The following is a 56,417-nucleotide window of genomic DNA, read 5'->3' on the forward strand; positions in this document are numbered from 1 at the left end:
CGTCGCGCCCTGAACCCGTCCGCCCCCTGACCGTCACGGCAGCGGCGACGGGCGGACCGGGTCAGCGCTCGTAGACGCCGGTCAGCCGGCCGCGGGCGAGGACCGGCGCGGTGACGGCGGGCAGGAAGGCACGGGGGCGGGCCCGCTCCGGCTCCGGGAGGTCCACGGGGGCGGCCAGGGCGAACAGCTGGAAGGTGTAGCGGTGGGGGCCGTGGCCCTTGATCGGGGCCGGGCCGTGGTAGCCGCGGCCGATGGTGGAGCGCAACAGCCGTACGCCGGGCGCCGGTTGCCGGACTCCGAGGGCGCCGGGGTCGAGGTGCCCGGCCGCCGGGTCGATCAGGGCGAGGCAGTGCACGGCGGGTTTGGCCATGGGCACGTCGATGTCCTCGACGACCAGCAGGAGGAGGGCGGTACCGCTCGGCGGCGCCGTCCAGGCCAGGTGGGGGGAGAGGTCGGCGCCGCGGATGGTCTTCGCGCACTGCTCCAGCGGCATGGGATCACCGTCGCCGAAGTTCCGGCTGGTGAGGGTCAGCGATGCGGGACCCTGGAGGTGGGGCATGTTCCACGCCATATGGGTCTCGCCCGCCCTGCGGTTCCTCAGGAGTCGGCCCAACAGGCTCATCGCGTCGCCTCCAGCATGGTGACGACCTCGGTGGCGGTGGCGGTCTCGCCGAGCCTGGGGAAGACGTGTTCGACGCTGTGGCGATGGGCCTCGGCGTCCGGGTCGGCCATGGCGTCGGTGGCCAGGACCACGTGGTAGCCGTGATCGGCGGCCGAGCGCGCCGTCGACTCCACGCCCGAGCTGGTCGCGATGCCGGTGAGCACGACCTGGGTGACGCCCAGGTCCCGCAGCAGGGTGTCGAGCCCGGTGTCGTGGAAGGCGCTGCGCCGCCGCTTGGTGATCAGGTGATCGCCCGGCCGGACGCCCAGTTCGTCCACGAACTCGGCCCAGTCGGACGGCCGTTCGGCCCCGCCCCCGGACCGTACGGCGTCCCGGAACCGTACGGCGTCCGTACGGCCCGGCGCGCGTCCGGTGACGTTGACGAGGACCACCGGCAGGCCGTGCCGCCGGAACTCGTCCGCCAGGTGCGCCGATCGCTCGACGGCGGCGGTCACCCGGGCGTCGGCGTGGGCGGAGACGATGCCCTTCTGGAGATCGATGACGACGACGGCGCACGTCGGGTCGATCGTGGTCAGTGCCATGGTGGTTGCTTCTCCTGTGGATGTCCGTGGTGCGGGGCCCGGCCATGAGGCGAGGGCGCCCGGGTCGGTCGGGGTCTCAGGCGTTGCTGCGCCGGTCCTGACGCGTGGCCGTGTCACCGGCCTCGCGCGGTTTCGGCGCCCCGGCGGGTGTGTTGGCGCCGCGCAGCAGGGAGGCGATCGCGGCGAGGAAGGCGAGGCCTGCGCCGAAGGCGAACACGATCACCAGGCCGGAGTGGAAGGGCCCGGAGATCAGGCTCGGGAAGAACTCCCGCCCGGTCAGGGCCTGTTGCTGCGCCGGGGTCAGCCGGGCCAGGGCGCCGCTCGGCTCCAGCAGATGCCGGACCGGATTGACGCCCAGCTGGGCGGCGAACAGCGAGGAGACCGGGGGCAGATGGCCGACCTGGGCGGCGATCTGGGCGGGCACGCCCTGCTGGTGCAGCCCCGCGGTGAGGGTGTGCGGCAGGCGGCTCGCCAGACCGGCGATCATCAGCGAGAAGAAGACACCGATCGAGACGGCGGTGCCGGAGTTCTGGAAGGTGGCGCGCATACCCGAGGCGACACCCCGCAGTTCGGCGGGCACACTGCCCATGATCGCGGAGGAGTTGGGGGAGGCGAACATGCCGCTGGCGATCCCGTTGACCGCGATCAGCACCGCGAACACCCAGTAGCTGAAGTCGATCGGCAGCAGCATCAGGCCGAGGAAGCTGGCACCGAACAGCACCGCGCCGCCGGTGGCCAGGCCCCGGGAGCCGAGCCGGTCGGACAGATAGCCGGACACCGGGCCCGCCGCGAGGAAGCCCGCGGTCAGCGGCAGCATGAAGATGCCCGCCCACAGGGGTGTGTCGCCGTAGTCGTAGCCGTGCAGCGGCAGCCAGATGCCCTGGAGCCAGATGATGAGCACGAACTGCATCCCGCCGCGCCCGATCGAGATGGCCAGGCCCGCGAGGTTGCCGAAGGTGAAGGCCCGGCGGCGGAACAGGCTCAGCTGGATCATCGGCGCGGCGGTGCGGTTCTCGATCACGACGAACGCGGCCAGCAGCGCGAGGCCGCCGGATATCAGCACGTCGACGAAGGGGTTCGTCCACCCCATGGTGTGCCCGCCGTAGGGCTGGAGGCCGAAGGTGACCGCGATCAGGACCGCGCTGAGGCCCACCGCGAAGGTGATGTTGCCCCACCAGTCGATCCGGCCGCCGCCGCGCCTGCCCGTCTCGCGCAGGGTGCGGTAGGCCCACAGTGTGAAGAACACGCCGACGGGCACGTTCACCCAGAACACCGCCCGCCAGTCCCACGCCGACAGCAGACCACCGGCGACCAGGCCGATGAACATCCCGGCCAGCGCCGCGACCTGGTTGATGCCCAGGGCGAAACCGCGCTGCTCCTTCGGGAAGGCGTCGGTCAGGATCGCCGCCGAGTTCGCGGTCAGCATCGAACCGCCCACGGCCTGCACCACCCGCCAGGCGATCAGCCACATCGCCCCGTGGCCGCCGTCGAAGGGGTCGAAGGACAGCAGGACCGAGGCGAAGGTGAACACCGCGAAGCCGCAGTTGTAGATCCGGACCCGCCCGTACATGTCCCCGAGCCGGCCCACCGTGACCACCAGGACGGCCTGGACCAGCCGGTACCCCATGATCATCCACAGCAGATAGGCGATATTGCCCGGGGCCAGCGGATCCAGGTGCACTCCGCGGAAGATCGCCGGCAGGGCGATCAGCACGATGGAGCCGTCCAGCGCGGACATGAAGACCGCGGCGGTCGTGTTCGTCAGCGCCGTCCACTTGTACCGGTCACCGGGGGAGCGGCGCGGGGCGGGCGCCTGGGGGGAATCCGTCATCGGCCTGCTTCCTCGAAGGTTCGTCGGCGCGGCGGGGCGGCGGCGTCAGATGCTCTGGGCCAGCCGCTGCAGCAGCGGGGCGGTGGCCGCGAGCCTCTCCAGCTCCGCGGGCGTGAACGCGCCGCCGGTCAGGGCGCCCGCGATGAGCTCGGCCCGTGCGTTGCGCTTGTCCCGCAGCGCCTGCCGCCCGGCGTCGGTCACCGACAGCACCACGCGCCTGCCGTCGTCCGGGTCCCGCTGGCGTTCGACCAGCCCCCGGGCCTGCAGCGCGCCGAGCGTCGCCCCCATGGACTGCGCGGTGATCTGCGCGTCCCGGGCCAGTGCCGACGAGGTGGTGGGGCCCGAGCGGTCCAGCTGCGCCAGCGCGCCGCGCTCCGGGAGCGTCAGCCCGCCCTCGACCGGCACCTGGCGTACCCGGCGCACCAGCACACCGATGCTCGCGAGCAGGGCCGAGGCGACCGTCTCCGGGTCCAGATCATCACTCATATACTAAGGCTAACTTATAAAGCTGCCTTAGTATCTCTCCGGGTCCCGCTTTCCGGAACCGGACTACGGAGCCTTTCCGGAACCGGGCTCCGCAGCGCCGGGCCTGACGTCAGCGCCGGGCCTGACGCCGGTGGGCAGCCACCGGGCCGCCGCCGTGAACAGCAGGGCGAGCCAGCCCGCCGCGAACAGCCAGCCGCCCAGTACATCGGTGAACCAGTGCACCCCGAGGAAGATCCGGGTCAGCCCGACCCCCGCGCCCCAGCAGGCGGCCAGGAAGGCCAGCGCGCCCCGGCCGTACGGGGCGCGCAGCCACAGCGCCGTGATCAGCAGTCCGGCCGCAAGGGCCGAGGTGGTGGTGTGCCCGGAGGGGTACGACCAGCCGGAGGCGAGCGCATCCCAGTCCTCGTACGGGGGCCGGACCCGGCCGACCAGGGTCATCACGCCGTACCGCACCGCCTGCCCGAGACCCAGGCAGAGCAGGCCCATGAGGGCGGCGGCACACCGCTGCCGTGCCGTACGGCCCGCGATCAGCCCGGCCGCGATCGCCAGGGTGTACGGCACCGCGCCCGTGCCCGTGCCGGTCAGTGCGCGCGCCGCGGCGACCGCCACCGGCGGCCGGTGCCCGAGGGACCAGGCGAGCAGGGCACGGTCCGGAGGGAGCGGGGTGCCCTGCCGCAGGACCACGATCAGGGTCAGCGCCGCGAACGCGGACCAGGCGCAGACACCGAGACCGACGACGGCCGCGGTCCTTCGGGGGCTCACGACGCGGGCAGCGGCCACGCCCGGGACGCCCCCGCCGCACGAAGCGCCCGCTCGTGTGCCGCCGGGCACGTCACGGCGTCTCCTTCGCCGCCCTGCGCGAGCGCAGCACCTCCGCCGCGAGCGGGATCAGCGAGACCAGGACGATCAGCGCGATCACCGGCAGCAGGTACTTGTCCACGTTCGGGATCGAGGACCCCAGCGCGTATCCGCCCAGGGTGAGACCGAGGCTCCAGACCAGGCCGCCGATCACCTGCCACAGGGTGAAGGTACGGGCCGGTACGCCGAGCGCGCCCGCCATCGGGTTCAGCACCGTACGCACCACCGGCACGAAGCGCGCCAGCACGATCGCCTTCGCGTGGCCGTACCGGTCCAGCAGTTCCTCCGCGCGCTGCGCGCCCTCGCGCAGTTTCGCCGAGCGGGTGCGGGCCAGCAGCGCGCCGCCCGCCTTGCGGCCGATCAGGAACCCGCACTGGGAGCCCGCCAGGGCGCCGAGCGCCGCCGCGACCAGCAGCGGGCCGAGCGAGAGATGCAGCCCGCGGTCGGCCGCGCCGGTGCACAGCAGACCCGCCGTGAACAGCAGCGAGTCCCCGGGCAGGAAGAACCCGATCAGCAGACCGGTCTCCGCGAAGAGCACCACGCCGACGCCGAAGACGCCGAAGGCGGCCAGCAGCGAGTGGGCGTCGAGCACATTGACCGCGAGCTGCGACGCCAGATGTGGGGGAGTGGCCACGGCCGCACACCCTTTCCTTCGACTTGCTTCGACAACATGTGACTACACATTTGTAGACGCTCGCCCGGTGATCGGCGGACATGGACAGGGGATCCTTCCCGGACTTTGCCCGGGGATTGCCGGTTCATGACCGGATGCCTGCGAAGGTGTGGTCATCATGGTCGCGAAGGTAAGGCATGCCTTCGCTTATTTCGCATGCCTTCGCAGGTTTTCCGGGAGGGCCGCAGGGCATGTGGGACGACGCGTTTCCGAGTTTCCTGATCGGATTGAGGGAGGGACTGGAAGCCGGACTCATCGTCTCCATCCTGGTCGCCACCCTGGTGCGCGCCGAGGCCCGCTCACGGCTGCCGCAGGTGTGGACCGGTGTGCTGGCGGCGATCGCCGTCGCGATGAGCTTCGGCGCGGTGCTCACTTTCACCGCCGCGTCCATGCCGCAGACCGCCCAGGAGGCCTTCGGCGGCGTCCTCAGCGTGATCGCCGTCGCGTTCGTCACCGCCATGGTGTTCTGGATGCGCCGCTCGGCCCGCAATCTCTCCAGCGAGCTGAAGCAGAAGGTCACCGGTGCCCTCGCCATGGGCTCCGGCATGCTGGTCCTCACCTCCTTTCTGGCCGTCGGCCGCGAGGGCCTGGAGACCGCCCTGTTCCTGTGGACCACCGCCCAGGCGGCCGGTGAGTCCGCGAGCCCGCTGACCGGCGCCGCCATCGGCCTGGTCCTCGCGGCGGGGCTGTGCTGGGGCCTGTACCGCAGGGTCCTGAAGATCAATCTGACGAAGTTCTTCACCGCGACCGGCGTCGTCCTGATCGTCATCGCCGCCGGCGTCCTCGGTTACGGACTGCGCGACCTCCAGGAGGGCGGCGTCCTGCCCGGCAGGACGGCCTACGCCGTCGACCTCGCCGGCAGCATCGACGCCGGTTCCTGGTACAGCACCCTGGTCCAGGGCGTCTTCAATCTGATGCCCACCATGACCTGGCTCCAGGTGGTCGCCTACGTCGCCTACCTCGCCGTGGTGATGACCCTGTTCGTGCGCGGGGTACGCGTCACCGCGCCCAAGGCCCGGCCCGAGCCCGAGCCCGAGCCCGAATCGGCCACCCAGAGGTCCGCTGACGGATCTGGCGACGGATCCGCCGAGGGATCCGGCGAGGGATCCGCCGCGCCGAAGCCCGCCACCGCCCGGTGCCGCCCGGTCTGGGTCGTCCCGGCCGCTGTCGTCGCCGTACCCGCCGTCGTCGCCGGACTCTTCGTCGCCCTCGGCCGCCCCAAGCCCGCCGGTGACCAGACCGTCGCCGTATCCGAGACCGACTGCGGCAAGGGCTTCACCGCGCCCGAGCCCGGCCGGCAGACCTTCCAGATGCACAACACCGGCCGCCAGGCCTCCGAGGTCTACCTGGTCGACCCGTCCACCGACGCGGTCTACGGCGAGATCGAGGGCCTCGCCCCCGGCACCACCCGCGACCTCGTCGCCACCGTGGCCGGCGGCACCTACGCCTGGCGCTGCGTCCCCGCCAGCGGCAAGGCCGTCACCTCCAAGGCGGTCACCGTCACCGGCGGCGGCGCCGCGAAGCCGGTCGCCCCCGTCTCCGAGCAGGACCTCGCAGCCCCCCTGAAGTCGTACAAGGCGTACGTCGGCAAGGGCCTGGACACCCTCGCCGGGCAGACCCGCACCCTCCAGCACGACATCGAGGGCGGCCACCTCGGCAAGGCCCGCACCGACTGGCTCACCGCCCACCGCACCTATGCCTCGCTCGGCGCCGCCTACGGCACCTTCGAGGACTTCGACAAGAAGATCGACGGCCGCGCCGACGGACTGCCCGGCGGTGAGCGGGACAAGGACTTCAGCGGCTTCCTGCGCCTGGAGTACGGCCTGTGGCACGGCGGGTCGGCCAAGGAGCTGACCGGACCCGCGCGGCAGCTCAGCGCGGATGTGGCCGGGCTGGGCAAGGCCTTCCCGAGCCAGGACTTCGACCCCGGCGACCTGCCGCTGCGCGCCCACGAGATCCTGGAGAACACCCTCCAGTTCGAGCTGACCGGCGACACCGACGAGGGCAGCGGCACCAACCTCGCCACCGCCGACGCCAACCTCGCCGGCACCCGCGAACTGCTCACCGTCCTCAAGCCGCTGCTCACCGACCGCGCCCCCAAGGTGCTGCCGGCCGTCGGCACCGACATCGACCGGGTGCAGAAGCTGCTGGACGCGCAGCACGACGGCGGCCACTGGACCCCCGTGGAGAAGCTCTCCGACGCCGACCGCCGGCGCCTGGACGGGGCGACCGGCCAGCTCCTGGAGGACCTCGCGCCGATCCCGGACCTGCTGGAGATCCGGAAGTCCGCCTGATGACCACCGCGCAGCCGCACCCCGAAGGGAACCCGCCCATGTCCACCGCCGACACGCCGTCCTGCCCCGTCGGCCCCGCCCGCCGCTCCTTCGTGCGCGGCGCGCTGGGCGCCGGTGCCGCCGGAGCGGTCCTGGCCGGCGGTGGTTTCGCGCTCGCCGAGAGCGGTGGCACGGCCCAGGCCCGGCCGAGCGGTCCGGACGCCCGTACGAAGGTGCCCTTCCACGGCGCCCACCAGGCCGGGATCATCACCCCGCAGCCGGCCGCCGCCGCGTTCGTCTCCTTCGACGTCATAGCCGACGACCGCCGCGGCCTCGCCGATCTGCTGAGGACCATCACCGAGCGGGCCCGCTTCCTCACCTCCGGCGGCACCCCCGCCGACCTCGGCGTCGGCGCGCCGCCCGCCGACAACGGCATCCTCGGCCCCGAGGTCCCCGCGGACGGCCTCACCCTCACGCTCGGCGTCGGCACCTCCCTCTTCGACGACCGCTACGGCCTCGCCAAGGCCAGGCCCGCCCGGCTCGTCCCCATGCGGACCTTCCCGAACGACAATCCGAACCCGGCCGAGTGCCACGGCGACCTCTCCCTGCAGATCTGCGCGCAGAGCAGGGACACCGTGCTGCACGCCCTGCGCGACATCGCCCGGCACACCCGCGGCGCGATGCAGGTCAAGTGGCGCATCGACGGCTTCCAGAACGCGCCCCGGCCCACCGGCGCCCAGCGCAACCTGCTCGGCTTCAAGGACGGCATCGCCAACCCGGACGTCAACTCCGCCCGTGAGACGAACAAGCTGATCTGGGTCGGCGACGGGCAGGGCGAGCCCGCCTGGGCCACCGGCGGCAGCTACCAGGTGATCCGGATCATCCGGATGCTGGTCGAGTTCTGGGACCGGGTCTCGCTCACCGAGCAGGAGAAGATGTTCGGCCGCCGCAAGGACACCGGCGCCCCGCTGGACGGCGCCAAGGAGACCGACGCCCCGAACTACGTGAAGGACCCGCACGGCAACGCGATCCCGATGGACGCCCACATCCGGCTCGCCAACCCGCGCACCGCGGCGTCGGACAGCTCCCGCATCCTGCGGCGCGGCTACAACTACGACCGGGGTGCGGACAATGTCGGCAACCTCGACATGGGCCTCGTCTTCTGCTGCTACCAGCAGGACGTCAAGCGCCAGTTCGAGGCCGTACAGACCCGGCTGATCGACGAGCCCCTGGTGGACTACATCTCCCCGACCGGCGGCGGCTACTTCTTCGCCCTGCCGGGCGTCCGGGACACCGAGGACTGGCTGGGCCGGGGCATGTTCTCCGGCTGACCGGACACCCGGCCCCCGGCGCCTCTTTGCCGCTCCCCCCGCCCTGGGGAGCGGCCTTTTCCTGTTCATGGTCTTTTCCTGACCATGGGAAAGGCCTGCCGTCGCCTTTACTGCACATCAATTGCAAGTACGGGAAGATGGCACAAGGCTGTGGTGTGCAGCCGTACCCGTACGACGTTAGGAATGACCCTCCCGATGACGGCCGCCCCTGGTTCCGCTCCGTCCCTCCCCGCACAGGCCGGCGCCAAGCCGTCGGCCTGGCAACGCGTCCGCCGCTCCATGACGCGCCAGGAGTGGGTCAGGGTCGGCTCGATGGCCGCCTTCGTGCTGGCCCTGCACATCATCGGCTGGGGCACCCTGGTCGGCGTCATCGCGCCCCGGCACTTCAGCGTCGGCAGCGAGTCCTTCGGCATCGGCATCGGCGTGACCGCCTACACCCTGGGCATGCGGCACGCCTTCGACGCCGACCACATCGCGGCCATCGACAACACCACCCGCAAGCTGATGGGCTCGGGGCAGCGTCCGCTGTCCGTCGGCTTCTGGTTCTCCCTCGGCCACTCCAGCATCGTCTTCGGCCTCGCCCTGCTGCTCTCCCTGGGCATGAAGTCCCTGGCCGGACCGGTCCAGAACGACAACTCGCATCTGCACGAGGTCACCGGCCTCATCGGTACGACCGTCTCCGGCGCCTTCCTCTACCTGATCGCCGCGATCAACCTCGTCATCCTGGCCGGCATCTGGAAGGTCTTCCGCACGATGCGCACCGGCCAGTACGACGAGGCCGCCCTGGAGACCCAGCTCAACAACCGGGGCTTCATGAACCGGCTGCTGGGCCGGGTCACCGGCTCGATCAGCAAGCCGTGGCAGATGTACCCGCTGGGCCTGCTGTTCGGGCTCGGCTTCGACACCGCGACCGAGATCGCCCTGCTGGTCCTCGCCGGTTCCGGCGCCGCCTCCGGACTGCCCTGGTACGCGATCCTCACCCTGCCGGTGCTGTTCGCGGCCGGGATGTCGCTGCTGGACACCATCGACGGCTCGTTCATGAACTTCGCCTACGGCTGGGCGTTCTCCAAGCCGGTCCGCAAGGTCTACTACAACCTCACCATCACCGGCCTGTCCGTCGCCGTCGCCCTCATCATCGGCACCGTCGAACTCCTCGGCCTGCTCGCCGACAAGATGGACCTGCACGGCTTCTTCTGGGACTGGGTCGCAGGACTCGACCTCAACACGGTCGGCTTCGTGATCGTCGGCCTGTTCTTCGTCACCTGGGCGCTCGCGCTGCTGGTGTGGAAGGCGGGCCGCATCGAGGAGAAGTGGACCTCGGGCCTGGCGGAGCAGTCCGCCGACTGACCCGGTCGCACCGGCCGATCCGGTATTCGCGGGGTTGACGTCCCGGCTGCGGGAAACGCGGACCGGGACCGCCGCGCGAACACCGAAGGAGGCGACGATGAGCGACGCGCAGACTCCCCCGGGGGACGACGCCTACCAGCCCACCGGGACCGATGAGGAACAGGCGGACGCCGCACCCGTGGATCCCGAGGACGCGGTCGGCGAACGCTCGTACGACGACATGCTGGACGAGGGCTACTCGCCGCCCGAACGGCCCCTCGGCGTCACCAGGTACGGCACCACCGCCGCCGAGCAGCGCGCGGGGGAGTCCCTGGACCAGCGGCTCCGCCAGGAGGTCCCCGACCCGGACGAACCGGCGGGCGACGGCATCGGCGACCTGCCGGGCGGCGAGGGCGAACCCCTCGACCCCGAGGCGGGCGAGTTCCGCGCGGGCCGACTGGCGCCCCGGGACCCGGGAGCGGACACCTTCGCCGAGGACGTGGGCATCGACGGGGGCGCGGCGGGCGCGGAGGAGGCCGCGGTGCACGTCGTACCGGACGAGCGGGATCAGCCGGAGTGACGGGCGCGCGCTCCGGCCGGTGTCCCGTACCTGACCGCGTACCGCTTCCGCGTACCGCTCCGCGCACGGACCGGGCCAGGGCGGGCGGCGCCCATCCGCGCCGCCCGCCCTGGCCCCCCGTCCGCCCCCGTTCACCCCCGTCAGGGAAGAAGCTTCTCGATCGCCGACGGACCCTCCGTCTCCAGCTTGCGGCGCGCCCAGTCGAGCGTCTTCGGGGTGACGTCCCGCCCGGCCGCCATCACCAGGTCCTCCGGGGTGACGTCCTGCTGGGGAGCCGAGTGGAGCAGGGAGTCCGGGGTGCAGTGGTCGTCGGGCGACCGGGACCCTCCAGTTGCGGATGTCGACATGTGTTGCCTCCTCCTCGGTCCGGATGACCGCATCCGTGCCGGTGCCGCCGAACGGGGCACACCCTCAACCATTGCCCGCCGCGGCGCACCCTGCATCCGGAGGGCACGCCGGGACGGGTGAGAAGCGCCTGCCCACTCCACCGCGCCTCACTCGCTCCTAAGCTGGAGAGAACGCGGGACGAGTTCGCGCACCCGCACCGGGAGGCCGCCGATGAGCCAGACGCCGTTCGCCGCGGACACCTCCGCGAGCCCCCGCTACCTGCCCATCGCCGAGCACGGCCTGATCGGCGACCTGCGCAGCGTCGCCCTGGTCGGCAGCAACGGCACCATCGACTGGTACTGCTCGCCGTCCTTCGACTCGCCCAGCGTCTTCGCGGCCGTCCTGGACGCCGAACGCGGCGGCTGCTTCGAGCTGGCCGCCGCCGTCCCGGCCCGCACCAAGCAGTTCTACTTCCCCGACACCAATGTGCTGATCACCCGCTTCTTCACCGAGGAGGGCGTCGGCGAGGTGCAGGACTTCATGCCGGTCACCGCCGATGCCGGGCAGCCCTGCGAGACGGTGCGGCACCGGCTGATCCGGCGGGTGGTGTGCGTGCGCGGCCATGTGCCCTTCCGCGCCCTGGTCGCCCCCCGCTTCGACTACGGCGCCGCCCCGCACACCGTCCGCGACCTGGACGACACACTGCTGTTCGAGTCGCCGGACCTGGCGCTCGCGCTCACCGCGACCGTGGCCATGGAGTGCGACGGCCGCGACGCGTGTGCCGAGTTCAAGCTCGGCGAGGGCGAGACGGCGGTGTTCGCCCTCGACCAGGCCGACAGCGCCATCGCCCCGCGCGGCTGCGCCCACGCCGAGGCCGAGCACGAGTTCAACGCGACCGTCGCCTACTGGCGGCGCTGGCTCCAGCAGTCCCGCTACCGGGGCCGCTGGCGCGAGATGGTGCACCGCTCCGCCCTGACCCTCAAGCTGCTCACCTACGCCCCCACCGGGGCCATCGTCGCCGCCCCCACCACCAGCCTGCCCGAGCAGCTCGGCGGCGAGCGCAACTGGGACTACCGGTACGTCTGGGTGCGCGACGCGGCCTTCGCGGTGTACGCGCTGCTGCGGCTCGGCTTCAGCGGCGAGGCCGAGGCGTTCATGCGCTTCCTCACCACCCACATCAGCCCCGGCGACGGCGCCGCCTCCGGCCCGCTCCAGATCATGTACGGCATCGACGGCCGCACCGACCTGCCCGAGCGCGAGCTGCCCCATCTGGAGGGCCACCAGGGCTCCGCCCCGGTCCGGGTCGGCAACGCCGCAGCCGACCAGCTCCAGCTCGACATCTACGGCGCCCTGATCGACTCCGTCTACCTGTTCGACAAATGGGCCCAGCCCATCTCCAGCGCGCAGTGGGACGACGTGACCCAGCTGGTCGAATGGGTCTGCGAGCACTGGGACCAGCCCGACGAGGGCGTGTGGGAGACCCGGGGCGGCCGCAAGAACTTCCTGTACTCGCGGCTGATGTGCTGGGTCGCGGTGGAACGCGCCATCCGGCTCGCCAACCGGCGCGGGCTGCCCGCCGAGCTGCTGCGCTGGCGGCAGACCCGGGACGCGATCTACCGGCGGATCATGGACCGGGGCTGGTCGGAGCGGCGGCACGCCTTCGTGCAGCACGAGGACGGCGATGTGCTGGACGCCTCCGTGCTGATGATGCCGCTCGCCAAGTTCATCGCCCCCACCGACCCCAAGTGGCTGTCCACCCTGGACGCCCTCACCGAGGAACTCGTCTCCGACTCGCTGGTCTACCGCTACGACCCGCTGGTCAGCCCCGACGGGCTGCGCGGCGACGAGGGCACCTTCTCCATCTGCTCCTTCTGGTACGTCGAGGCGCTGGTGCGGGCCGGCCGGGTGGACGAGGCCCGGCTCGCCTTCGAGAAGATGCTCACCTACGCCAACCATCTCGGCCTGTACGCCGAGGAGATCGGCCGCACCGGCGAGCAACAGGGCAACTTCCCGCAGGCGTTCACCCATCTCTCACTGATCAGCGCCGCCTTCAACCTCGACCGCGCCCTCGGCTGACCCGTCCCGGGCGGGGGCCGTGTATCCGCGGCTGCGCACCAGGTCCCGGGTGAGGCGGGTGAAGGCGAGGGTCGCGGCGCTGCGGTAGGCGTCGGCGCGGGCGAGGAGGGTGACCGTGCGGGTCGGCAGGGCGGGGTCGAGCGGTACGGGGGCGAGCCGGGGATGGTCATGGGTGATCGCGTCCGGCAGCACGGTGGCCAGGGAGGTGCGCTGCACGACCTCGGTCAGGGCCTGGATGGAATTGGCCTCCACCGCGATGCGCGGACTGACGCCGTGCCGCTCCAGATACGCGTCGATATGACCGCGGGTGGCGAAATCGCCGCTGAGCAGCGCGAGTTGGCGGTCGGCGAGGTCCCGTACCGGCAGCGCGGCCGAACCACCGCCGGTGGCGGCGCAGTTGCCGGGGCCACCGGTGACCAGGGTGAGCGTCTCGGTGAACAGGGCGGTCGCGGTGAGGCCCGGCAGATGGCTGCCCCGGAAGGCGATGCCGAGGTCGAACTCGTCGGCCAGCAGCCCCGTTTCGATCCGGTCCTGGGTGGTCTCCCGCACGGTCAGGGTGATGCCGGGGTGGCGGTCGTGCAGCTCGGCGGTGAGCGGGCCCACGAGATAGGCCGTGAACGTGGGGGTGACCGCCAGCCGCAGCCGCCCGCGCGTCAGGTCCCGGACATCGTGGACGGCGCGCTCGGCGGCGGCCAGCTGGTGCAGCGCGCCCCGCGCGTGGTGGGCGTACGCCTCGCCCGCGTCGGTGAGGCGCATGGTGCGCCCGGTGCGGTCGAGCAGCTGGCTGCCGAGGGTCCGTTCGAGCTGCTTGATCTGCTGGGACAGCGTGGGCTGGGAGATGTGCAGCTCCTCGGCGGCACGGGTGAAGCTGCCGTGCTCGGCCACGGCGAGCAGATAGCGCAGATGACGCAGTTCCAGGGCCATGACGACGACTATAGACGCCCATAGATGGCATCAATAGCTTCCATGCCCAGCACGTCTTGGACGCTATAGCCCGAGGTCATGCATGGTGGATCTCGCCGGGCCCCACGGGCCGGGCGCCACGAAAGGGAGTGACCCCATGCATGACCTCGCCCACGGCGTCGCGCGCTTCCAGCAGGACGTCTTCCCCGCCAAGCGGGAGCTGTTCAGCCGGCTGGCCGCGCAGCACACGCCGCACACGCTGTTCATCGGCTGCTCCGACGCCCGCGTCGTGCCCGAGCTGATCACCGGCTGTGAGCCCGGCGAGCTGTTCGTCATCCGCACCGCCGGCAATCTCGTCCCCGCCCGCACCCCGGGCGCCGACGGGGTCGCGGCGAGCATCGAGTACGCCGTCGGCACGCTCGGCGTACGGGACATCGTCGTCTGCGGGCACTCCGCGTGCGGTGCGATGACCGCCCTCGCCCACGGTCACGACCTCAGCGGCGCCCCCGCGGTCGCCGACTGGCTGCGACTCGCCGACGCCTCGGTGGCCCGCACCCCGGGCACCGCGGACGTGCCCGCCCTGGTACGGCAGAACGTGCTGGCCCAGCTGGCGAACCTGGCCACCCACCCCTGCGTCGCCCGCGCCCTGGCGCGGCGGCAGGTCACGGTGCGCGGCTGGGTCTTCGACATCGCCACCGGCAGCGTCGAGGACCTGACGGCCGCCGCCCCGCTCGCGGCCTGACGACCGACCCCCGGACCGGCCCCGACCGGGCGGTCCGGCACCCGCTCCATCCACACAGTGAGGAACGATCACCCATGATCCACGCCCAGTTCGACCCCACCGCCCGTCAGCTCCTGGCCGCCGCCGCCGTCGAGGCCAAGACGCGCAAGGACCTCTCCTGGCAGCAGATCGCCGACGCCTCCGGCCTGTCGGTCGCCTTCACCACCGCCGCCGTCCTCGGCCAGCACGCCCTGCCCGCGGAGGCCGCCGAGGCCGTCGCCGCACTGCTCGGCCTCGACGCGGACGCCGCGCTGCTGCTGACCACCGTCCCCACCCGCGGCTCGATCCCCGGCGCGGTCCCCACCGACCCGACGATCTACCGCTTCTACGAGATGCTCCAGGTCTACGGCACCACCCTCAAGGCCCTGGTCCACGAGGAGTTCGGCGACGGCATCATCTCCGCGATCAACTTCAGGCTCGACGTCAAGAAGGTCGCCGACCCCGAGGGCGGCGAGCGCGCCGTCATCACCCTGGACGGCAAGTACCTGCCGACCAAGCCCTTCTGACCGCCCCACCCCCACCTCCCAGGAGGACAGCATGGACTTCGTCCGGCGCACCATCGACCTCGCCCGCCACAATGTCGCCGAGGGCGGCCGCCCGTTCGCGACCGTCATCGTCAAGGACGGCGAGATCCTCGCCGAGAGCCCCAACCGGGTCGCCCAGACCGGCGACCCCACCGCGCACGCGGAGATCCTCGCCATCCGCGAGGCCTGCGTGAAGCTGGGCACCGAGCACCTGACCGGGACGACCATCTACGTCCTCGCCCACCCCTGCCCGATGTGCCTGGGCTCGCTGTACTACTGCTCGCCGGACGAGGTCGTCTTCCTCACCACCCGCGACGCCTACGAGCCGTACTACGTCGACGACCGCAAGTACTTCGAACTGGACACCTTCTACGAGGAGTTCGGCAAGAACTGGGACGAGCGCCGGCTGCCGATGCGGCACGAGCCGCGCGAGGACGCGGTGGAGGTCTACCGGATGTGGCGGCGCCGCAACGGCGGCGAGCGCCGCGTCACCGGCGCCCCCACCGCCCACTGACCGGCGCCCCACCGCCGACCGACCGGCGCCCCACCGCCGGTCGCCCCGCGCGCCGGGCGGCAGGGTCCGGGCGGAGCGAGCCCCTACGGCAGTGGCTGCTCCGCCCAGATGATCTTGCCGTTCGGCGTGTAGCGGGTCCCCCAGCGGTCGGCGACCTGTGCCACCAGGAACAGGCCCCGGCCGCCCTCGTCCGTGCTCGCCGCGTAGCGCAGATGCGGGGAGGTCGTGCTGCGGTCGGAGACCTCGCAGATCAGGGTGCGGTCGCGCAGCAGCCGTACCCCGATCGGGGGCCGCCCGTAGCGGATGGCGTTGGTGACCAGCTCGCTGAGGATCAGCTCGGTCGTGAACGCCAGCTCCTCAAGGCCCCACGCTTCCAGCGCCCGGGTCACCGCGGAGCGCACCTCGGAGACGGCCGCCGGATCGGACGGCACCTCCCACTCGGCCACCTGGTCCGCACCCAGCACCCGGGTCCTGGCCACGATCAGCGCCACGTCGTCGCTCGGCCGGCCCGGCATCCCCTCCAGCACGGTACGGCAGGTCGTCTCCGGGGAACTGTCCGGCGTCCGGCGCAGGGCGTCACCCAGCAGCTCAAGACCGACGTCGATGTCCCGCTCCCGGTCCTCCACCAGGCCGTCCGTGTACAGCACCAGCCTGCTGCCCTCGGCCAGTTCCAGATCGACCGTCTCGAACGGCAGCCCGCCCAGGCCCAGCGGCGGCCCGGCCGGCAGCTCCGGGAACTCCACTCGCCCGTCGGGATGCACCAGCGCGGGCGGCGGATGCCCCGCGCGGGCCATGGTGCACCGCCGGGACACCGGGTCGTACACCGCGTACAGACAGGTCGCCCCGGTGACCGCGGCGCCCTCGTCCGGGGTCTCGTCCTGGTCGATCCGGCCCACCAGCTCGTCCAGCAGACCGAGCAGTTCATCGGGGGGCAGGTCCAGCGCGGAGAAGTTGTGCACGGCCGTGCGCAGCCGCCCCATCGTCGCCGCCGCGTGCAGCCCGTGCCCCACCACGTCGCCCACCACGAGCGCCACCCGGGCCCCGGACAGCGGCAGCACGTCGAACCAGTCGCCGCCCACCCCGGACTGCGCCGGCAGATACCGGTACGCGATCTCCAGCGCGCCCTGTTCGGGCAGCGTCCGCGGCAGCAGGCTGCGCTGGAGGGTCACCGCCATGCTGTGCTCGCGCGTGTACCGGCGGGCGTTGTCGATGGACACCGCGGCCCGCGCCACCAGCTCCTCGGCCAGCGCCAGCTCCTCGATGTCGAACGGCTGCGGCTTCTCCGCCCGCCAGAAGTTCGCCACGCCCAGCACCAGGCTGCCCGCCCGCAGCGGCACGGTGATCAGCGAGTGGATGCCGTACTCCACCACCTTGTCCGTGCGCTCCGGCTCCTGCGCCCGCCAGCCCGGCGCGTCGCGCAGCCGCGGCTCCACCACCGACTGCCCGGTCGTCAGGCTGTGGGCCTGCGGCGAGGTCGCGACGAACCGGATCCGGTGGTCCACCGGATACAGCGGGGAGTCCTTGCGGATGCCCACACAGGCCACCCTGCGCAGATCGCTCCCGGGCCGCGGCTCCTCTCCGTGCAGCACCGGCTCGAACAGGTCCACGGTCGTGAAGTCCGCGAACCGGGGCACCGCCAGCTCCGCCAGTTCCTCGGCGGTGCGGGTCACGTCCAGGCTGGTGCCGATGCCCACCCCGGCGTCGTACAGCATGTTCAGCCGCTCCCGGGCCACCTCGGCGCGCCCGGACACCGCCCGCAGCTCGGTGGAGTCGCGCAGGGTGGTGACGCTGCCGGCCGGGCCGCCGCGCAGTTCGGTCGGCCGCTGGTTGATCGCCAGGAGGCGGTCCTTGACCAGGTGCACCTCGTCCGTCGCCACCCGTCCCGAGGCCAGCAGCCGCGCCGTGTCGTCGTCCAGGCCCAGCTCCAGTACATGCCGGCGCTCGGCGTTCTCGGGCAGATCGAGCAGGCGCTGCGCCTCGTCGTTGGCGAGCAGCAGCCGCCCGTCGCGGCCGACGATCAGCACACCCTCGCGGACCGCGTGCAGCACCGCGTCGTGATGCTCGTACATCCGGGTCATCTCGTACGGCCCGAGTCCGTGGGTCTGGCGCAGCAGCCGTCTGCTGACCAGCGCGGTGCCCGCGGTGGCCAGCGCGAGCGCCGCGGCCGCGGCGGCCAGCAGCAGGGGCAGCTGCTGGTCGGCGGTCCCGCCCACATGCGCGGTGGTGATGCCGGCCGACACCAGTCCCACCACGGTGCCGTTCGCGTCCTTGACCGGGACCACGCTCTGCACCAGCGGTCCGAGCGTGCCGTTGACCTTCTCCACGACCGTGCCGCCGGCCACGGCCGGGCCGATGGTGCCGACGAACTTCTTGCCTATGCGGTCGGGATGGGGGTGGGTGTAGCGGATCCCCTGGGTGCTCATCACGACGATGAAGTCCACGCCGGTCGCCTTGCGGGCGGCCTCGGCCTTCGGCTGGAGGATCGCCGTCGGGTCCGGTGAGCGCAGCGCGGCGGCCGTGCCGGGCGCGTTGGCGAACGTCTGGGCCACCGCGAGGGAGCGGTTGCGGGCCTCGGTGTCGCTGTCGTGGCGCACCTGGAGGACCTGGGCCACCACCGCCGAGACCACCAGCAGCAGCACGATCACGACCTGGAGCACGAACACCTGGCCGGCGACGCTGCGTCCGGTCACCGCCGCCCACAGCATCCCCGGCCGGTCGCCGTTCGCACCGGGGCCGTCCGGCGGCGGGGCCAGTGGTGCGCGCGGGTGCCCGAAAGGTCGGGGCGGCCGGGACACTGGCCGGCCGGGCAGTCGCACCATGTGCCCATGTCTACACTGCCCGACGCCATCAGGCGAGACCGTCACCCCGGGGAGCGGGCGTCGGGGGAGGCGGATGAGGCGGGCCCGTGGAAGAAGCGCGCGGAAGGGGCGCAGGCGTTCGACGCGCCATCTCCGCCCGGCCGTCGGCAGCCACCGCGAGCGGACCGGCCGGCTACCCATGGCGCAGTCTCCTCGCCAGGAGCAGGGCCACGTCGTCGGGGCGGGCATCGGCGTGCCGGGCGGCGGCGGTGAGGCGGTCGGCGACCCCGGACAGGGTGAGGCCGTCGCGCCGCCCGGCGGCCGCGCCCGCCCGGTCCAGGCCCCGGCACAGCTCGCCGATCCCGTCGTCGATGTCGGCGCCCGCCCGCTCCACCAGCCCGTCCGTGTACAGCGCGAGGATCGCGTCCGGTTCGAGGACCAGCTCGGTCACCGGATAGCGCGCCGCCGGATCCACCCCGAGGACGACACCGCCGGGGATGTCCAGCGGCCGGGCCCGGCCGCCGGGGGAGAGCAGCAGCGGCGGCGGGTGGCCCGCGCGGGCGATCCGGGTCAGCCCGGTGGCCGGGTCCAGACGCAGACAGCAGCAGCTGGCGAACTGGCCCGGGTCCAGGCCGATCAGCAGATGATTGGTGCCGCTGAGCACCTCGTCGGGCGGCCGGTCGCCCAGCGCGAACGCCCGTACCGCGCTGCGCAGCTGGCCCATGGTCGCCGCCGCCTGCACCCCGTGCCCCTGCACATCCCCGATGACCAGCGCGAGACCGTCCCCCGACTCCACCACGTCGTACCAGTCGCCGCCCACGTCCAGGCCCTGGGTGCCCGGCAGATAGCGGCCCGCCGTCTCCACCCGGGGATGCGCCGAGAGACGGCTCGGCAGCAGGGCCTGCTGGAGGCCCCGGGCGAGGGCCGCCTCGCTGTCGTAGCGCCGGGCCCGCTCCATCGCGTGCGCGATCAGCCCGGCGAGCGCGGTGAGCACCGTGCGTTCCTCCGCGCTGAAGCCGCGCGGGCGGTCGAAGCCGAGGATGCAGGAGCCGACCGGCCGCCCGGACGCGATCAGCGGCAGGAACGCCCGGGACCCCTTCTCGGCGTCCAGCGGCAGCCCCGGGTACGTCTCGGCCAGCTGCCGCATCGACTCGAAGAACAGCGGTCGCCCGGTGGCCAGGGTCTCCACGGCCGGGATCCGCGCGTCGAGCGCCACCCCGTCGAACGGCTCCAGGAAGCCCGGCGGGAAGCCCGATTCCCACGCCAGATGGAGATGCCGCTCCTGGAGCAGGTAGATGGCCAGCCGGCGGCCGCCGAACGCGGGCAGCAGCTCCTGCGTCACCACCGCCGACACCTGCTGGGCCGTCACCGCGTCGGTCAGCGCGATGGCCAGCGCGATCGGCCGGTACGCCGCCGTCATCGAGGGACCGGCCGCGACCGCCGGACCCGGCGGCCGGGGCCCGCCCGGCGCCTCCATCCGGCTGGCCGGGACGAGCGTGCAGGTCAGCAGGTCGTCGCCGGGATACACGGACACCGCGAACCCGTCGTACCCGGCGCGCGCCCCGTCCGCGGCGACCGGCCGCCGCACATGGAAGTGCACCGGCTCCGGGGACAGCAGGGCGCCGCGCAGATGATCGTCGTACGGCGGCCCGGTCAGCCAGGGCAGCGCCTCCCACAGCGTCCGCCCGAGCAGCGCTTCCCGCGCCCGCCCGGCGAACCGCGCCGCGGCCGCGTTGGCGTACCCGATCGTCCCCAGCCGGTCCAGGCAGAGCACGCCCTGCGGCAGCTGGTCGGCGGCGCCGTCGGCGAGGGCGGCCCGGCCGGGGTCGAACACCACCCCGCCGACCCGCGCCACCGCGCCGCCGCGCTCCGCCTCGGGCGGCCCCGCCTCGCCGTCCGGGGCGGGCCACAGGTCCAGCAGCCGGGACGCGCCGTCGGCCGACCGCAGGCTCAGCGGCGCGCCCGGCGGCTTCCCGGCGGCGGTGTCGCGCAGTGCGGCCAGCACCCGGTAGGCCTCCGTCGGGGCGAGCGCGTCGGCGAGCGCGGTGTCGGTGCCCGCGAAGTCGCCCGCCGCCAGACCGAGCAGGGTGTGCAGCCGGTCGTCCGCGCGGACCGCGTGGGTGGCGGGGTCCCAGGTGAAGCGTCCGACCGCGGCCTGCGGGGGCCGGGTCGCGGGGGGCCGTACGCATTGCGGTTCCCCGTCCCAGACGATCGCGTCCCGGTCCCCGTCGGCGAGCGCGAGCAGCTCGGTGCCCAGCCCCTCGGCGAGCCTGGCCAGCAGTTCCCGGTCGAGCGGCTCGTCCCCGTCGTCGCCGGCCGAGGGACGCAGCACCGCGAGCACCCCGAGCGGCCCGCCGCCCGGCACCGGCATGTGCACCGAGGCGAAGGGGAACGGCAGCCCCGCCGCGAACTGCGGATACCGGCGTACGGCCTCCGTCGCGTTCGGCAGTACCACGGGCAGCCCGAGCCGGTAGGCGTCGCAGACGGGGAAGGGGCGGTCCACGTGTACCCGCCACCAGGGGCGGAAGAGGGGCCCGGGAAGGCCGGCGAGGACGGCCAGGCGGAGGAAGTCGGGCGCGTCGGCCGGGCCGCCGGCGCGCAGATACACGCCCGCCACCCGGCCGCCCGCCGCGCGGAGCGCCGCGGTGGAGGCGTCCGCCAGCAGCGCGGCCAGTCGGGCCCGTGTACGGACCGCCCGCTCCCCGCTGCCCGCCATCGGCCCTACCTCGTCCTGTCCGCCTCCGGATGGATCACACAGCAAGAATGCGCCAGGAGGAGCAGGGGGCGCACCCCGGCGGGGGGCGGGACGGCGGGGGCTCACACCAGTGCCTCACCCGGGTGGCGGCGCGGGGGAGCGGCTCCTAGTAATGGACTGCGTACTGCGCGTGCCGCGGTCGGGGGCGACAGCTGCGGCCGCACTCCTGCACTGGAGCCGAGATGACCACCCGCTCTTCGTCCACCTGTCCCGACGACTCCCGCATACGGCCCGCGCCGGTCACGGCCGGTGTCCGCGCGCTGCCGGTCCGGGTCCTGACGCGGTCCGCGCCGCCGTCCGGGTCCAGGACAAAGCGGCCGCCCGGGGCCGGGTCCGGGGCTCCGCACGAGGCCGGGTCTGGGTCCGGGGCTCCGCGCGAGGCTGCTGTCGCGTTCGCGCACGATGCCGTGCCCGAGGCCGCGCCCGGGTCCGGGTCGGGGTCCGTGTCCGGGGCGGACGACCGGTACGACGATCCGCTGCTCGGCCTGGTCCGTACGGCCGTCACCACCCGCCCGCTGGAGGACGTCGTCCGCCTCGTCGCCCTGCTGGAGGGCGCCCCCGAGCACACGCGGACCCTGGCCGAGGCGGTCCGCTCGGCGGGTCTCGACCGCTCGGTCGCGGATGTCACCCGACTGGCGGCCCTGCTCACCCGGCCCCCGCGGACCCCCGCGGGCGCCGACCACGTGCTCCGCGCCGCCGCCGGGCAGCGCCCCGTGGACGAGGTCGGGCTGCTGCTGCGGCTGCTGTACCGCACCCCCCTGGAGCCGCGCTGCCGGCAGACCGCCGTACAGGCCGCGGCCACCGGGCGCACCGTCGGCGAACTGACCGAGCTGATCGGCAGGTTGGCCGCGGACGCCGATCAGCCGGTGCGGGAACTTGCGCCCGCGGCACCGGAGAGGGACGCGTCGGCCGCCGAGGGCCCCTCGCCCGCCCACCCGCTGCCGCCCGGGACCCCGCCGCGCCGGGCGCCCCGGCTCAAGCTCCTCCGGCTCGACCCCGCCGCCCAGGAGCCCCCGCCGAAGGAAGCCGCCCGGCATCCACGGGCCGAGACCGGTGTCCGCGTCGCCGCCCTGCTGGTGTTCCTCTGCGGAGCCGCGCACGCGCCCCGCTACTGGGCCGGGCTCTCCCACGGGCTGCTCGGCGCCACGCTCGTCGCCTCCGCGCTGTGCATGCTCCTGGGCCTCGCCCTGCCCGCGCGCGCGGCGCACGCCCGGCTCGGCGCGGCGGCGGCCGCCCTCGCGGTCACGGCGGCGCTCGGCGCGGGACAGGTGCTCGGCGGTCGCTTCGGGCTGCCGGACCCGGCACGGCTGTGGGCGGCGACGCTGGCCCCGCCCTGGCTCGCCGGTACGGCCGCCGCGGTGGCCGCGCTCGGGGCGCTCGCGGTGGTGCTGGCCGTCCTGCTCGGGATCAACGCCCCGGTTCGCCGCGGGAGTTGAGCCCGAGCGGCGGCTGATCGACGGCCCGCAGCTCCAGGCGGCCGGCCACCCGGGCGGCCGCCATCGCGAACGGCACGCTGTCCGCCTCTAGGCACAGCTTCACGTCCTCGGGATGCACGCCCGTCCAGCCCCGCCGTACCGCCTCCGCGAGCTCGGCCGCGGCGGCGGAGCGGCGGGCCCGTTCCAGATAGGGCCCCGGATCGGTGCCCGGGGCGCGCACCCGGGCGGCGATGTACTCGGCGCAGGCCAGATCCTCCTCGGCCCGCCCGGCGCCCCCGGTGACGACGAAGGTCACCGTCTGCGCCCCGGCCCGGCGCAGCACCTCGGCGGTCGCCCCGGCCACCAGGAAGCTCGCGCACAGCACAAGACCGGCGTCCGCCACGGCCAGCGCCCCCGTCGTACCGGCGGTGGTCTTCTGCACAATGGTGCGGCCGCGTACATCGAGCGAGCGCAGCCGCGCGGGCGAGTTGGCGAGGTCGAAGCCCGGCTCCGGCGCCCCGTCCTGGAAGGCGAGCCAGCCCGGATTGCGGGCCTTGAGCGCCAGCGCCTCCCGCCGCGTCCCGGCGAACACGATCCGCTCGGCACCGCGCCGCAGCGCGGCGGCGGCCACGGTGAAGGCCCGCATCACATCGACGACGACGGCGACGTCCGGGGCGGCAGGGGCTTCCGGGATCCCGGTGAACACGGTGCGCATCGCACCATGATCGGGTACGGGCGGCCGGTTCAGGGCAGCCGGGGCGTCTCCGGGGCCCCTGGCCGGGCGGCGCGCAGGCTGCGCAGGGCGAGGAGCAGCACGCCGATGTCGTCCAGGTAGATGGGATCGGGCAGCAGATCGGTCGGGAGCAGCAGATACGCCACCGCGCCCCAGAACACCCAGCGCGGCCCCGCGGGCAGCCCGGCCCGCAGCAGCGTACGCCGGGTGCGCACCAGGCGTACGAGCAGTACGACGGCACCGGCGGCCAGGCCCGCGGCGACGACGGCGGCGATGATCAGCAGCAGGGTGGTGGTGTCCATCGGGGCTCCTTGTACGGCACGGGGGCCTTACGACGGCAGGTCGGGGGACGGCGGAACCGCGCCGTCGGCGGTGTTCTCGGGGGCCGCCTTCGCCCGGCCGGAAAGGCCGGGGAGCCGCAGCCGTTCGAACGTCCGGGTGAGCTGCTGGAGCGGGGTGGGCGCCTTGGCGGCGGGCCGCTGCTGCGGCAGGGCGGGGGCCGGTACGTCACGGTAGGCGGCCAGCGCCTCCAGGGCCTGCTCGGCGGCCTGCTTGTACAGGTCCCGGGACTTCGTCATGGCCTCCAGCGCCTCCGCGTACATGGTGACCAGGCGCCGTTCCCGGTCCAGCTCCTCCTGGTGGGTCATCAGGGTCCAGTTGTCCCTGAGGTCCGCCAGCGCCGCGGCCGCGTCCTGCGGCGCGGGGCGCGGCAGGGCGACGAAGTGCCGCAGCGCGGCGAGGAGTTCCGGGGGCTCGGAGCCGTCCAGGAAGACGCTGCGCACCCGGTGCGGCTCGCCGTCGTAGTCCTCCGGGGCCGGGTCCGGCGGCAGGATCACGGCGCCGCCGCGCGGCACCTCGACACCGAGGTCCTTCAGCGCCCAGTTGACGCCGCGCAGCTGGTGCGGGGCGGCGCGGTGCTCCACGACGCGGTGCCGCAGGGCGGGCGGCAGCAGCCGGGCGAGCGGCAGCTTGCCCTGCTCGTCGGGGGTCATCGCCTCGTGCACCACCAGGTTGACGCACCAGGCCTCACGGGCCGCGTCCCGCAGCCTGCGGCGCATCTCCTTGTCGTCCGCGGGCAGCGCGTTGACCTGCCGGAAGCGCACCCCGGCGACCGTGGGGTGGTGGTCCCAGGAGCCGTCGTCGCCGGAGCCGCCCTCGGGCCAGAACAGCGTCGCGGGGGAGGGCCAGCCCTCGTCCCACGGCCGCTCGGCCTCCGCGACGAGCCGCCACTCTTGCCCCTGGAGCTTGCTCTGCCGGGGTACGAGGGTGAGGCGGGCCCGCACGGTCACGGTGCCGCCGGCCCGCCAGCGGGCCTCGAAGAGCGTCGGGGGTGCGTCGCTCTCGGCGGTGTCCTCGGGGGCGGGGGGCTCGGCGAAGTCGTCGATGTCCCCGCTCTCCTTGTGCCGGCGCAGGGTACGGCGGACGACGTCCTCGGGGGCGGGGCCGGTGTGACGGCCGCGGGCCGCCCAGACGGACTGCGGGACGGGGGCGCGGTCGGTGGCGGAGTTCGACATAAGCCAATCTGCTGATGGGGGCGGGTGCGCCTCCCAGTATCACCGCTCGCCCCGGGGAAACGTAGACGGCCCCGCGCCCGCGCGCGGCGCGTGTCCCTCCGGGGGTGGGCGTAGGGGCGTTTTCCAGACACGTCGGCTTCCCGGCCGACGGCAGGGCAGTTCCCCAGGGGCGCGGGGAACTGCGCGACCGGCCACGACGAGCCCGCACCCGCACTCCGTCCGCACTCCACCCTCGGCCACCCACCCACGGCGGCCGAGGCTGAGCCCCGGCCGAGGCTCAGCCCCCTTAGGGCTCAGCCCCAGCCGAGGCAGTGCGCGGAGCGCTTACGCGCCGCTCTCGCGCAGCATGTCCTCACGCTCGACGATCTTCACGCGCTCGCGGCCCTGCGGTTCGCCCAGGGCACGCTCGGCGGCGTCCAGCCGGTGCCAGCCCTCCCACGTGGTGAAGCGGACGCCGCGCTCGGCGAAGAAGGCGTCCACGGCCTCCGGCGCGGGCGAGGCGGGGGTGTGCAGCCGGCCCTCCGCGTGGTCCGCGAGCAGGTGGGACACCGTCTCGTTGGCGTCGCCCTTCGTGTGGCCGATGAGGCCGACGGGGCCGCGCCGGATCCAGCCGGTGACGTAGGTGGACTGCAGATGCGTGCCGCCCTCCTCGATGACCCGGCCGCCCTCGTCCGGGACGGTGCCCGAGCCGAGGTCCCAGGGCAGCTTGGGCAGCTTCTCGGAGAGGTAGCCGACCGCGCGGTAGACGGCGGTGACGTCCCAGTCCTTGAACTCGCCGGTGCCCTTGACGTTGCCGGTGCCGTCGAGGGCGGTGCGCTCGGTGCGCAGGCCGACGACCTTGCCGTCCTCGCCGAGGATCTCCGCGGGGGACTCGAAGAGGTGCAGGAACAGCTTGTGCGGGCGGTCGCCGACGTCCCGGATCGCCCAGTTCTCCAGGGTCTTGGCGACCATGTCGGCCTGCTTGTTGCCGCGCCGGGTCTCGATCGAGCCGGCGTCGTAGTCGATGTCCTCGGGGTCGACGATGACCTCGATGTTGGGGGAGTGGTCCAGCTCGCGCAGCTCCATCGGGCTGAACTTGGCCTGGGCCGGGCCCCGGCGGCCGAAGACGTGGATCTCCAGGGCCTTGTTGGCCTTCAGACCGTCGTAGACGTTCTGCGGGATCTCGGTCGGCAGCAGCTCGTCCGCGGTCTTGGCGAGGATGCGGGCCACGTCCAGGGCCACATTGCCGACACCGAGCACCGCGACCTTCTCGGCCTCCAGGGGCCAGGTGCGCGGCACGTCCGGGTGGCCGTCGTACCAGGACACGAAGTCGGCGGCGCCGTAGGAGCCGTCCAGGTCGATGCCGGGTATGGACAGCGCGCGGTCGGCCATGGCGCCGGTGGAGAAGATCACCGCGTCGTAGAAGTCGCGCAGGTCGTCCAGGCTGATGTCCGTCGGGTAGTCGACGTTGCCGAACAGCCGGATCTGCGGCTTGTCCAGCACCTGGTGCAGTGCGGTGACGATGCCCTTGATGCGCGGGTGGTCCGGCGCGACGCCGTAGCGGATCAGACCGAAGGGGGCGGGCATGCGCTCGAAGAGGTCGATGGACACGCCGGGGTCGGCGGCCACCTCGGACTTGAGCAGGGCGTCGGCGGCGTAGATCCCGGCGGGGCCGGCTCCGACGATGGCTACCCGCAGGGGGCGCGGCATGATCAGGTTCCCTTCGAGTGAAAAAGTCGACTCGATCGGGAAGCCTAAGCTAAGGCAGACCTAAGTAGGTACACGGGTCCCGCCTATGACCTCATAAGGGCATCTTATGGCTTCCCTAGGGGTGTCTTATGGCACCCCTTTTCCGGCCTTCCCCACCGTCACTCCGGCTGGGTCAGCGCCTCTTTCTGGAGCTGCACCGCCGCCAGCAGGCTCAGCTTCGGCTCCGCCTGGCGCAGGGCCTTCGTCGCCGCGACCGAGGAGAGATCGCCCGTGAAGCCGACGGCGGCCAGCCGGGCGCGGGTCCAGTCGGCGCGCAGCTTGGCCTCGGTGGCCTGCGCCGTCGACTCGACCAGCGCGAGGGCGCGTTCCAGACCCGGGCGCTCCTCGGGCGACGCCTCCGCGAGCGCCGCGCGCAGCGCCGAGGCCACCACCTCCGCGTCCCGGATGACCAGTAGGTGATTGTGCTTCCTGTTCAGACCCGCGATTCCCGTCATGTTGATCATCCTCGCCGCCGAGTGCCCCGAGATCCAAGCGGCTTGAGGAAGACCAGAGGCTACCGCGCGGGCCGCCGGCAGTGCAGGAACAGATGCGGCTCCGGTACCGCCTCGGGATGCGCGGGCGCGAACTCCGCGCGCTCCTGCGCCAGTACGGCGAGCCCGGCCCGGACCGCCAGATCCTCGAACGCGTCCGCGCCGAAGCTCGTCACCCGCACCGGCTGCCCCATGAACAGCCCCTCGGCGCCCTCGATGTCGACGGGCACGGTCGCCAGCACCACGAACCCACCGGGCCGTACCGCCCGCGCGAGCCGGCCCACCACGGCCTCCTGCTCGGCCCGGTCCATCTGGAGCAGCGAGAAGTAGGCGCAGGCCGCGTCGAACGCCCCGTCCTCCAGCGGAAGTTCACGGATATCCGCCCGGCGGAACTCGGCCCCCGGCACCTGCCGCGCCGCCAACTCCACCATCACCGGGGACACATCGACACCGAGCACCCGGTGCCCCGCGTCCGCGAGGGCCGCCGCGGTCGGCCGCCCCGTGCCGCAGCCCACGTCCAGCACCCGGCTACCCGGTGCCAGCCGCTCCAGCAGCCACCGCAGGGACGCCCGGTGCGCCTCGGAGGAGGCGAACGCCTTCTCGTAGTCGAGACCCAGCGCGTCGAACACCACGGCCGCCGGTACCCGGCGCTCGTCCTCGGCCACCACGGCTCCTCCCGTCGCCCGGCGCCGACCCGTACGGCACCGACCCCGCACGGCACCCCTGCGGCACCGGCGCCGGGCATCCTCGCACCCCGCGCACCGCGACCACAACGGCACGGGGCGACGGCCCGTTTGCGCACCGCGCGCCGGACCCGGCAGGGTGCGGGTGTGCCCACCTTGCTGATCGTCCACCACACCCCGTCACCCAACTGCCAGACCCTGTTCGAGGCCGTCGTCTCCGGCGCCACGGCACCCGAGATCGAGGGCGTCCGGGTGGTGCGCCGCGCGGCCCTCGCGGCCACCGCCGCCGATGTCCTCGAAGCCGACGGCTACCTCCTCGGCACCCCCGCGAACCTCGGCTACATCTCCGGCGCCCTCAAACACTTCTTCGACCAGATCTACTACCCCTGCCTGGACGAGACCCGGGGCCGCCCCTTCGGCTACTACGTCCACGGGGGCAACGACGTCACGGGCGCGGTGCGCGCCCTGGACACCATCACCACCGGCCTCGGCTGGCGCCGCGCCGCCGAACCGGTAACCGTCACGGGTGAACCCGGCCGGGCCGACACGGAGGCCTGCTGGGAACTCGGCGCCACCCTCGCCGCGGGCCTGTCCGACTGACCCGCCCCTTCACACCCCCCACTCGCCCGCCGGGCCGTGCTCGCGCAACGGCCCCACCGCCGGGCCGCGTTCGGCACAGCTGTCCAGGATGCGCGGCAGGGCGCCGAGGGTGGCGCGCCAGGAGCCGGAGCCGGGGGCGGAGGTGGAGTCGGAGTCGTGGAGCAGGATCGTGCCGCCGCCGCGCAGATCGCGGACGACGCTCCGGTGCACGGAGGACGGGGTGGCGCGGGCGGTCCAGTCCTCGCCCCAGCAGGTCCACAGCACCGGCGTCAGGTCCAGCCGCCGCGCGGCCAGGTGGGCGGCGGTCGACAGCACCCCGTAGGGCGGTCGGAACAGGGCGGGGCGCCGGCCGGTGAGCTCGCCGACCAGGTCCCGCGCGCGGGCCGGGTCGTCGTGGGTCGCCCGGGGGCCGCGCAGCGGCAGCGGGCGGTGCAGCCAGCCGTGGACGCCGATCTCATGGCCCTCGGCGGCGATCTCGCGCACCAGCCCGGGGCTCCGCCGGGCCTCGCGGCCGAGCAGGAAGAACGTGGCGCGCACCCCGCGCCCGGCCGGCGCGCCCAGGAACAGCGGGGTGGAGTACGGGTCGGGCCCGTCATCGAAGGTGAGGGCGACATGCCCCGTCCGGCCGTGCCCGGACAGTCGGGGCATGACGCGCTTGCGCAGCGGGCCGTACGCGGCGATCGCCGGCGCGGCGTGCACGGCGGCGAGTACGGGCAGCGCGGCCAGGGCGGCGCCCCGCAGGGCGGGTGCGGTGCTCATCGGCGGTGGCCCTCTGCGTGCGGGGCGGCGTCGTGCAGGGTGTGCGCGGCCTGGCCCGCGTCGTCGGGGTCCAGTTCATGGCCGAGGGCGTGCATCAGGCGCGGACCGTCGTCGGTGGTGGCGACCGCCGTACCGAGCGCGGTCGCCCAGAGCGCGCACGCGACCGCCGTGACCGCGGCGATGCGCCGCGGGCGCCCGATCGGCCGCCGCAGGACGGGAGTTGGTACGGTCGTCCGCGCGGGGGCCGCCCTGGCGATGCGCGCGATCTCGGCGGCCGGACCGCACCCGGCGTCCGCGAACAGCGCGCGAGCCGCCGCGCGTTGCCGCAGGCCCCGCGCCCCGTTGGCCAACTCGAAGACGACGGAGGTGAACGCGTCGGCGTCCCGGATCCACGCGGCGACCCCCGCCGCCTCCAGAGCCGCGGCATTGGTCTGCCCATGGCCCGGTATACAGCGGTAACTCGCCACCGGCAGCCCGGCGGCGAACGCCTCCAGGGAGGTCAGCCCGCCCGCGTTCTGCACCAGTACGTCGGCGACATGCATCAGGGCGGGCATGTCGTCCACCCAGCCGAAGGCGTGCTCGACGCCGTCGGCCCGCAGCCGTGCGGCCAGCGCCTCGTTGCGGCCGCACACCGCCACCGGGACCGCGACCCTGGACGCCCGCAGTTCCAGGGCCACTTGCCGTACCAGGCCCACGCCCCACGAACCGGCGACCAGCAGGGCCGGCGACGCCCGCGCGGGCAGTCCGAAGCGGGCCCGGGCGGCGGCGCGCGTCTCCTCGTCGGCCGGGCGGAAGCGCGGGTCGGTGACCGGTCCGGTCACCCGCACGTCCCCGGCCCCCGCGCCCCGGGCCTGTGCGGCGGGCACGGCGTGCGCCGCGAGATGGACGTCGATGCCGTCGGCCACCCACAGCGGATGCACCGAGAAGTCGGTCAGATAGGTGAGCGCGGGGACGGTCAGCAGGCCCGCCCGGCGCAGCCCGCCCAGGACCCGGCTGGCGCCCGGATACGTGGAGACGACCGCCCGGGTGCCCGGCGGCAGGGCCCGCAGCACCCGCTGCCGCGCGCCGCGCAGCAGCGCCGCGGTCAACGGCCCGCCGCCGCCCGCGCGTTCGGTGCCGCGGTAGATGCGCTGATAGGCCCAGGGCGCCGTGCGCAGCATCCGGTGGTAGCCGTCCCGGACGAGCCGGCCGGTCCCGGCGGGCAGCAGCTCCAGCAGATCGAGCCGGTCCACCGTGAACCCGTCCGCCGTGAGCCGGCGGGCCAGCTCCGCGGCGGCGCCGTCGTGCCCGGCGCCGATACCGGCGGACAGGAGCGTGATCCGCTCGGCCGCCGCCGCGGGCCCGGGCGGCGGCGTGCCGCGCAGGGTGGCGGCCGCCAGGGCACGCAGATGGGCCGTACTTCCGAGATGGGGCATGGCTGTGCCTTCCGCGCGAGAGCAGCAGGAGGGAGGTCCGCGCGGGAGCCGGGCGGAGCAGCCGGAACTCTACAACATGTAGTAGATAAGCTCGTACGACATGTAGGAGCAGCCGGGTAGGCTGGTCCGGCGGACCGTCAAGGCCCGGCAAAAGGCCGTCAGGGGGCGGGAGGAGGGACCGAGAGTGCGTGAGCGGGAAAGCGGGGCGGCGGACGAGCCGTCCGGCCGCAGGGCGCGCGGCGAGCTGGAGAGCAGTGTGCTGGCCGTCCTCTGGGCCGCCGACCGGCCGCTGACCGCCCGGCAGGTCCTGGCCGGACTGCCCGGCGACCTGGCGTACACCACCGTGCTGACCATCCTGTCCCGCCTGTACGACAAGGGCATGCTGGTCCGGCGCCGGGAGGGCCGCGGCTATGCCTACGCCCCCGCCCGCGACGAGGCGTCCGACACCGCCGCCCGGATGCGGACCCTGCTGGACCGCGGCTCGGACCGGGAGGCGGTGCTCGCCCGGTTCGTCTCCGAACTCTCCGCCGAGGACGAGCAGTTGCTCCAGCGGCTGCTCACCGGACCCGACCAGGACCGCCCCGCCGAGGAGCCGTGACCGGGTGACCTTCACCGTCTATGTGCCCCTGCTGGTGACCGTCGTCCTCGCCGTGCTCGCCCCGCGCGCCGCCCGCCGGCTGCCGCCCCGCGCCGCCGCCCGCTCCCTGGCCTGCGCCGCGACGGTCACCGCCCTCGGCTGGCTCGGCTCGCTCGCGCTGCTGTCCTTCACCGGGCTCGCACAGATTCCCGAGGTCGCCGAGCAGGGCCACTGGTCGGTGGCCGCGCTGCGCGCCGCCGACCCGGTCTCCCTCGCCGTCGCGATCCTCGGCGCGCTCGGCCTGGCCGCCGCGACCGGCTCGCTCGCCGTGGCCGCCGTACGGGGGACCCGGCACCTGCGGTGGACCCGGCGGGAGGCGGCCGCGCTGCCCGGCGACACCGAACTGGCCGTCCTCGACGACCCGGTGCCGCAGGCGTTCGCGCTGCCCGGCGCGCCCGGCCGGATCGTGGTCTCCCGGGGCATGCTGCGCTGCCTCGGCGACGAGGAGCGCGCCGCCCTGCTCGCACACGAACGCGCCCATCTGCGCGGCCGGCACCACCTCTACCTCGCCCTGTGGCGGCTCGCCGCGGCCGTCACCCCGCTGCTGCGGCCGCTCGCCGACGCGGGCGGCTTCGTCCTGGAACGCTGGGCCGACGAGGCCGCCGCCGCACATGTGGGCAGCCGTACGGTGGTCGCCCGCGCCGTCGGCCGCGCCGCCCTGGCCGCCGCCGCCGCGAAGGACCGGCCGGCGCTGGCCGCGACCGGCGGGGCCGTGCCGCAGCGGGTACGGGCCCTGCTGGCCCCGCCCCCGCGACCGCGCGCCCTGCCCGTGGTGGCCGGTGCCGCGCTGCTCGCGCTGTGCTGCGCCAGCCTCGCCGAGGCCGCCTCCGACAGCGAGCGCATGGTGGTGACCGCCCGTTCGGCCGAGCGCGCCACGGCCACCGCCCGTGCGGACACGGCCGGTTCGGGCCACCGGGCCCCGGTCGCCACCGACCCGGACGCCGCCGCGGACGGCACACGGCACCGGCACCGCCACTGCGGCCCGCACCGACCCGGCGGCCGGGCGTAGTACCCCGGTACCACCCCTTCTGCCCCGTTCAGCCCCCAGTACCACGGGTTTGCGGGGTTTCGGCGCCTAGCGTTGCGGATGAGACGTCAGACGTGACGGACGCCGCCGCCCACCAGGGCGCGACGGACGCCGCGGTCCGCGACCGAGGGAGCCCGCATGATCGAGGCACGAGGACTGACCAAGAGGTACGGCGAGAAGACGGCGGTCGACGGCCTTGACTTCGTCGTCAAGCCCGGCACCGTCACCGGATTCCTGGGCCCGAACGGCGCCGGGAAGTCCACCACCATGCGCATGATCGTCGGCCTCGACGCCCCGACGAGCGGCTCCGTCACCGTGGGCGGCCGCCGCTACGCGGGCCATCGCGCCCCGCTCCAGGAGGTCGGCGCCCTGCTGGAGGCCAGGTCCGTGCACCCCGGCCGCTCGGCCTACCAGCACCTGCGGGCGCTCGCGCTGACCCATGGCATCCCGCGCCGCCGCGTCGAGGAGGTGATCCGGCTCGCCGGGCTCGGCAGCGTCGCCGGAAAGCGGGCCGGTTCCTTCTCGCTCGGCATGGGCCAGCGGCTCGGCATCGCCGCGGCCCTGCTCGGCGACCCCCGCACGGTGATGCTGGACGAACCGGTCAACGGACTCGACCCCGAGGGCGTCCTGTGGATCCGCAACCTGCTCACCTCGCTCGCGGCGGAGGGCCGTACCGTCTTCGTGTCCTCCCATCTGATGAGCGAGGTCGCCCAGGTCGCGGACCATCTGATCGTCGTGGGCCGGGGGCGGCTGCTCGCCGACACGACCGTACGGGACCTGGTGCGCGAGGCGGGCGGTGACACCGTCCGGGTCGCCACCGAGGACCCGGGACGGCTGCGGGAGGTGCTCGCCGGGCCGGGCGTGGAGATCACCGGCCGGGTCGGCTCGGAGGAACTCCAGGTCAGCGGGGTGAGCGCACGGGAGATCGGGCTGAAGGCCGCCGAACACGGCATCCCCCTGTTCGAACTGAGCACCAGGGCGGTGTCCCTGGAGTCGGCCTTCATGGACCTGACCAGGGACGCCGTCGAGTACCACGGCGGCACGACCGGCGCCGCCACCACCGGCACCGCCGCCACCACCGGCACCGACCGCCCCGGGAGCGCCGCATGAGCACCCTGACCGAGACCACCTCAGCCGCGGGGAACACCGAGGCCGCGCCCGGCCGCCCCGCCTACCGGGTCACCGGGCGCCGTGTCCTGGCCTCCGAATGGGCCAAACTCTGGTCACTGCGCTCCACCTGGATCACCCTCGGCCTGGGACTGCTGTTCCTCGTCGTCTTCGGCGTCATCGCCGCCTACCGCTACCGGTCCATGACCGGCTCGCCCCGCATGGACAAGGACTTCGCCCGCTCCACGGCCCTCAGCCTCTCCCTCTTCGGCGCCAACTTCGCCCAACTCGCCCTCGGCGTCCTGGGCGTGCTGGTCACCGCGGGGGAGTACTCCACCGGCATGATCCGCTCCACCATGGCGGCGGTACCGCGCCGGCTGCCCGTGCTGTGGTCCAAGGCGGCGGTGTACGCACTGGTCGCCCTCGTCGTCGGCACGGTCGGCGCGTTCGTCGCCTTCCTCATCGGCAGCCGCGTCGTCTCCGGCACGTCCGCCGCCCTGACGCTCGGTCACACCGGCGTCCTCCGGGGCCTGTTCGGCGCCGGTCTCTACCTCGGCCTCGTCGGCGTCATCGGCACGGCCCTCGGCGCGCTGCTGCGCTCGGTGGCCGGCGGTATCTCCGTGCTGGTCGCCACCTTCATGCTCGTCCCCGGCCTCGCCTCCCTGCTGCCCAGCTCCTGGCAGGACGACATCGGCCCCTATCTGCCGAGCAACGCGGGCCAGGCGATGTACGCCCTCACCCACGACGCCACCTCACTGGCCCCCGGCGCCGGGCTGCTGGTCTTCCTCGGCTGGACCGTGCTGGCGCTGGCCGGGGCGGCCTACCGGTTGCGGCGGGGGGACGTCTGACCGGGAACCCCGCCATGACCACCCTGTCTCCCGTCCCCGCGGCCGCGGCGGTCACGGAGGAACTCGGCGGCATGGGGCCGCTGGTCGCCCGGCTCGGCCGGGCCGGCCGGTGGCTGCGGGGCGCCGACCTGGCCCGGCCCTGGGTGCTGGACACCGCCCTGGTGGCCGTCGTCTTCCTGATGTTCTGCCTGCCCGACCTGCTGCACGGCGGTGTCGTCGACGCCGACGGACCGCGCCGCTTCCGGCTCGCCTTCACCCGGCTGCCGCCCGCGGGCATGCTCGCCGCGCAGGCGGGCCTGGTACTGCCGCTGCTGTGGCGCAGACGCCGTCCCGCGGCGGCCTTCGCCGCCGTCGCCGCCGTGTTCGTCCTCCAGTGGGCCCTCGGCGCCGCCCTGCACGCGGACGTCGCCCTCTTCATCGCCCTGTACAGCCTGGCCCTGCACGGCAGGCCCCGCCAACTGCCGTGGGCCTGCGCGGTGATGGCGGCCGCGCTGGCGCTGGTCGCGATGCGGGTGTCGGTCGTCGTGTCCGTCACGGACGCGCTGTTCTTCCTGCTGAGCACGGCGACCGCGGCGCTCGCGCTGGGCCTGGTGATCCGGATCCGCCGCGCCCAGCTGGCCGCGCTGCGGGACCGGGCAGCCCGCCTGGAGACGGAGCGCGACCAGCGCAGCAGACTGGCCGCCGCCTCCGAACGGGCCCGGGTGGCACGGGAGATGCACGACATCGTCGGCCACCATCTGTCCGTCGTGATCACCCTGGCCGACGCGGGCGCGTGCGCCACCACCGGTGCCGCCGACTCCGGACGCGGCGCCGAGGCGCTCCGGCTCATCGGTGACACCGGCCGCCAGGCACTCGGTGAACTCCGGCGCGTCCTCGGTGTGTTGCGCGACACCGACGCCCCGCCCGCCGGACCCGAACTCAGCCCGCAGCCCGGACTCGCCGACCTCGACGCCCTCTGCCACGGCGTGCGCGCCGCCGGGCTCGACGTCGTCTACCGGACCTCCGGGAGAGCGGAAGCCCTGGACGAGGGCCTGCAGTTGACCGTCTACCGGATCGTGCAGGAAGCCATGACCAACACCCTGAAGCACGCGGGCAGCGGCACCCGGGTGGACCTTGCGATCGACGTCGGCGCGGACCGGCTCGGCATCCAGGTCCGCGACACCGGCAAGAACGTCCGAGTGGGCCAACGGCACGACGGCCAGGGCCTGTTGGGCATGCGTGAGCGCGTCGCGCTGTACGGCGGCCGGCTCAGCGCGGGCCCCGCACCGGGCGGCGGCTGGACCGTGGCGGCCACCCTCGAACTCGGCCCGCGGGAGGGCGCGGCGTGACCACCGTACTCATCGTGGACGACCAGCCGCTGCAACGGTACGGCTTCCGGATGCTGCTGGACTCCGTGCCCGGCACCGAGGTGGTCGGCGAGGCGGCCCATGGCGCGGAGGCCGTCCGCCGGGCCGCCCAACTGCGCCCGGACGTCGTCCTGATGGACATCCGGATGCCCGGCATGGACGGCATCGAGGCCACCCGGCGCATCGTCGCCACCGGTGCCCGCTCGCGCGTCCTCGTGCTGACCACCTTCGACCTGGACGAGTATGTGCACGCGGCCCTGCGCGCCGGGGCCAGCGGCTTTCTGCTCAAGGACGCCCGCCCCGACGAGCTGCTGGCCGGTATCCGCGCCGTCGCGGGCGGCGACGCGGTGATCGCCCCCGCCCTCACCCGCCGCCTCCTTGACGAGTTCGCCCGCTACGGCTCCGCCCCCACCGACGACCCCCGCGTCGACCGTCTCACCGAGCGGGAACGCGAGATCCTGGTCGCCATCGGCAAAGGCTGGACCAACGGCGAGATCGCCACCCGCCTCGTCCTCTCCGAGTCCACGGTCAAGACCCATGTCGGCCGTGTCCTGGCCAAGACGGGCGCCCGCGACCGGGTCCAGGCGGTGATCTTCGCGTACGACCTCGGGCTGGCGAGACCGAGCGTGCGGTGAGGGTGTGGTCACCCGTTGACCGCCGCCCCCAGGACACCGTGGCCGCGCGACCGCCGTGCACCTGAGCCCGACCGCCCTGCCCCCAGGCACCCGACTGCCCCCACCCCTGGGCATCCCCGGGTGCCCCCGCCCCTGGGCATCCCCGGGCCATCCGAGCGGTCTGCCCCGCCCGGAACGCGCGCCCGGCTCCAACGGCCCCCGCCCGCCGCTCCGCACGGCCCGCCCCGGGGCGCCCCCCTAGGCCACCCGAGTGACCCCCCGTCGGGAATATGCGAGTGGCACCAACGGCCGCCCACCCGCCGCTCCCTCACTCCGCGGCCCGTCCCCGGTGCCCGGCGACACCCCCGCCGCCCCCGTCCCGGCCCCGGACGAAGGTGCGGGGCCGGTGGGGCTGGCACACGATGGACGCGGGTCGCGTCACGCCGACGCGGCCGCAGCCGTCGTACGTCGTCGAACCGAGGGAGCGCCGGATGCGAGCGGACGGCACCGCACCCGGGCGGCCCGTGCCGGGCGGTCCGGACCCAGGGAACGTGCTGCGCGACCGCGCGCGGGACCTGCTGGAGATCGCCGAGGGCATCCGCGCGGTGTCCGAACGCACCGCCACCACCCTGTCCGCCCCGGACCTGGCCGCCGCCACCCGCCGCCACCCCCGCACCGGCCTCGCCGGATACTGGGCGCTGCTGCGGGCCCTCACCGCCGGACCGGGCCTCGGCGGCCCCGCGGGCGCCGGGCCCCGCGGCGCCGCCACCCGCGTCCTCCGCCTCGCGGGCCGGGCGCGCGGCGCAGAGAACCTGGCCGCGCTGGTGGCCCTCACCTCGCTGCGCCTGCGCGTCACCGCCGTACTCGCCGACCACCCCGAACTGGCCCGCACCCCGGGCATGCGCCTGCTGACCCGGGCCGTCACCGCCGACCGCGACGAGGACGCCGTACGGGCCCTGCGCGCCCTGCTGCGGGACCGCACGGCCCAGCGCGCGCTGTCCGGGCTCGCGCCGCTGATATCCGAACTCCTTGCCGTATGCGCCCTGCTGGACGGGCGGTCCGAGGGCGGCGGCACCCCCGAGGGCGGCGCCGAGGCCGTCGACCTCACCGACCAGCGCCGCCGGATCATCGCCACCGAGGGCTCCCTCCTCGGCTTCCTGCGCAACATCGAGGCGCTGTCCACCGACGGACGAATCCTCGTCCAGAACGTGCGCGGCCCCGACGGCGTCGTCCGCTACGTCGTCCAGGCCCCCGGCACGGCCCCCGGACGGCCCCGCCACGACGCCCCGCAGGACCTCGTGGGCGCCTGGCGCGACCTGCGCGCGACGGACTCCCCGTACACCCGCGCCCTGGTGCGCGCCCTGGCAGCGCACGGCATCCCGCGCGGCGCCGAACTCGCCCTGATCGGCCACAGCGAGGGCGGCAACGCGGTCCTCAACCTCGCCCAGGACGAGGACTTCTGCCGCACCTACCGCGTCACCCACGCCATCGCCGTGGGCTCCCCCTCCGGCGACCGCAAACCCGCCGACCCCCGCACCTGGATCGCCACCGTCACCAACCAGTACGACCTGGTGGCCGCCCCCGACGGCCACCGCACCGAACCGGCGGCCCCCGCGGATCCGGCCGACGCCACCCGCTACCACGTCGAATACGCCGGTCCCACCCGCGAGTTCCCCCTGTGCCACCGCCTGCGCGAGTACATCGAGCATCTGCGCACCCTGCTCCCCGTGGCCCGCGCGGACCTGGACGAGGCACTGGCCCCCTACCGGGGTCCCGTCGTACGCACCCAGGCGTACCGGCTCAAGGACCACGCCCACCCGCCCGCCGGCCACCCTTTCCTCACTCTCGCCACCGCCCCCGTACGCACCACGGTGGGCCCGGTCGACGTACCGGTGCGGTACTACGACTCCGCCGCCGCGCACCTCTGCTTCCCCGTCGACCCGGCCGCCGCCCGGAGCCTGCTGCCCGACGCGGACTGGCTGACACCGAGCCGGCTCGGCCCCCGGGCCCTCGCCGTGCTCTCCCTGCACGAGCACCGGTGCACCACCATCGGCCCGTACACCGAGATCGCCCTGTCCGTCCTGGTGGACGACCTGTGGCGACCGCGTCCGTGCGACGCCGTCACCGATCTGCTGCGCCGCGTCGACCTGCGCCGCACCGGCCGCTACGTCCTCTCGCTCGCCGTCACCACCGAGGCGGCCCGCGTGGTCGCGCAGGAGGTCTGGGGGCAGCCGGTGCTCAGAATGCGCGCCGAGGCCGACCTGACGGGCCGGGAGATCCGGGCCCGCTCCGAGGACCTCGGGCTCGTGGTCGAGGGCCGGCTCGGGCCGGGCGTCCGCTGCCCCGACGCCGACCGGGCCCTGTACGGCCGCCGGGGCACCGGCACGGTCCGCACCCTGGTCCGGGCCCATGGCAGGCTCCGGCTGCACCCGGGCGCGGGCGTCCGGGTACGGCTCGACACCGCGGCCGCCGAACCCCTCGCCGGACAGCTGCGCCGGCTCGGCATCGACGCGGCCCGGCCGCTGTTCGTGCTGGCCTGCCCGCAGTTCATGGCGCACCGCGGCGGCGGCGCGGAGCTGGCGCGCTGAAGTCCCGTACGCACGCAGCCTAGTTGGGAGTACCCATGGTGACCGAGTCCGCCCGGTCGAGCGCGGCGCAGGCCGATGAACTCCTCGCCCACATCGGCCGGTTGCGGGCCGACGCCGACCTGATGGACGGCTACGCCCGGCGTCTTAGCGCCACCGTCACCACCCTCGGCGGCTGTCCGGCGGCACCGGAGTGGAGCCGCCCGGCCCTGGAACGGCAGGCGGCCGCGTGCGCCTCGGCGGCGGTCCGACTGCGCACCGCCGCCGAGGCGTTGCTCGCCCACGCGCGCGCCGACCGGCCGACGCGGGGTGCGATGTCGGGGTCGTCGTAGAGGGTCGTAGAAGTCGTCGTAGAGGGAGGGAGAAGGGGCGGGGGTCAGTCGGGCTGTTCCTCGGAGCCGGGCTTCGGGCGGGCGCGGGTCCAGGAGGGGTCGACGACCGGGAGGGGCTGGGGGAGGGGAGCGGTGTGGTGCATGGGGATCCTTCGGACTGGTGGGGGTTGGTCCGCAACGGCGGTTCGAAGAGCGGCGGGGCTACCGGGAAGAGCCGGGTGGAGCAAGGTGCTTCAGACGGACCGCAGTTCCGCCCGGACGACACGCGCGGCCCGGTCGGACGGGAGGGTGACGCCCCAGCCGAGGCTCAGCGCCTCCACCAGGAGCAACCCGCGCCCGTGCTGGTCCTCGGGCCCGGGTCGGCAGGCCACCGGGAGCGCGGAGCCCGCGTCCCCGGTGATCTCGTCCGCCACCTCGACCCGTATCCGCTCGGCCGTGCGGTGCAGCCGGCAGCCGATCCGCGTACCGCCCGCGTGCACCAGGGCGTTGGTGACCAGCTCGGAGACCACCAGGACCACATCGTCCCGTACCCCCTGCGGCACGTCCCACACCGTCAGCAGTTCCCGTACGACCCGGCGGGCGACGCCGACGGACAGGGAGTGGGCCGGCAGCTCGAAGGAGGCGTCCGAGGCCGGGAGCCGTGCTTCGGCCAGCGGGCCGCGGGCCTTCTCGGACAGCGCGCCCTGCCTCGGGCCCGGACCGTCCGCGCGCGACGACCGGTCCGATCTCGCGTTCGGGGGCGGGCGGTGGAGCGGTCGGGGGAGGAAGGGCGGAGCCATCGCCGTGCGCCTTTCGTCCGGCCTCGCGTGGGGAGCGTCCGGCCGTGCGTGGTGGGGGGTCGGTCGGCCGGCCGCGCGCAGCAGACGGCACACCGCCCCGCACGAGGCCGTGCCGCGGCCCGGTCCCCCGACCGGCCACGCCGCCTGCTCCTCGGTCGGCCGGAGCAGTCGCCCCACTTTCCCACCTGCCAACAACGGCTCGCAACCTGCGAGTTGAAAATGGCAGTCAGCCGTGTGCATGCTGCCTGGGACGGGCACACCCACGCGTGGCGGGCCCGCCGCGACGGTGTACGAGGGCGACCCTGCTGCCTGCTCCCGGGGGTGCGGATGTCCACGGAGACCGACTGGGGCGGCGCCCCTTCCGTGCTGCGCATGATCCTCGGGCGGCGGCTGGAGCGGCTGCGGATCCGGGCCGGGCTCGGCTATGCCGAGGCGGGCGCCGCCATCGGGGTCAGTCACTCCACGATCCGCCGCATGGAGGCCGCCAAGGTGGCCCGGCTGCGCCTCACGGACGCCGAGAAACTGCTCCAGGTCTACGGCCTGACCGACCCGCAGGAGATCGACACGTTCCTGCGTTCGGTGCGCGAGGCCAACAAGCGGGGCTGGTGGCACGGTTACCGCGATGTCATGCCCGACTGGTGCGCCGCCTACCTCAGTCTGGAGCAGGCCGCCGACCGCATCCGCGGCTACGAGAACAGTTGCGTGCCCGGCCTGTTGCAGACCGAGGACTACGCCCGCGCCCTGCTGCGCGCCACCCACCCGGGCGCGTCCGCGGAGGCCACCGAACGCCGGGTCGCCCTGCGGATGCGGCGGCAGCGGCTCCTGGCCGGGGCCGAACCCCCGCGGGTGTGGGTGGTGTTGGAGGAGGCCGTGCTGCGCCGGACCGTCGGCGGGCCCGGGGTGATGCGCGCGCAGATCGACCATCTGGCCGAGGCCGGCCGGCTGCCCCATGTGACCGTGCAGCTCATGCCGTTCGCACACGGCCCGCATCCCGCGATGCCCGCGGCCGCCTACCACCTCTTCCGGTTCCGGGCCCGCGAACTGCCCGACATCGTCTACGTCGACGGCCTGCTCGGGGCCGCCCACCTCGACAGGCCCGAGCACGTCGAGCCGTACCGCGAGGCCCTGGACCGCCTCGCCGCCCAGGCGGCGCCCGCGACGCGGACCGAGTCCCTGCTCGGCGCGATCCGCAGGCAGTGGTAGGGGAGCGGCAGGGACAGGAGAAGGGTGCGACGTGCCCGGCGTGTGCCCGGTACCGTGCCTCCCGTGTACGTCACCCGAGTCACCCGTCATGTGCACGCGGCCCCCTCGGCCGTCTACCGGGCCCTGACCGACCCCGCCGCGGTCGCGCTCTGGCGGGTCCCCGACGGGATGACGGCCCGGGTGCACACCTTCGAGCCGCGGGAGGGCGGCGCCTTCCGCATCTCCCTCACCTACGACCAGGGCGGCGGCACCGGCAAGTCGGGCGGCCGCACCGACACCTACCGCGGCCGCTTCGCCCGGCTCGTCCCGGACTCCCTGGTCGTGGAGGTGCTGGCCTTCGAGACGGACGACGACGCCCTCGGCGCCACCATGACCATGACGACGACGCTCGCCCCGGCCGATGGCGGCACGGACGTGGAGATCCTGCACGAGGGCGTTCCCGACGCCGTTTCGCGCGCGGACAACGAGCAGGGCACCCGCATGGCCCTCGACCGGCTCGCCCGGCTGCTGGAGGAACGGTAGAACCGGATACATGACCGGATCGGCACGCCCCGAGGCCGGAAATCGACGCAACCTTTTCCGCCTTGCCGCATGCCCGGAATCATCCGGAAACCACCGGAACCACCCTTGCCGAAACGTGGTCTTACCAGCCGTCAGCGGCCGGGATCAGCCCGTCCGTCACGAAACCGGGGGAACGAGACACATGTCCGTCCGCAGCCGTACGACCCTGTTCACCGCCCTCGCCCTCGCCGCCGGCCTCAGCCTGGCCGCGGTGACACCCGCCCTCGCCCGACCCGCCACCGCCCGACCGGCCGCCGCGCGCGCCGCCGCCGTCGCCCAGGGCGACGCGCGCAACGCCACCCAGCACGTCGCCGACTTCTACGGCGCCTACATCGACGCCGTCTGGGCCACCGACGACAAGGCCGCGGGCGCCGACGCCAAGGCCCTGCGCGCCTTCTACCTGTCCTCGGCCGCCCAGAAGAAGGTCGCCGCCTACGAGACCAAGGAGCACGCCGACGGCATCCTCTTCGCCCAGAACGTGCCGGTGCGCTGGCAGGTGGCCTACACCGGTTCGGGCGCCGGGCACGCCACCAGCCGGGTGACACTGACCTGGAGCGACGGCCCGCACGCCGAGGTCACCCGGATCGACGTCCAGTCCGACCTGCACACCCTGAAGATCACCGACCTCCGGCCGGCCGGCTGACCCCGACGGCACGCCTCGCACGGCCGCCCCGCCTTCGCCCCCGCTCCGGCGCCGGCGGGGGCTAGGGTTCGGCGCCCGCCGTGTCCTGCCGTGCGGCCGCCCGGCCGTGCCCGCGCCCATGGCCGTGGTGGCGGTGCCGGTCGACGGGGGTGCGGTGCAGTGCGATCAGCGCGGCGTCGTCGCCGAGTCGGCCCCCGGCATGGGCGAGCAGATCGCGCCGGATGTGGTGCAGCAGCGCCTCGGGGCTGTCGTCCGTCCACCGCGCCACCCGCTCCGCCAGCGGATAGAACCGGCCCCGGGCGTCCCGCGCCTCCACCACGCCGTCGGTGTAGAGCAGCAGGGTGTCGCCGGGCTCGAAGGAGAAGACGTCCAGGGTGTGCTCCACGGCCGCCGGCAGCCCCTGCACACCGAGCGGCGGCGAGGGGTGCAGGCTCGGCATCGTGACCACGTGCCCGGGACTCAGCAGCAGCGGCGGCGGATGCCCGCAGCTGGTCATCCGGGTGATCTGGTCCCGGTCCGGGATCTCCACCAGCAGCGCGGTCGCGAACCGCTCGCCCGCCTCGTCCTCCGGCTCCAGATCCGCCGTGTACCGGGAGACGCTCTGCTCCAGCGTGTCGACCAGGTCCGCCAGCGTGTGATGGCGGTGGGCGCTCTCCCGGAACGCGCTGAGCAGCAGCGCGGCCTCCCCGATGGCGGGCAGGCCCTTGCCGCGGACGTCCCCGATGAGGACCCGTACGGCGTTGTCGCACACGGTCGCCGCGTAGAGGTCGCCGCCGATCTGGGCCTCGTCCTCCGCGGCCAGGTACAGGGAGGCGATCCGCAGCGGGCCGATCTGCTCGGGCAGCGGCCACATCAGCACGTGCTGCGCGGCCTCGGCGACCGTGCGGACCTGGGCCAGCTGGGCCTGGCGCCGCTCGCGCAGGGCGCTGTAGAGGACCACCAGCACCGAGAGCACCGCGAGGGTGATGATCTGCACGATGTGGTTCGAGGTGCCGATCCCGCCGTGCGCGATGCCGATGACGATCTGCGCGAGCGTGGCCAGCGCGCCGACGGCCGCGGTGGTCCGGGGGCCGGCGAAGGACGGGGTCAGCGCGGGCGCGATCACCAGGGCGGGCCCGAGGTGGATGCTCTCCGGGGCCTGCACGTCCACCACCGTGATCACCACGATGAGCGTGATCGGCAGCAACAGCAACGCGTGCGGCGACTGCCAGAAGCGCCGCTCACCCGCCGACCCGACCGGAAATCTCATGCCTACCAGCGTGCTCCCGGCCGCGACGGGCGGCCACTTGCGCCTCGGTACGACCCCCATGGCTGTCAGGGGCCGTCCCTCCCTTACGGGCCACCTCAAGCCCCTACGGGCTCCCTTACGGGTCGCCCCGAGCCCCTACGGGCCGCCCGTCACCCCACCGCCGTGTCGCCCCCGGCGCTCCCGGGTACCCGTACGGCCCTCGGTGCCCGCCCGGGGCGAAGCGGACGCCCGCACCCGGCGCCGCCCGCGGCCGCAAGGAGGCTGTCATGGCCGATGACCAGCACGGACGAACGCCCCCACCGGCACACCGCGCCCACTCCCGCGCTCCCCGCCGCACGCCCAGCGGCACCGAACCGGCCACCGCCCGCAGCGATCTGCGGCTGCGCCTGATCCTGTCCGCCCTCTTCCTGCCCGTCTTCACCGCCGCCACCGTGGGCTTCGCCCTCTGGTCCGCGCACCAGGGCCCCGGCGACAGCCCCGGCAGCGGCCCCCTGACCGTCCTCGCGGTGGTGTGCGGAGTCCTCGCCCTGGCCGCCGCACTGGACCTGGTACGGGTGACGGCCCGCAGACGACGCGAGGGCGACCCGACCGACGACGCCCTCGGCTGATCCATCGGATCGCTTTGCGCGGCTTTGGCCGGAAGCAGGGCGTGAATATGCCATACGCACGCTACTGAATCCCGGATTCCGGAGGCAGTCTGCTCACGTACCGCCTGCCCCGCCGTGTTCACGAGGTCCGGAAGCCTCCCCGCGCACGGCGGGGCCGGTGTTCGTACGAGCCGGAAATACGTTGCGGTGGGCCCGGCGCACTCGGTGAGCTGGAGCCATGGGCACCAAGGCGGACGGCACCGGGCGAGCGGAACGGGCCGGAGCCCGGCGATCGGGCTCCCGGCGCGGCCCGGCCGTGCTCGGCGCCCTGATGCTGTCCGCCTTCACCTTCAACACGGCGGAGAACCTGCCGGTCGGCCTCCTGGACGCGATCTCCCGGAGCCTTCGGGTGTCCCCGTCCGCGGTCGGTCTCCTGGTCACCGGTTACGGCGTGACGGTCGCCCTCGCCTCGCTGCCCCTCGCCCACGGCACCCGGGCGGTGCCCCGGCGCCATGTGCTCACCGGACTGCTGGCCGCGCTCGTGCTCTCCAGCCTGCTCGCCGCGTCCGCCCGCTCCTACGGGCCGCTGCTCGCGGCCCGGCTGCTGACCGCGCTCGCGCAGGCGCTGTTCTGGGCGGTGATGGGCCCGGTCGCGGTGGGCCTGTTCGCGCCCGAGGTGCGCGGGCGGGTGATCGGGGCGCTGTCCGTCGCCGGTTCGCTCGCCCTCGTGCTCGGCGTGCCCATCGGCACCTGGCTGGGCGGGCGCACCGACTGGCGGATGCCCATGGGCGCGCTCGCCGCCCTGGGCCTGGTCTCGCTGGTGACGATCGCGGCGCTGCTCCCCACCTCGCCCCCCGAGGCCGAGCCCGCCGCCTACGGCACCGCCCCCGACGCCCGCCGCTTCGCGACCGTGCTCACGGCCGGGGCCCTGTCCGCCACCGGGGCGTTCACGGGATACACGTACCTTGTGCGGTTCCTCGGCGCGGTGAGCGGGTTCCCGCCGGGCGCCGTCGACCTCCTGCTCGTGGCGTTCGGCACCGCGTGCCTGGCCGGGGTGGGCGTCACCGGCGCGCTCCTGGACCGCTTCCCGCGCGCCGCGCTGAGCTCCGCCGTGGCCGTCCAGGCGATCGGCATGCTCGGCCTCGGTGCGAGCGGCGCGCACCCGGTGCCGGCGGTGGTCTTCCTCGCCCTGATGGGCGGCGCGCTCGGGCCGGTGTTCATGGCGGCCCAGCACGAGATGCTGAGCTGCGCGCCCGGCCGTACGGACATCGCCCTCGCCGCCAACTCCGGCGCGTACAACGCCGGTATCGCCGCGGGCGCCGCCCTCGGGGCACTGATCCTGCCGCTCGCGGACGTGCGCGGCGCCTTCCTCGCCGGCGGCCTGCTGACCACCGGGGCCTGCGTGGTCCTGCTCGCTGAAAGCATCCGAGTCGGATGACGTGGCCGCAGGGGCAGAGGTTGCCTTCCCTCCCCAGTTTTCCCTTCCGTCCGCCTGTGGGGCTTCCCACCCGTTAAAGATCTTGACGACCGTCGCGCGGATCGCTGAACTGTCCCCCGGGCCGTGCGACCACACGGCCCGGGGGAAATCCGCCGGCATCCGGTCGGTGATGCCTGAAACGAGCGGGTACCGGGAAAAGCCTCGTACGGTCGATCACCGGACGCGGGCCGAAGGGGGCGATGTGCATGACAGGTGCGTCGAAGACGAAGAAGACGCAGAAGCCGAAGGTGACGGGCTGCTCCGTCTCATGACCGCGGAAAGACATCTCGACCGGCTCCGCCCGGCGGCGGCCCGCCTCGCCCGGTTCACCGGGCGCACCCTGCGCGGCGAATGGCACGCCATCGTGGTCGACCCGGTACGGCAGCTCGCCCGGCGCGGACTGTCCGGGCTGCTGCTGGCCTTCGTCGCCGCGTTCGGCGTCATCTTCTTCCACGACATCGCCCAGCACCCCACCGGCGCGGTGTGGGTCACCCGGCTCGGCGGCGTCAAGGCCGACCTGCCGCTGTGGCTGTCCCTGCTGCGCACCCCGGTGTCGCTGTACGTCCCGGCGCTCGACCTGCCGGTCTGGGCCGGCATCACCCAGCTGTTCCTGGCCTTCGCGCTCGCCGAACTCACCCTCGGCCGCTCCCGGACCCTCGCGATCGCCTATGCCACCACGCTGGCCGGCACCCTCGTCGCCCGGCTGATGATCGCGATCGGGCCCGGCTGGTCGGGCCTGGGCCTTCCGGCCGCCTGCGGACAGGTCCTGGACACCGGGCCCTCGGCCGCGGTCGTCGGCCTGTTCACCTACCTCTCGGTCGTCAGACGCGCGCCGGTGGTCTTCACCCTCACCGGCGGCTCCATGGTGTGGGAGTCGATCGCCGTCCCCAATCTCGCCGGCCGCGAGCATCTGATCGCCGTGGGCTCGGCCGTCGTCCTCGGCCTCCTGCACGGCCGCCGGTCCCAACTGCGCGCCCTCGGCCGCTCCCTCCTCCCCACCCGCACCCCCGGACCATCCCCTACGGCCCCTACGGCCCCTACGGCCCCTACGGCCCCCAAGGCGTCCCCGGTCCTCCCCATGACCGCCTCCGCCTCCGCCACCGTTCCCGCCCCCGCATCTCCCCACCCCACCGCCGGCCGCACCCCGATGACCTCCCTCGAACGCTGACCGAGACGCCTCCGCACCCCGGCCGGAATCCCGCCCCGAACCGCCGCGCACAGCTGTGGCGCCGCCCACACGGTCGGTGTGATGGTTTTCGCATACGGCCCCGCACGGGCAGCCCCTAGGGTTGCGCGGGAAATGGCAGGGCAGGGCGTGTCTCAATCACCATGACGTTCGTCGCCGCCAGGCAGCTGAAGGGATTCCAGGATGTTCCGTAAGGTGCTGGTCGCCAACCGCGGAGAGATCGCGATCCGCGCGTTCCGGGCGGGCTACGAACTCGGCGCGCGCACCGTCGCCGTGTTCCCGCACGAGGACCGCAACTCGCTCCACCGGCTCAAGGCCGACGAGGCCTATGAGATCGGGGAGCCGGGGCACCCGGTGCGCGCCTACCTCTCCGTCGAGGAGATCGTGTCCGCCGCCCGCCGGGCCGGGGCGGACGCCGTCTACCCCGGTTACGGCTTCCTGTCCGAGAACCCGGAGCTGGCCCGCGCCTGCGAGGAGGCGGGCATCACCTTCGTCGGCCCCGGCACGGCCACGCTGGAGCTGACCGGCAACAAGGCCCGCGCGGTCGCCGCCGCCCGTGCCGCCGGGGTGCCGGTGCTCGGCTCCTCGCAGCCCTCCACCGACGTGGACGAACTGGTGCGGGCCGCCGAGGACATCGGCTTCCCGGTGTTCGTGAAGGCGGTCGCGGGCGGCGGCGGCCGCGGTATGCGCCGGGTCACGGACCCCGCCCAGCTGCGCGAGTCCATCGAGGCCGCCTCCCGGGAGGCGGCGTCCGCGTTCGGCGACCCGACCGTGTTCCTGGAGAAGGCCGTCGTCGACCCGCGCCACATCGAGGTGCAGATCCTCGCCGACGGCGAGGGCAATGTCGTCCACCTCTTCGAGCGCGACTGCTCGCTCCAGCGCCGCCACCAGAAGGTCATCGAGCTGGCGCCCGCCCCGAACCTCGACCCGGCGCTCCGGGAGCGTATCTGCGCCGACGCCGTGCGCTTCGCCCGCGAGATCGGCTACCGCAACGCGGGCACCGTGGAGTTCCTGCTCGACAGGGACGGCAACCACGTCTTCATCGAGATGAACCCGCGCATCCAGGTCGAGCACACCGTCACCGAGGAGGTCACGGACGTCGACCTGGTCCAGGCGCAGCTGCGGATCGCCGCCGGTGAGACCCTCGCCGACCTCGGCCTCGCCCAGGAGACCATCACCCTGCACGGGGCCGCGCTCCAGTGCCGTATCACCACCGAGGACCCCGCCAACGGCTTCCGCCCGGACACCGGCAGGATCAGCGCCTACCGCTCGCCGGGCGGCTCCGGCATCCGGCTGGACGGCGGAACCACCCACGCCGGTACGGAGATCAGCGCCCACTTCGACTCGATGCTGGTGAAACTCACCTGCCGGGGCCGGGACTTCAAGGCCGCCATCGGCCGCGCCCGGCGTGCCGTCGCCGAGTTCCGCATCCGCGGTGTGTCCACCAACATCCCCTTCCTCCAGGCCGTCCTTGACGACCCGGACTTCCAGGCCGGGCGGATCACCACCTCGTTCATCGAGGAGCGCCCGCATCTGCTCACCGCCCGCTCCTCCGCGGACCGCGGCACCAAGCTGCTCACCTTCCTCGCCGATGTCACGGTGAACAAGCCGCACGGCGAACGGCCCGACCTGTTCGACCCGTTGACCAAGCTGCCGGTGCCCACCGCCGCCGAGCCGCCCGCCGGATCGCGCCAACTCCTCGTGGAACTCGGCCCCGAGGGCTTCGCCCGCCGGCTGCGCGAGTCGCCGACGATCGGGGTCACCGACACCACCTTCCGCGACGCCCACCAGTCGCTGCTCGCCACCCGGGTGCGCACCAAGGACCTGCTCGCCGTCGCCCCGGTCGTCGCCCGCACCCTGCCCGAGCTGCTGTCCCTGGAGTGCTGGGGCGGTGCCACCTACGACGTCGCCCTGCGCTTCCTCGCCGAGGACCCCTGGGAGCGGCTGGCCGCGCTGCGCGAGGCCGTGCCCAACATCTGCCTCCAGATGCTGCTGCGCGGCCGCAACACCGTCGGCTACACGCCGTACCCGACGGAGGTCACCGACGCCTTCGTGCAGGAGGCCGCCGCCACCGGCATCGACATCTTCCGCATCTTCGACGCCCTCAACGACGTCGGCCAGATGCGCCCCGCCATCGAGGCCGTGCGCGAGACCGGCACGGCCGTCGCCGAGGTCGCCCTGTGCTACACCGGCGACCTGAGCGACCCCGGCGAGCGGCTCTACACCCTCGACTACTATCTGCGGCTCGCCGAGCAGATCGTGGCCGCGGGCGCCCATGTCCTCGCGATCAAGGACATGGCCGGACTGCTGCGCGCCCCGGCCGCGGCCACGCTGGTCTCGGCGCTGCGCCGCGAGTTCGACCTGCCCGTGCATCTGCACACCCACGACACCGCGGGCGGCCAGCTCGCCACCTACCTCGCCGCGATCCAGGCGGGCGCGGACGCGGTGGACGGCGCGGTCGCCTCGATGGCCGGGACGACCTCCCAGCCGTCGCTGTCCGCGATCGTGGCCGCCACCGACCATTCCGAGCGGCCCACCGGGCTCGACCTCCAGGCGGTCGGCGACCTGGAGCCGTACTGGGAGGGCGTGCGCCGGATCTACGCCCCCTTCGAGGCGGGCCTGGCCGCGCCGACCGGGCGTGTCTACCTCCATGAGATCCCCGGCGGCCAGCTGTCCAACCTGCGCACCCAGGCCGTCGCGCTCGGCCTCGGCGACCGCTTCGAGGACATCGAGGCGATGTACGCCGCCGCCGACCGGATCCTCGGCCGCCTGGTCAAGGTCACCCCGTCCTCCAAGGTGGTCGGCGACCTCGCCCTGCACCTGGTGGGCGCCGGGGTCTCCCCGACGGACTTCGAACAGACCCCCGACCGGTTCGACATCCCGGACTCGGTGATCGGCTTCCTGCGCGGGGAGCTGGGCACCCCGCCCGGCGGCTGGCCGGAGCCCTTCCGCACCAAGGCGCTCCAGGGCCGTGCCGCGGCCAAGCCGGTGGCCGAGCTGTCCGCCGAGGACCGCGAGGGGCTGGCCAAGGACCGCAGGGCGACCCTGAACCGGCTGCTGTTCCCGGCGCCCACCAGGGAGTTCGAGGGCCACCGGCAGTCGTACGGGGACACCAGCGTCCTGGACAGCAAGGCGTTCTTCTACGGTCTGCGCCCGGGCAAGGAGTACGCCGTCGATCTGGAGCCCGGGGTGCGGCTGCTGATCGAGCTCCAGGCGATCGGCGAGGCCGACGAGCGCGGTATGCGTACGGTGATGTCCACGCTCAACGGCCAGCTGCGGCCCATCCAGGTGCGTGACCGGGCGGCCGCCTCGGACGTGCCGGTGACGGAGAAGGCCGACCGTTCGAACCCGAACCATGTGGCCGCGCCGTTCGCCGGTGTGGTGACGCTCTCCGTGGCCGAGGGCGACGAGGTGGCGGCCGGTGTCACCGTCGCCACCATCGAGGCGATGAAGATGGAGGCCGCGATCACGGCGCCGAAGGCGGGCCGGGTGTCCCGGCTGACCATCAACCGGATCCAGCAGGTGGAGGGCGGCGACCTGCTGGTCGAGATCGGCTGAACCCGCGGGAAAGCGGCCGAGTCCTCGCGGGACTCGGCCGCTCCTGCGTGCTCAGCCCTGTGGCGCCGTGGGGCCGTCCCAGAGCGGGTACGACATCACATGCTGGAAGCCCTGCGGCCGTGCGCCGCTGTAGGTCAGGGTCAGCTGGGTGAAGCGTTCGAAGGACGGATGCTTCTTCCACTGCGTGCCGCCGCTGAGCCGGATGACCACCGGGTAGGGGTGGAAGGTGCCGGCCGCGCAGTACGGCTTGCAGTCGTTCACCCAGTTCGTGCCCGTGCCGGTGGCGCCGCCGGAGCTCCAGGAGGTCCAGTGCAGCCCCTTGAGCCGGCTGTTGCCGTCACCGCAGGCCAGGATGAAGTCCGTGGGGCGCACATTGCGGTGGGAGAAGCAGTCCACCAGCACCCGGTCCCCGGCCCCGGACCGCGCCGTCGCGGTGGGCGACGCGGTCGTGGTCGGCGGACTGGCCGAAGCCGTTGTCGCCCCTGCCGTCAGCAGAGCCGCTGCCGCCAGGGTCACCGCCGTTCCCACCACTGATCCGCGCATGGCCGCTCCCACCGTTCGTGCCGTGTCCGAGCAGGTCACCTCGACGCTACGGCCACTTGGCGTATTCCACCAGTCGCGCAGGTCGCACCGTGTGTCACCCGGAAGGACCGGTTCCGGGACACGCGTATGGCCGGGGGCGCGTCCGGTGCGGCGAACACCGAACGCGCCCCCGCCCACCGGGCGGGCGCGGGATCAGCAGGCGCCCTCGTCCTGCCAGGGACCCCAGGTGGAGGCGCCGGGCACCTCGTTCTGGGTCCACCACTTGGCCTTCCAGTTGTGCTGCTCGTACGACACCTCGGTGCCGCCCGTGTACGCGGTGGACGAGTTCCACGCGGGCTTGCACGAGGTCGGGGTCGGCGTCGGGGTGGGGGTGGGCGTGCCGGTCGGCGGGGTGACGCCCGCGAACTTCACCGAGTACTTCGCGAAGTCCCAGTCGCTCTGCGCCACGCTCGAACAAGTCCCGGACGTACGGCCCCCGTTGTCGGACGGGCTGCACTGGCGGTCGCGGTTTATCGACCAGAAGGTGAAGCGGTCCATGTGGTGGCTGGTCGCGTAGTCCAGCACGGTCTGGAAGTCGGCCTGGGTGAAGATCTCGCCGGTGTCGCTGCGGCCGTTCATGCCGGAGAAGCCCTCGTGGGCGTAGGCGGTGGCCTCGTCCCAGCCGAAGGTGGACTGGAGGATCGAGTTGAAGTTGGTCAGCGCGCTGGTCTGGCTCGCCGCCCCGTTGAAGCCGCCGTCGAAGGGCATGATGGAGAAGTTGTTCGGGGTGAACCCCTGCGACTTCGCCTCCAGGAGCATCTGCTTGCCGAACCAGCCGGTGCCGTCCGCCGTGCCGGCCGTCGTCACGGAGACGTACAGACCGGGGTTGTTCTGCTGGAGGATCTTGGCCGCGCCGATCTCGTTCTTGATGGCCGCGGTGTTCTCGTACTCCGGCTCCTCCAGGTCGAAGTCGATGGCGTGCAGGCCGTACTTGGTGATCACCTGCTGGTACGCCGCAGCCGTCGACGCCGCGTCCGCGCAGGCCTGGCCGAGCTTGGTGCCGCCGTAACCGCCGATGGAGACGGACACGTCGCCGCCCTTGGCGCGGATGGTGTTGATGGTCGACTGCACGGCCGTGTCCGAGGAGACCGGTGCCGTACCGCCCCAAGTGGGCGAGCAGCCGCCCCCGTTGGGGGCGAGCACGAAGGCCAGCTGGAACGCCTTGAGACCGGTGGCGTCCATGATGGCGGACGCGTCGGGCGGGTCGTTGTCCAGCGGCATCAGATAGGGAGCTGCCGCGTACCAGCGGTTGCTCAGGGCGTCCTGGGGAGTGGCGCCCGAGGCGTTGGCCGCGACCAGGGCGGTGGTGCCCGCGGCGGCGAGCACGACGGCTGCCGCCGCGCTCAGACAGGCGTGAAGACGTCTCACTGCGTGCCTCCAGAGGGTGGGGAGAGACCCGGGTGGGGGAGGAGCCCCCACCCTCCGGGAGCTGTTGCGGCCACGTCAATAAGTTGGCCTAGACCAACCTGCTCTTTGGACTAGACCATACGATCCCTTTACCTGTTGTCGACCAATCGCAGACCGAAGCCCCGGTCCAGCGGCAGGCTCGCCGTGGTGATCGTCGTGACGTGGGTGGCCGGGTCGAACGACCAGGCGGAGCGGGGCAGTTGACGCCCGTCCAGCAGCACCCGCGCGGGCGCGGAGCCGCCGTGCACGGTGAACCGGTACGTCCGGGCGGCCACCTTGCCCCGGTACTCGCCCTTGCTCGCGCCGACCGACACGGTCGTCTGGTGCGCGTCCCGGTGCAGGGAGACCCGCTGGGCGGCGGCCGCGCCCTTGGCGAAGTCACGGGTCACGCCGTCGTCCTCGTACAGCGTGTAGTGACTGGTGCCGTGGGCCGACGGATACAGGTCCCAGTCCAGCTCGTGCCGGTCCCGGGTCTGCCAACTCGTCGTGCCCTTCGGCCACATGGGCACGATCGCGCCCTCGCGCACGAACAGCGGGAGCGTGTCCAGCGGCGCGTGGTAGCCGTTGAGCGTGGTCGGGCCGTGGTAGGTGCGGCCGGTCCAGTAGTCGGTCCAGGTGCCCTTGGGCAGATAGATGCCGTCGCGGGTGTCGGAGTCCTGGTAGACCGGCGCGACCAGGAAGTCGGGGCCGGACAGGAACTCGTACTTGGCGTTCGCGCCCAGGGTGCCCGGGTCGTCCGGGTACTGGAGCCACAGCGGACGCACCGCGCCCACACCGCTCTTCGCCGCGTCGGCGGAGAGGGTGTACATGTACGGCAGCAGCCGCTCCTTCAGCTGGAGGTACTTGCGGTTGATGGAGGTGTACGGCTCGCCGTCCAGCCACGGCTGCTGGTCCGCGGGCTTCTTGGTGGTCAGGTCGGTGGCCCAGCCGTCCATGGTCATGATGGCCGGCAGGAACGCCTTCCACTGGAGGTCACGGGCGTACATCTTGGGGTCGTGGCGGTAGATGCTGCCCACGTCGCCCGTGTTGTAGGCGATGCCGGACATCGTCGCCCCGGCATACGTCGGGATCTGCCAGCGGATGTAGTCCCAGGACAGCTGCTGGTCGCCGCTCCACAGCACCCCGCAGCGCTGGGCGCCCGCCCAGGAGACGGGCAGCCACACGAAGCCGCGGGCGTCGCTGTTGTCCTCGATGCCCTTCTTCGCGGCGTCGCAGGCGTCCAGGGCGAACTGGTAGCCGTTGCCCACCCAGGCCACGTCCAGCTTGGCCACCCGCTGGCCCGCCTTGACCTGCTCGGCCAGCTTGTCGATGCCGTCCTGCGTCCACAGACCGAGCTGGGCGTTGTGGTCCTGGAGACCCTTGGCGGTCTGCTGGAGGTCCTCGTAGCCGCAGCCGTAGCCGTCGTTGACCAGCATCCAGCCCAGCGGCATCTGGTGCTGGGTGTAGCCGTCGGCGACCTTCAGCGCGTCCAGGGTGTGCCGCTCGCCCCGGTTGGCGTTGTGCAGATAGCAGTCGGAGTCGCCGGGCTCCAGGCCGTAGACCGGCGGCATGAACGGCTTGCCCACCAACTTCGTGTACTTGCCGATCACTTGCTTGGCGTCACCGAGGAAGTAGTAGGCGTCCAGGCGCCGTTCCTGCTGCCCGGTGGTCACCGGCGAGTTGAAGGTGTACACGCCCGGCGCGAAGGTGTTGCGGAAGACGCCGTAGCCCGCGCTGGAGAGGTAGAACGGCTGGGAGTTGTTGTAGCCGCCCTCGTCCCAGTCGAAGCTGTTGGACACGTACATCGTCTGCCCGCGGTGCGAGAAGCTGCCGTTCTGCTCGCCGCCGCCGAAGAACTGCTCGTCGGCGCCTCGGTCCAGGCTCTGCCGCATCCCGCCGGTGGACCAGCGCAGCGGCTTGTCCTCCTGCCAGATCCGGGTGCGGTTGTCCGCCTTGTACAGCCCGAACCGCAGCGGCTTCTTGTACACGCGCAGCACGGCGCCCGGCGCGCGGATGCCGTAGTAGTCGCCCGCGTCGAAGGACGAGGTGTGCCGGTCCGCGGCCGGCTGCTTGCGCACGATCTCGGTACCGGCAGGATCGCTCAGCGAACCCGACGGGTCGGCCTGGAGCCGGAGCTGGCCACCGGTCAGGAAATCGGCGCGCGCCGCGAGCTGTCCGGCCCGGATCGTGTAGCTGCCGTCGCCGCCCGAGAAGGACGTCAGATCACCGGCGTCCTCGGTCGCGGGCAGATACGCCGTGCCGGTGAAGGAGTTGTCGTGCACGTCGTAGGGCACGACCACCACGTGGTACGTCCCCGAGGCCCGCGGGATCACGGTGGCCTCGGGGTCGGCGGTGCCCGCGCTGGAGGCGACCTGGGTGCCGTGCTCGTCGTACACGTACAGGTCGAAGTCGTCGGTGGGGTGCTCCCACGTGACGGCCAGCGGGACGCCGCCCTCGGGGTTGTCGTCCCAGTAGCCGGCCGGCACCGAGACGGACAGGTCGAAGCGGTCGCAGACCTGGTTGCCGGGGTCGGCGCCGGGGGCGGGGCAGTCCTTCGGGTCGCCGACGGTGCCCTTGGGATAGACGGGGCTCTGCCAGCTGACACTGCTGTGGGCGGGGTCCAGTACGGCGCCGGTGGCGGCGGCCGCGGCGGGCGCCGGGACGACCAGCGCGGTGCCGGCCAGGGCGGTCACCAGCCCCAGCGGCACCCAGGCCGGCCAGGGCACCCGGTGTCGGAGTCTTCGCACGGCGGAACAGCTCCCCTCGCGTCGGTGCGGAGTACATGAGCGTGCGTGGAAGTGCTTGAAGATGCGCTATATCAAGCAACTTCACGCACGAAGACTCGAAGGAAGCACAGGTTCATGTCAATACCGCGGGCGGATCCGGGACACCTTCCGGGGTGGCGCGGGCGCGGGTGGAAGGGGGCCGGGCCCCGTCCTCCGGCAGGCATGGCAAAGGGCCGGACCCCGCCCTCCGGCGCGGTCCGGCCCGTCGGCCGCGGTGTCTCAGCCGGCCTGCCCGCGCAGCACGATCTGCGTCTGCGTGGTCTGCCCGACCAGCCGGTCCCGGTCGTCGCGCAGCTCCGTCTGCACCACGATGAGGGTGCCGCCGAGATGCAACGGCCGGGCCGTGGCGTGGACATGGCCCGAGGTGAGCGCCCGCAAAAAGTTGGTCTTGGACTCGACCGTGGAGGTGCCGGCCGCCCCCTCGGGCAGGTTGAGGTAGGCACACACCGCGCCCACGCTGTCCGCCAGCGCCATCAGCGCCCCGCCGTGCAGCGCGCCACCGGCCGTGCACACCTCGGGCGACCAGGCGAGCGAGCCCACGGTGCGCTCGGCGGTGGCCTCCCGCAGCTCGATGCCGAGACCGGCCGCGAACGGCATGGTGGCCAGCAGCTCGGCGGGCTCGAAGTGGGACGTCATGACGTACCGCCTTTCATGGGGGCCAGAATGATCGGGAAGTCTGCCAGCCGGAGCCGTCCCCCGCGGCGGAACGGGGAGTTCACGAGGGAACGGCCGCCCCCGTGCCGCCCTGCGCGCCCTTGACAGGGTCCGTCTGTTTCGCCAGTTTTGAGCAGCGGCGCACGGCGGGGGACCGGGCGCCCACAGTGCGGCGGGAAGGCGGGGGAGCCGAGTGGAGATCACCGTCCACGGAACCGGCGAGCTGACGCCCGGCCAACACCGGGCCTGGCACGAGGCGATGGACTCCTCGCCCGCGTTCGCCAACCCGTTCCTCGCCCCCGAGTTCGCCCGCGCCGTCGGCCGGCACCGCCGCGGGGCCCGGGTGGCGGTGCTGCGCGAGGACGGCCGCGATGTCGGCTTCCTGCCGTACGAGCGGGGGCCGTTCGGCATCGGCCGGGCGATCGGACTCGGACTCTCCGACTGCCAGGCCCTGGTGCACCGGCCCAAAACCGCCTGGGACACGGGCGAGTTGCTGCGGGCCTGCGAGCTGAGCAGCTTCGAGTTCGACCATCTCGTCGGCGGACAGGGGCCGTTCGAGCCGTACGTCAGCGCCACCTTCGCCTCACCCGTCATCGATGTGCGGCCCGGCGACGGCGACTACGCCGCCTGGCTGCGCGGCACCTACCCCGGGCAGGCGAAGACGACCCTGAAGAAGGAGCGCCGCCTCGGCCG

General features: G+C 73.6%; 51 protein-coding genes (2 of these 51 cut by a window edge). 27 read left to right on the top strand and 24 right to left on the bottom strand.

Going from position 1 to position 56,417, the window contains the following annotated elements; translation table 11 throughout:
• Positions 1–13 carry the 3' portion of a proteasome subunit beta gene (gene prcB, locus AB0N90_RS17815; protein ID WP_365197496.1) on the top strand. It extends 842 nt beyond the left edge of the window, so only the last 13 of its 855 coding nucleotides appear in the window; its start codon lies off the left edge, out of view; its stop codon occupies positions 11–13.
• A gap of 48 nt (positions 14–61) precedes the next feature.
• Here the strand turns inward: prcB and AB0N90_RS17820 are convergent, their stop codons facing one another.
• The 6 genes from AB0N90_RS17820 to AB0N90_RS17845 form a co-directional block, all read right to left on the bottom strand.
• A complete protein-coding gene (locus AB0N90_RS17820) occupies positions 62–622 on the bottom strand; it encodes a YbhB/YbcL family Raf kinase inhibitor-like protein (RefSeq protein ID WP_365197499.1) in 561 nt (186 codons plus the stop codon).
• The gene (locus AB0N90_RS17825; RefSeq protein WP_365197502.1) at positions 619–1,203 is read right to left on the bottom strand and encodes an isochorismatase family protein; all 585 of its coding nucleotides are present in this window, start codon (positions 1,201–1,203) and stop codon (positions 619–621) included. Before AB0N90_RS17825 ends, AB0N90_RS17820 begins: the two co-directional genes overlap by 4 nt.
• Before the next feature lie 76 nt (positions 1,204–1,279).
• Positions 1,280–3,034, bottom strand: coding sequence for an MFS transporter (locus tag AB0N90_RS17830; RefSeq protein WP_365197505.1), 1,755 nt, complete (start codon positions 3,032–3,034; stop codon positions 1,280–1,282).
• Between the two features lie 45 nt (positions 3,035–3,079).
• Positions 3,080–3,520 (bottom strand): MarR family transcriptional regulator, encoded by a 441-nt coding sequence (locus AB0N90_RS17835; protein ID WP_365197507.1) that lies wholly within the window; start codon positions 3,518–3,520, stop codon positions 3,080–3,082.
• 63 nt (positions 3,521–3,583) lie between these two features.
• Entirely contained in the window at positions 3,584–4,300 is a 717-nt protein-coding gene (locus tag AB0N90_RS17840) for a phosphatase PAP2 family protein (protein WP_365197510.1), read from the bottom strand.
• Positions 4,301–4,352: 52 nt separating this feature from the next.
• Positions 4,353–5,012, bottom strand: coding sequence for a DedA family protein (locus AB0N90_RS17845; RefSeq protein WP_093892875.1), 660 nt, complete (start codon positions 5,010–5,012; stop codon positions 4,353–4,355).
• Positions 5,013–5,242: 230 nt separating this feature from the next.
• On the opposite strand from AB0N90_RS17845, the gene efeU reads away from it, so the two are divergent.
• The 4 genes from efeU to AB0N90_RS17865 all read left to right on the top strand — a co-directional run bounded on the left by efeU (position 5,243) and on the right by AB0N90_RS17865 (position 10,561).
• Complete coding sequence (efeU, locus tag AB0N90_RS17850) at positions 5,243–7,345, top strand: iron uptake transporter permease EfeU (protein ID WP_365197512.1); 2,103 nt, start codon at positions 5,243–5,245, stop codon at positions 7,343–7,345.
• A gap of 38 nt (positions 7,346–7,383) precedes the next feature.
• Positions 7,384–8,655: an iron uptake transporter deferrochelatase/peroxidase subunit gene (gene efeB, locus AB0N90_RS17855; protein WP_365197514.1), complete on the top strand. Its 1,272-nt coding sequence runs from the start codon at positions 7,384–7,386 to the stop codon at positions 8,653–8,655.
• A 195-nt stretch (positions 8,656–8,850) separates the two neighbouring features.
• Complete coding sequence (locus AB0N90_RS17860; RefSeq protein ID WP_365198048.1) at positions 8,851–10,002, top strand: HoxN/HupN/NixA family nickel/cobalt transporter; 1,152 nt, start codon at positions 8,851–8,853, stop codon at positions 10,000–10,002.
• Between the two features lie 97 nt (positions 10,003–10,099).
• Entirely contained in the window at positions 10,100–10,561 is a 462-nt protein-coding gene (locus AB0N90_RS17865) for a DUF5709 domain-containing protein (protein ID WP_365197516.1), read from the top strand.
• A 140-nt stretch (positions 10,562–10,701) separates the two neighbouring features.
• Here the strand turns inward: AB0N90_RS17865 and AB0N90_RS17870 are convergent, their stop codons facing one another.
• Positions 10,702–10,908, bottom strand: a complete 207-nt coding sequence (locus AB0N90_RS17870) for a hypothetical protein (protein ID WP_037652629.1) — start codon at positions 10,906–10,908, stop codon at positions 10,702–10,704.
• Between the two features lie 211 nt (positions 10,909–11,119).
• Here AB0N90_RS17870 and AB0N90_RS17875 point away from each other — a divergent pair, with 211 nt between their 5' ends.
• Positions 11,120–12,964 (top strand): glycoside hydrolase family 15 protein, encoded by a 1,845-nt coding sequence (locus tag AB0N90_RS17875; RefSeq protein ID WP_361681658.1) that lies wholly within the window; start codon positions 11,120–11,122, stop codon positions 12,962–12,964.
• Here AB0N90_RS17875 and cynR read toward each other — a convergent pair.
• Positions 12,920–13,888 (bottom strand): transcriptional regulator CynR, encoded by a 969-nt coding sequence (gene cynR, locus AB0N90_RS17880; protein ID WP_365197518.1) that lies wholly within the window; start codon positions 13,886–13,888, stop codon positions 12,920–12,922. The two genes, AB0N90_RS17875 and cynR, sit on opposite strands and share 45 nt — an antisense overlap.
• Before the next feature lie 136 nt (positions 13,889–14,024).
• Here cynR and AB0N90_RS17885 point away from each other — a divergent pair, with 136 nt between their 5' ends.
• From AB0N90_RS17885 to AB0N90_RS17895, 3 genes are all read left to right on the top strand, one after another.
• Positions 14,025–14,609 carry a carbonic anhydrase gene (locus AB0N90_RS17885; RefSeq protein ID WP_361681664.1) on the top strand — a complete coding sequence of 195 codons (585 nt, stop codon included), beginning with the start codon at positions 14,025–14,027 and terminating at the stop codon, positions 14,607–14,609.
• Positions 14,610–14,683: 74 nt separating this feature from the next.
• Positions 14,684–15,154, top strand: coding sequence for a cyanase (gene cynS / locus AB0N90_RS17890; RefSeq protein ID WP_361681667.1), 471 nt, complete (start codon positions 14,684–14,686; stop codon positions 15,152–15,154).
• A 31-nt stretch (positions 15,155–15,185) separates the two neighbouring features.
• The gene (locus tag AB0N90_RS17895) at positions 15,186–15,686 is read left to right on the top strand and encodes a nucleoside deaminase (protein ID WP_361681670.1); all 501 of its coding nucleotides are present in this window, start codon (positions 15,186–15,188) and stop codon (positions 15,684–15,686) included.
• Positions 15,687–15,769: 83 nt separating this feature from the next.
• Here the strand turns inward: AB0N90_RS17895 and AB0N90_RS17900 are convergent, their stop codons facing one another.
• Together AB0N90_RS17900 and AB0N90_RS17905 are read right to left on the bottom strand one after the other, a co-directional pair.
• A complete protein-coding gene (locus AB0N90_RS17900) occupies positions 15,770–18,391 on the bottom strand; it encodes a SpoIIE family protein phosphatase (protein WP_365198051.1) in 2,622 nt (873 codons plus the stop codon).
• Between the two features lie 286 nt (positions 18,392–18,677).
• On the bottom strand, positions 18,678–21,200 hold the full coding sequence (locus tag AB0N90_RS17905) for a SpoIIE family protein phosphatase (RefSeq protein WP_365197522.1): 2,523 nt from the start codon (positions 21,198–21,200) through the stop codon (positions 18,678–18,680).
• Positions 21,201–21,682: 482 nt separating this feature from the next.
• Between AB0N90_RS17905 and AB0N90_RS17910 the strand changes: the two genes are divergently transcribed.
• Positions 21,683–22,675, top strand: a complete 993-nt coding sequence (locus AB0N90_RS17910) for a hypothetical protein (protein WP_365197525.1) — start codon at positions 21,683–21,685, stop codon at positions 22,673–22,675.
• On the opposite strand, the gene AB0N90_RS17915 is transcribed toward AB0N90_RS17910, so the two are convergent.
• From AB0N90_RS17915 to AB0N90_RS17940, 6 genes are all read right to left on the bottom strand, one after another.
• Positions 22,647–23,369 carry a 2-phosphosulfolactate phosphatase gene (locus tag AB0N90_RS17915; RefSeq protein ID WP_365197528.1) on the bottom strand — a complete coding sequence of 241 codons (723 nt, stop codon included), beginning with the start codon at positions 23,367–23,369 and terminating at the stop codon, positions 22,647–22,649. The genes AB0N90_RS17910 and AB0N90_RS17915 overlap by 29 nt on opposite strands.
• A 29-nt stretch (positions 23,370–23,398) precedes the next feature.
• Entirely contained in the window at positions 23,399–23,689 is a 291-nt protein-coding gene (locus AB0N90_RS17920; protein WP_085568161.1) for a DUF1232 domain-containing protein, read from the bottom strand.
• A 27-nt stretch (positions 23,690–23,716) separates the two neighbouring features.
• Positions 23,717–24,901: a hypothetical protein gene (locus AB0N90_RS17925; protein ID WP_365197531.1), complete on the bottom strand. Its 1,185-nt coding sequence runs from the start codon at positions 24,899–24,901 to the stop codon at positions 23,717–23,719.
• Positions 24,902–25,225: 324 nt separating this feature from the next.
• Positions 25,226–26,590, bottom strand: coding sequence for an FAD-dependent oxidoreductase (locus tag AB0N90_RS17930; RefSeq protein WP_365197533.1), 1,365 nt, complete (start codon positions 26,588–26,590; stop codon positions 25,226–25,228).
• 158 nt (positions 26,591–26,748) lie between these two features.
• Entirely contained in the window at positions 26,749–27,084 is a 336-nt protein-coding gene (locus AB0N90_RS17935) for a hypothetical protein (RefSeq protein WP_361681691.1), read from the bottom strand.
• 59 nt (positions 27,085–27,143) lie between these two features.
• Entirely contained in the window at positions 27,144–27,785 is a 642-nt protein-coding gene (locus tag AB0N90_RS17940) for a methyltransferase domain-containing protein (RefSeq protein ID WP_365197535.1), read from the bottom strand.
• Positions 27,786–27,950: 165 nt separating this feature from the next.
• Between AB0N90_RS17940 and AB0N90_RS17945 the strand changes: the two genes are divergently transcribed.
• A complete protein-coding gene (locus AB0N90_RS17945; RefSeq protein ID WP_365197537.1) occupies positions 27,951–28,403 on the top strand; it encodes an NAD(P)H-dependent oxidoreductase in 453 nt (150 codons plus the stop codon).
• 9 nt (positions 28,404–28,412) lie between these two features.
• Here the strand turns inward: AB0N90_RS17945 and AB0N90_RS17950 are convergent, their stop codons facing one another.
• Together AB0N90_RS17950 and AB0N90_RS17955 are read right to left on the bottom strand one after the other, a co-directional pair.
• Complete coding sequence (locus AB0N90_RS17950) at positions 28,413–29,162, bottom strand: polysaccharide deacetylase family protein (protein ID WP_365197540.1); 750 nt, start codon at positions 29,160–29,162, stop codon at positions 28,413–28,415.
• A complete protein-coding gene (locus tag AB0N90_RS17955) occupies positions 29,159–30,577 on the bottom strand; it encodes a UDP-N-acetylglucosamine--N-acetylglucosamine transferase (protein WP_365197542.1) in 1,419 nt (472 codons plus the stop codon). The genes AB0N90_RS17950 and AB0N90_RS17955 overlap by 4 nt, the downstream gene beginning before the upstream one ends.
• A gap of 184 nt (positions 30,578–30,761) precedes the next feature.
• On the opposite strand from AB0N90_RS17955, the gene AB0N90_RS17960 reads away from it, so the two are divergent.
• The 8 genes from AB0N90_RS17960 (at position 30,762) to AB0N90_RS17995 (ending at position 39,073) form a co-directional block, all read left to right on the top strand.
• Positions 30,762–31,175, top strand: coding sequence for a BlaI/MecI/CopY family transcriptional regulator (locus AB0N90_RS17960; RefSeq protein WP_365197545.1), 414 nt, complete (start codon positions 30,762–30,764; stop codon positions 31,173–31,175).
• Between the two features lie 4 nt (positions 31,176–31,179).
• Positions 31,180–32,223: a M56 family metallopeptidase gene (locus AB0N90_RS17965; RefSeq protein WP_365197548.1), complete on the top strand. Its 1,044-nt coding sequence runs from the start codon at positions 31,180–31,182 to the stop codon at positions 32,221–32,223.
• Between the two features lie 156 nt (positions 32,224–32,379).
• Positions 32,380–33,351: an ATP-binding cassette domain-containing protein gene (locus AB0N90_RS17970; protein WP_365197550.1), complete on the top strand. Its 972-nt coding sequence runs from the start codon at positions 32,380–32,382 to the stop codon at positions 33,349–33,351.
• Positions 33,348–34,196 carry an ABC transporter permease gene (locus AB0N90_RS17975; RefSeq protein ID WP_365197552.1) on the top strand — a complete coding sequence of 283 codons (849 nt, stop codon included), beginning with the start codon at positions 33,348–33,350 and terminating at the stop codon, positions 34,194–34,196. Before AB0N90_RS17970 ends, AB0N90_RS17975 begins: the two co-directional genes overlap by 4 nt.
• Before the next feature lie 14 nt (positions 34,197–34,210).
• Positions 34,211–35,524, top strand: a complete 1,314-nt coding sequence (locus AB0N90_RS17980) for a histidine kinase (RefSeq protein WP_365197554.1) — start codon at positions 34,211–34,213, stop codon at positions 35,522–35,524.
• Entirely contained in the window at positions 35,521–36,177 is a 657-nt protein-coding gene (locus tag AB0N90_RS17985) for a response regulator transcription factor (protein ID WP_128793218.1), read from the top strand. Before AB0N90_RS17980 ends, AB0N90_RS17985 begins: the two co-directional genes overlap by 4 nt.
• Before the next feature lie 470 nt (positions 36,178–36,647).
• Positions 36,648–38,744 carry an acetoacetate decarboxylase family protein gene (locus tag AB0N90_RS17990; RefSeq protein WP_365197556.1) on the top strand — a complete coding sequence of 699 codons (2,097 nt, stop codon included), beginning with the start codon at positions 36,648–36,650 and terminating at the stop codon, positions 38,742–38,744.
• Between the two features lie 35 nt (positions 38,745–38,779).
• Entirely contained in the window at positions 38,780–39,073 is a 294-nt protein-coding gene (locus AB0N90_RS17995; RefSeq protein WP_365197558.1) for a hypothetical protein, read from the top strand.
• Between the two features lie 233 nt (positions 39,074–39,306).
• Here AB0N90_RS17995 and AB0N90_RS18000 read toward each other — a convergent pair whose 3' ends face one another.
• Entirely contained in the window at positions 39,307–39,852 is a 546-nt protein-coding gene (locus AB0N90_RS18000) for an ATP-binding protein (RefSeq protein ID WP_365197560.1), read from the bottom strand.
• A 327-nt stretch (positions 39,853–40,179) separates the two neighbouring features.
• Here AB0N90_RS18000 and AB0N90_RS18005 point away from each other — a divergent pair, with 327 nt between their 5' ends.
• The 3 genes from AB0N90_RS18005 (at position 40,180) to AB0N90_RS18015 (ending at position 42,259) form a co-directional block, all read left to right on the top strand.
• Positions 40,180–41,055, top strand: a complete 876-nt coding sequence (locus AB0N90_RS18005; RefSeq protein WP_365197562.1) for a helix-turn-helix transcriptional regulator — start codon at positions 40,180–40,182, stop codon at positions 41,053–41,055.
• Between the two features lie 63 nt (positions 41,056–41,118).
• Entirely contained in the window at positions 41,119–41,577 is a 459-nt protein-coding gene (locus tag AB0N90_RS18010; RefSeq protein ID WP_365197564.1) for an SRPBCC domain-containing protein, read from the top strand.
• 181 nt (positions 41,578–41,758) lie between these two features.
• On the top strand, positions 41,759–42,259 hold the full coding sequence (locus tag AB0N90_RS18015; protein WP_365197566.1) for a hypothetical protein: 501 nt from the start codon (positions 41,759–41,761) through the stop codon (positions 42,257–42,259).
• 61 nt (positions 42,260–42,320) lie between these two features.
• Here the strand turns inward: AB0N90_RS18015 and AB0N90_RS18020 are convergent, their stop codons facing one another.
• Entirely contained in the window at positions 42,321–43,508 is a 1,188-nt protein-coding gene (locus AB0N90_RS18020) for a PP2C family protein-serine/threonine phosphatase (protein WP_365197569.1), read from the bottom strand.
• Positions 43,509–43,774: 266 nt separating this feature from the next.
• Between AB0N90_RS18020 and AB0N90_RS18025 the strand changes: the two genes are divergently transcribed.
• The 4 genes from AB0N90_RS18025 (at position 43,775) to AB0N90_RS18040 (ending at position 50,316) form a co-directional block, all read left to right on the top strand.
• A complete protein-coding gene (locus AB0N90_RS18025) occupies positions 43,775–44,116 on the top strand; it encodes a DUF6343 family protein (RefSeq protein WP_361681743.1) in 342 nt (113 codons plus the stop codon).
• A gap of 310 nt (positions 44,117–44,426) precedes the next feature.
• Positions 44,427–45,533 carry an MFS transporter gene (locus AB0N90_RS18030; RefSeq protein WP_365198054.1) on the top strand — a complete coding sequence of 369 codons (1,107 nt, stop codon included), beginning with the start codon at positions 44,427–44,429 and terminating at the stop codon, positions 45,531–45,533.
• 307 nt (positions 45,534–45,840) lie between these two features.
• A complete protein-coding gene (locus AB0N90_RS18035) occupies positions 45,841–46,740 on the top strand; it encodes a hypothetical protein (RefSeq protein ID WP_365197571.1) in 900 nt (299 codons plus the stop codon).
• Positions 46,741–46,941: 201 nt separating this feature from the next.
• Positions 46,942–50,316: a pyruvate carboxylase gene (locus tag AB0N90_RS18040; protein WP_365197574.1), complete on the top strand. Its 3,375-nt coding sequence runs from the start codon at positions 46,942–46,944 to the stop codon at positions 50,314–50,316.
• A 51-nt stretch (positions 50,317–50,367) separates the two neighbouring features.
• Here AB0N90_RS18040 and AB0N90_RS18045 read toward each other — a convergent pair whose 3' ends face one another.
• The 4 genes from AB0N90_RS18045 to AB0N90_RS18060 all read right to left on the bottom strand — a co-directional run bounded on the left by AB0N90_RS18045 (position 50,368) and on the right by AB0N90_RS18060 (position 55,706).
• Positions 50,368–50,859 (bottom strand): hypothetical protein, encoded by a 492-nt coding sequence (locus AB0N90_RS18045; protein WP_365197576.1) that lies wholly within the window; start codon positions 50,857–50,859, stop codon positions 50,368–50,370.
• Positions 50,860–51,051: 192 nt separating this feature from the next.
• Positions 51,052–52,266: a carbohydrate-binding protein gene (locus tag AB0N90_RS18050; RefSeq protein WP_365197578.1), complete on the bottom strand. Its 1,215-nt coding sequence runs from the start codon at positions 52,264–52,266 to the stop codon at positions 51,052–51,054.
• Between the two features lie 128 nt (positions 52,267–52,394).
• The gene (locus tag AB0N90_RS18055) at positions 52,395–55,031 is read right to left on the bottom strand and encodes a TIM-barrel domain-containing protein (RefSeq protein ID WP_365197581.1); all 2,637 of its coding nucleotides are present in this window, start codon (positions 55,029–55,031) and stop codon (positions 52,395–52,397) included.
• Between the two features lie 258 nt (positions 55,032–55,289).
• A complete protein-coding gene (locus AB0N90_RS18060) occupies positions 55,290–55,706 on the bottom strand; it encodes a PaaI family thioesterase (RefSeq protein ID WP_361681759.1) in 417 nt (138 codons plus the stop codon).
• Between the two features lie 211 nt (positions 55,707–55,917).
• Here AB0N90_RS18060 and AB0N90_RS18065 point away from each other — a divergent pair, with 211 nt between their 5' ends.
• Positions 55,918–56,417, top strand: partial view of a GNAT family N-acetyltransferase gene (locus AB0N90_RS18065; protein ID WP_365197585.1) — the start only. The gene runs 598 nt beyond the window's last position; only the first 500 of its 1,098 coding nucleotides appear in the window; the start codon lies at positions 55,918–55,920; the stop codon falls past the right edge of the window.

Origin of the sequence: Streptomyces sp. NPDC093018, assembly GCF_040684035.1 — a bacterium.
Taxonomy (GTDB): domain Bacteria; phylum Actinomycetota; class Actinomycetes; order Streptomycetales; family Streptomycetaceae; genus Streptomyces; species Streptomyces murinus.

Coding starts and splice junctions, on each gene's coding strand:
- AB0N90_RS17820 (WP_365197499.1), bottom strand. CDS start 622: ATGAGCCTGTTGGGCCGACTCCTGAGGAACCGCAGGGCGGGCGAGACC.
- AB0N90_RS17825 (WP_365197502.1), bottom strand. CDS start 1,203: ATGGCACTGACCACGATCGACCCGACGTGCGCCGTCGTCGTCATCGAT.
- AB0N90_RS17830 (WP_365197505.1), bottom strand. CDS start 3,034: ATGACGGATTCCCCCCAGGCGCCCGCCCCGCGCCGCTCCCCCGGTGAC.
- AB0N90_RS17835 (WP_365197507.1), bottom strand. CDS start 3,520: ATGAGTGATGATCTGGACCCGGAGACGGTCGCCTCGGCCCTGCTCGCG.
- efeU (WP_365197512.1), top strand. CDS start 5,243: ATGTGGGACGACGCGTTTCCGAGTTTCCTGATCGGATTGAGGGAGGGA.
- efeB (WP_365197514.1), top strand. CDS start 7,384: ATGTCCACCGCCGACACGCCGTCCTGCCCCGTCGGCCCCGCCCGCCGC.
- AB0N90_RS17860 (WP_365198048.1), top strand. CDS start 8,851: ATGACGGCCGCCCCTGGTTCCGCTCCGTCCCTCCCCGCACAGGCCGGC.
- AB0N90_RS17865 (WP_365197516.1), top strand. CDS start 10,100: ATGAGCGACGCGCAGACTCCCCCGGGGGACGACGCCTACCAGCCCACC.
- AB0N90_RS17870 (WP_037652629.1), bottom strand. CDS start 10,908: ATGTCGACATCCGCAACTGGAGGGTCCCGGTCGCCCGACGACCACTGC.
- AB0N90_RS17875 (WP_361681658.1), top strand. CDS start 11,120: ATGAGCCAGACGCCGTTCGCCGCGGACACCTCCGCGAGCCCCCGCTAC.
- cynR (WP_365197518.1), bottom strand. CDS start 13,888: ATGGCCCTGGAACTGCGTCATCTGCGCTATCTGCTCGCCGTGGCCGAG.
- AB0N90_RS17885 (WP_361681664.1), top strand. CDS start 14,025: ATGCATGACCTCGCCCACGGCGTCGCGCGCTTCCAGCAGGACGTCTTC.
- cynS (WP_361681667.1), top strand. CDS start 14,684: ATGATCCACGCCCAGTTCGACCCCACCGCCCGTCAGCTCCTGGCCGCC.
- AB0N90_RS17895 (WP_361681670.1), top strand. CDS start 15,186: ATGGACTTCGTCCGGCGCACCATCGACCTCGCCCGCCACAATGTCGCC.
- AB0N90_RS17900 (WP_365198051.1), bottom strand. CDS start 18,391: ATGCTGTGGGCGGCGGTGACCGGACGCAGCGTCGCCGGCCAGGTGTTC.
- AB0N90_RS17905 (WP_365197522.1), bottom strand. CDS start 21,200: ATGGCGGGCAGCGGGGAGCGGGCGGTCCGTACACGGGCCCGACTGGCC.
- AB0N90_RS17915 (WP_365197528.1), bottom strand. CDS start 23,369: ATGCGCACCGTGTTCACCGGGATCCCGGAAGCCCCTGCCGCCCCGGAC.
- AB0N90_RS17920 (WP_085568161.1), bottom strand. CDS start 23,689: ATGGACACCACCACCCTGCTGCTGATCATCGCCGCCGTCGTCGCCGCG.
- AB0N90_RS17925 (WP_365197531.1), bottom strand. CDS start 24,901: ATGTCGAACTCCGCCACCGACCGCGCCCCCGTCCCGCAGTCCGTCTGG.
- AB0N90_RS17930 (WP_365197533.1), bottom strand. CDS start 26,590: ATGCCGCGCCCCCTGCGGGTAGCCATCGTCGGAGCCGGCCCCGCCGGG.
- AB0N90_RS17935 (WP_361681691.1), bottom strand. CDS start 27,084: ATGACGGGAATCGCGGGTCTGAACAGGAAGCACAATCACCTACTGGTC.
- AB0N90_RS17950 (WP_365197540.1), bottom strand. CDS start 29,162: ATGAGCACCGCACCCGCCCTGCGGGGCGCCGCCCTGGCCGCGCTGCCC.
- AB0N90_RS17955 (WP_365197542.1), bottom strand. CDS start 30,577: ATGCCCCATCTCGGAAGTACGGCCCATCTGCGTGCCCTGGCGGCCGCC.
- AB0N90_RS17970 (WP_365197550.1), top strand. CDS start 32,380: ATGATCGAGGCACGAGGACTGACCAAGAGGTACGGCGAGAAGACGGCG.
- AB0N90_RS17975 (WP_365197552.1), top strand. CDS start 33,348: ATGAGCACCCTGACCGAGACCACCTCAGCCGCGGGGAACACCGAGGCC.
- AB0N90_RS17980 (WP_365197554.1), top strand. CDS start 34,211: ATGACCACCCTGTCTCCCGTCCCCGCGGCCGCGGCGGTCACGGAGGAA.
- AB0N90_RS17990 (WP_365197556.1), top strand. CDS start 36,648: ATGCGAGCGGACGGCACCGCACCCGGGCGGCCCGTGCCGGGCGGTCCG.
- AB0N90_RS17995 (WP_365197558.1), top strand. CDS start 38,780: ATGGTGACCGAGTCCGCCCGGTCGAGCGCGGCGCAGGCCGATGAACTC.
- AB0N90_RS18000 (WP_365197560.1), bottom strand. CDS start 39,852: ATGGCTCCGCCCTTCCTCCCCCGACCGCTCCACCGCCCGCCCCCGAAC.
- AB0N90_RS18005 (WP_365197562.1), top strand. CDS start 40,180: ATGTCCACGGAGACCGACTGGGGCGGCGCCCCTTCCGTGCTGCGCATG.
- AB0N90_RS18015 (WP_365197566.1), top strand. CDS start 41,759: ATGTCCGTCCGCAGCCGTACGACCCTGTTCACCGCCCTCGCCCTCGCC.
- AB0N90_RS18020 (WP_365197569.1), bottom strand. CDS start 43,508: ATGAGATTTCCGGTCGGGTCGGCGGGTGAGCGGCGCTTCTGGCAGTCG.
- AB0N90_RS18025 (WP_361681743.1), top strand. CDS start 43,775: ATGGCCGATGACCAGCACGGACGAACGCCCCCACCGGCACACCGCGCC.
- AB0N90_RS18030 (WP_365198054.1), top strand. CDS start 44,427: ATGCTGTCCGCCTTCACCTTCAACACGGCGGAGAACCTGCCGGTCGGC.
- AB0N90_RS18035 (WP_365197571.1), top strand. CDS start 45,841: ATGACCGCGGAAAGACATCTCGACCGGCTCCGCCCGGCGGCGGCCCGC.
- AB0N90_RS18040 (WP_365197574.1), top strand. CDS start 46,942: ATGTTCCGTAAGGTGCTGGTCGCCAACCGCGGAGAGATCGCGATCCGC.
- AB0N90_RS18045 (WP_365197576.1), bottom strand. CDS start 50,859: ATGCGCGGATCAGTGGTGGGAACGGCGGTGACCCTGGCGGCAGCGGCT.
- AB0N90_RS18060 (WP_361681759.1), bottom strand. CDS start 55,706: ATGACGTCCCACTTCGAGCCCGCCGAGCTGCTGGCCACCATGCCGTTC.